This window comes from Paractinoplanes tereljensis (assembly GCF_016862435.1).
Classification (GTDB): Bacteria; Actinomycetota; Actinomycetes; order Mycobacteriales; family Micromonosporaceae; genus Actinoplanes; species Actinoplanes tereljensis.
On record NZ_BOMY01000008.1, the window covers coordinates 114,588 to 169,648 of the forward strand.

The window sequence follows — 55,061 nt, forward strand, 5'->3', positions numbered from 1 at the left end:
AGGACCACCGCCACCCGGCTGACGTCCACCGCGCCCTTGCTGCGCATCGACACCGACCAGTCGCCCTGCGGGGTCTCCTTGATCACCACCGCCACGTCGGCTTCGGCCACGCCGCGGACCGGGTCGATCAGGGTGTCCAGCACGTACGGTCGCTGGTCGTGGCGGGTCAGGTCGGCCTGCGTCGCGTACGTCCAGACCATGCCCTGACCGGCCGCGGCGGTGGGGTCGAGGACGGCCCGGCCGATCACCTCGCCGGCGAGTTTCATCGCCCCGAAGGGGCGGGTGTCGAAGATCCGCCGGGAGATGTCGCCGGGACTGATGCCGGTGGCGATCAGGCGGGCGGCCAGCTCGTGCACCTCGGGGGTGGTCATGTCGAACTTGAACGAACCGGTGTCGGTGGCCAGCGCCACGTAGAGACACTCGGCCACCGCGGCGTCGAGTGGGAAGCCCAGCCGGGACAGCAGGGCGTCCACCACCACCGACGTGGCCGCGGCCCGCGGCGCCACCAGGTTGACCCGGCCGAACCGGGTGTTGGAGGCGTGGTGGTCGAGCACCACGACGCAGGGCGCGCGCAGCAGCGCGACCAGGCCGCCCAGCCGGGACTCGGCGGCCACGTCGAACGTCATCACCAGGGCCGGCGCGCGGAAGGCCTCGGCCTCCGGCACGAGCAGCTCGACGCCGGGCAGGTCCTGATAGGGGGTGGGCAGCTCGAAGTCGCCGGCGAAGGTGGCTCGCAGCCGGGTGATTCCCTGCTCGCGCAGGGCCCGGGCGAAGCCCAGCATGCTGCCCAGCGCGTCCCCGTCCGGGTTCACGTGGCAGATCAGCTGGACCTCGTCGCCGTCCGGACCGGGAGTGAGCCCGCGGACCGCCTCAACGGCCGCGGACCACTCCGCTTCGGTCACTCCCTCGGGGGAAGTCACTCCCTCGGGAGAATCCGAGGCATGTGTCACCCGAGGTCCTCGCGCGCGCCCACCCGCTCGGCGCCCTCGTCCTCGTCGTCCTCGTCCTCGGCCTTGTAGGGGTCGGGGTCACCGGCGTACTGCTTGCCGGCCGCGAGGCGCTGGACCTCCTCGTCGCGGAGGCGGGCCTCGGCGAGCAGGTCCTCCATCTCCTTGGCGTGGTCCATCACGTTGTCCTGCACGAACGCCAGGCTCGGCGAGTGCCGCAGGCCGAGCGCGTGGCCGACGCGGGTGCGCAGCATGCCCTTGGCGCTCTCCAGCGCCGCCTGCGTGCCGGCCTGTTCGGTCGGGTCGCCCAGAACCGTGTAGTAGACGGTCGCCTCGCGGAGGTCTCCGGTGATCCGGGCGTCCGTGATCGTCACCATGCCGAGCCGGGGGTCCTTGATCTCACGCACCAGCGACGCGACCAACTCCTTGATGCGCTCCGCGTGTCGACGCGTCTTGGCCGGGTCCGACATATCGCCCACCTCCGACTGTAATTACCGCGGGTCCGTACTGCTCCCGCCCAACTGCTGAAGCGTACCCACGCCGTGTTGCCTAGTCCTCGTCGCCGTAGAGCCTTCGCTTCACGGACAACAGCTCGAGTTCGGGGCGGCCGGCCACCTGGTTCTCGCAGGTGTCGATCACGGCGCGGGCCTGGCCGGCCTCGGCCGCGACCACGGCCACGCCGATCTGGGCCCGGCCGTACAGGTCGTGGAAACCGACCTCGGCGACGCTCACCTCGAACTTCTTGAGCATCGCGAGGATCGGGCGGACATAGGAACGCTTCTGCTTGAGCGTGCGGGAGTCGCCGGGCAGGAGCAGATCGAACACTGCGGTTTCGGTAAACATCAGCGAGCAGGGTAAACCTTTTTCAGTTCACCTTGCGGGCAATAATCACGTCGCGCTCGATGCCCTGGTCGACGCGGTGGGCGAGCGGCTCGTTCTCGACGATCTCGAGGCCGTTGGCGACCAGGATGTCCTCGGCCAGCTCGCGCCGGGCCACCTTGAGGTTCCAGGACAGGCCGAGCGCGGCACCCGGCCGCAGCAGCGGCAACCAGGTCGGTACCGCGCGCTCGAGCAGATCGAGCGGGCTGCGGGTGATGCCGCCGGCATCGTCGTAACTGCCGTGCGCCACCCCGTAGGGCAGGTCGGTGACCAGGACGTCGGCGACGCCGCCGCGCAGCAGTCCGTCCAGCTGGGTGGTGTCGGCCTGGATCACGGTGATCTTCTGCACCGCGCCGGCCTTGTGGTCGTCCTTGCTGGCCGCGAGGCTCACTTCGAGCCTGCGGGCGGCACGCCGCCCTTGGCGGCGCACCGGGACCAACTCGGCCGAGTGCTTCAATCGCTTCCTCTTGAGGTACGTCTGGAGGAAGAGCTTGTACGCCTCCACGTCCTTGCCGTCGAGCTCGATCCCGATGCCGTCGTAGCCGTACATCAGCGCCTGGTTGAGCGTGGTCCCGCGTCCGCACAGCGGGTCGAGGACGGTGAGCCCGCCGTCGAGCATCCGCCCGGCCGACCGCGAGGCGAGCAGCGTGAGGTTGAGAACAAGCTTGGTGAACTGCTCGTTGGTCTTCCCCGCGTACTTCGGGATGGTGATCAGGTCACTGTCGTACTGCGCCAGCGGCGTGAGCTCCAGCGGCCGCAGCAGGTCATCCTCAACCCGCTCGAAGAGCGCGTAGGCCGCCGACAAATTGGACAGGTACGAAATATCCTGCGGCGACAGCGAGCCGGTGAAGCCGAGATACTCCACACCGCCAAGCTTCTCCACGCCGATGTCCGAAATGTCGGACGACAGCACGGGCTTGAAGGCGGCCAATTCGGCGAGCGACAACCGCGCAGCCTGGTCGGCATAGACGCGGTTGGCATAGGGCGCAAGGAGCAGGGCGTACCGGGACATGCGTGCCATCTTGGCAGGCGGCGCGACCGGCGCTGCGAGCGCCACCACCGCACCGTGGGGGTTTGGGGGCTCGGCCCCCATCGCAGGCATATAGGCGGGAGCCCCCCGTCCGCGCTTTCCGCGGACAGAGGGCTCCCGGTACCTCTCGACTACGCGCGCGGCTTCTCGCGCATCTCGAAGGTCTCGATCACGTCGCCGACCTGCGGGCTGCCGAAACCGCTCATCGTCAGACCACACTCGAAGCCCTCGCGGACCTCGGTGGCGTCGTCCTTGAAGCGGCGCAGCGAGCTGATCGTGACGTTCTCCGCCACCACGACGCCGTCCCGCAGGATGCGGGCCTTGGCGTTGCGGCGGAGAAGACCGCTGCGGACCATACAGCCGGCGATGAGGCCGATCTTGGACGAGCGGAAGACCTCGCGGATCTCCGCGGTGCCCTGCTCGACCTCCTCGTACTCCGGCTTGAGCAGGCCCTTGAGCGCGGCCTCGATCTCCTCGATGGCCTGGTAGATAACGCTGTAGTAGCGGATCTCCACGTTCGCCCGGTCGGCCATGTCCTTGACCTTGTTCGAGGCCCGGACGTTGAACCCGATGATCGTGGCGGTGGCGTCCGAGGACGCCGAGGCCAGGTTCACGTCGCTCTCGGTGATCGCACCGACGCCGCGGTGGATGACCTTGAGCTGGATCTCGTCCGGAATCTCGATCTTGAACAGCGCGTCCTCGAGGGCCTCGACCGAACCGGACGAGTCGCCCTTGATGACCAGGGTGAGCGAGGTCTTCTCGCCCTCCTTGAGCTGCTCCATGAGCGTCTCGAGGGTGGCCCGGGTCCGCGAGTTCGCGAAGCTCGCCGCGCGGCGGCGAGCCTGCCGCTGCTCGGCGATCTGCCGCACGGTGCGGTCGTCCTCAGCCGCGAGGAACGTGTCACCCGCACCCGGCACCGAGGTCAGACCGAGCACCAGCACCGGCCGGGCCGGGTAGGCCTCGGGCACGGTCTTGCCGTTCTCGTCGAGCATGGCGCGGACGCGGCCGTGCGCGCCGCCCGCCACGATCGAGTCGCCGGCCCGCAGCGTGCCCTTCTGGACCAGCACGGTCGCGAGAGCACCACGGCCCTTGTCGAGGTGCGACTCGACGACGACACCCTGCGCCGGCCCGTCGGTCGGAGCGGTCAGCTCCAGCGACGCGTCGGCGGTCAGCAGGACCGCCTCGAGCAGCTCGTCGATGCCGGTGCCCGGCTTGGCGGCCACGTTGACGAACATCGTGTCGCCGCCGTACTCCTCGGCGAGCAGGCCGTAGTCGGTGAGCTGCTGGCGCACCTTGTCCGGGTTGGCGTCCGGCTTGTCGACCTTGTTGACCGCGACCACGATCGGCACCTCGGCGGCCTTGGCGTGGTTCAACGCCTCAACCGTCTGGGGCATGACGCCGTCGTCCGCCGCGACCACCAGGATCACGATGTCGGTCACCTGGGCACCACGGGCACGCATGGCGGTGAACGCCTCGTGGCCCGGGGTGTCGAGGAAGGTGATGGCCCGCTCTTCGCCCTGGTGCGGGACGACGACCTGGTAGGCACCGATGTGCTGGGTGATGCCACCCGCCTCGCCGGCGACCACGTTGGTCTTGCGGATCGCGTCGAGCAGCTTCGTCTTACCGTGGTCGACGTGACCCATGACGGTCACCACCGGCGGACGAGTGACCAGACGGTCCTCGGCCACCTCGGCGTCGAGGTCGATGTTGAACTGCGCGAGCAGCGCGCGGTCCTCATCTTCCGGGCTGACGATCTGCACGTCGAAGCCCAGGTGCTCGCCGAGCAGCAGCAGCGTGTCGTCGGAACACGACTGAGTCGCCGTCACCATCTCGCCCAGGTTGAACATCTCCTGGACCAGCGAGCCGGGGTTCGCGTTGATCTTGTCGGCGAAGTCGGAGAGCGACGCGCCACGGGACAGCCTGATCTCCTGGCCGTTGCCGCGGGGCGCGCCCGAGCTCATGGCCGGAGCCGACAGGTTGTCGAACTCCTGACGCCGCTGCTTCTTCGACTTGCGGCCACGCGTCGGCCGGCCACCCGGACGCCCGAAGGCACCCGCGGCACCGCCGCCACGACCGCGACCGCCACCACCGGGACGACCCGGAGCGCCGGCACCGACCGGACCACCAGTACCGCCGCCGGGGCCACCGCGGTAGCCACCGCCACCGCCGCCACCGCCGCCGGGACCACCACGGTAGCCACCGCCGCCGGCACCGCCACCGCCGCCGGGACGGAAACCGCCACCGGCACCAGCACCGCCACCGCCGCCACCGGGACGGAAACCGCCACCGCCGCCACCGGGACCACCACGACCGCCGCCGGGACCGCCGGGACGACCTGCGCCGCCACCGCCGGGACCGCCACCGGGACGACCGGGACGCTGTGAAGGCATGGACGCGGGGCTGGGCCGCGGCGGCATGGACGCCGGGCTCGGCCGCGGCGGCATGCCGGGCTGGTTGGGACGCGGCATCGCGGACGGCGTGGGCCGAGCAGCCCCACCACCGGAGACACCGAACGGGTTGTTACCGGGACCGCGGGCCGGCGGACGCGGGCTGCCGCCTGCGGGACCGGGACGCGGGCCACCGCCCGGAGCGGACGGACCGCTCGTGCGCGGAGTCGCGGCCGGGGAACCCGGACGCGGCGGAACCGAGCCGGGGCCCGGACGCGGGCCGGGGCCGGTCGGGCGGATGTCGGGCTGCGGCTGCTGGGCACGACGCTCGGCGTCCCGGGTGCGGGCGGCCTGGGCGGCCTTGACCGCGGCCTCCTGCTCGGCCTTCAGCGCCGAGGCGCGCGCCTCGGCGGCCGCCACCTCGATGTCGTGAGCACTCGCCGGCTTGGCGACCGGACCGGGCGTGGGGCCCGGGCGGACGGGAGCCGGCGGCTTGGGGCGCACGAACGGACCCGGCGAGGGAGCCGGGGAAGTCGGCGCGCTGCTGGGTGCGCTGGGTGCGCTGGAGGCGTCCGCCGCGGGCGCGGTCGGACGACGCGGCGGCTGCGGCCGCGCGCCGGTGGATGGGGCCGGCCGCAGGGAGCCGGGAGCCGGGGCGCTGGATGCGGACGGGGCGGACGCCGCCGGAGCGGAACCTGCCTCGAGAGCACCACGCAGCCGCCGGGCCACCGGGGCCTCGACCGTGCTGGAAGCTGACTTGACGAACTCGCCCATCTCTTTGAGCTTGGCGAGAACGGTCTTGCTGTCGACCCCGAGCTCCTTTGCGAGCTCGTGTACGCGGGCCTTACCTGGCACTGCACTCCTCACTTCGAGGTCGTGCGAGCGCACCCGCAACGACCTCACTCGTGCACTAGAAGCCTGTTCATTTCAGGGACTTCATCGTGTGCTCATCTGGGTCGTCCTACCTTGCTGGGTCGTGATCAGGCCTGGCGGCCTGGTCATCGGTCGTTCCGCGCGGCATGGAGACCGAACGGATGTGCTCGGCAAGCGGACCGGTGTCAGCAACACCGGTGAATCGCAACGCCCGCCCGAAGGCACGGCGCCGCTCCGCCTGCGCGAAGCAAGCCGGATCAGGATGCAGATGCGCTCCCCGGCCCGGCAGTCGGCGGTTCGGATCGGGTTGGAAGCGGAAATCATCCCAGCTGCCAGCCACGACGAACCTAACTAACTCAGAGGCCGGCGCGCGTTTACGGCAACCGACACAGGTGCGCGTCGGACCGGCCATGGAAAAGTCTACCCCTCGCGGGTTGTGCCCGCGTATCCGGTCAGCTTCCCGCCTCGGCCGCATCACGATCCGACTGAGCCGGGCGCTCGGCCGGCTCGTTGTCCGGGCGGATGTCGATCCGCCAGCCGGTCAGCCGCGCCGCCAGCCGGGCGTTCTGCCCTTCCCGGCCGATCGCCAGCGACAGCTGGAAGTCGGGCACGGTCACCCGGGCCGTCCGGGTGGCGGCGTCCACCACCTCGACACGCAGGGCTTTCGCGGGCGAGAGCGCATTACCGACGAACTGGGCCGGATCGTCCGACCAGTCGATGATGTCGATCTTCTCGCCGTGCAGTTCGCTCATCACGGCCCGCACCCGCTGGCCCATCGGGCCGATGCAGGCACCCTTCGCATTCACGCCGGGCACTGTCGAATGCACCGCGATCTTGGTGCGGTGACCTGCCTCACGTGCGATCGCGGCGATCTCGACGGTGCCGTCGGCGATCTCCGGGACCTCGAGCGCGAACAGCTTCTTCACCAGGGCCGGGTGTGAGCGGGACAGGGTGACCTGCGGGCCACGGAAGCCCTTGGCCACGTGCACGACGATGGCCCGGATGCGCGACCCGTGGTCGTACGACTCCCCCGGCACCTGCTCGGACTGCGGGAGCACCGCCTCGATCTTGCCGAGGTCGACGATCACGATGCCCTTCTCGGCCCGCGCGGCGTCCGCCTGCACGATGCCGGTGATCAGGTCACCGTCGCGTCCCGCGTACTCCCCGAAGTGCTGTTCGTCGGTCGCCTCCCGGAGGCGTTGCAGGATCACCTGCTTGGCCGTCATGGCCGCGATGCGGCCGAAGTCGTGCGGGGTGTCGTCCCACTCCCGCACCAGCGTGCCGTCCGCGTCCAGCTCCTGAGCGAGTACCGACGCCACGCCGGACTTACGGTCGATCTCCACCCGGGCGTGACTCTGCGCGCCATCGGTGTGCCGGTAGGCGGTCAGCAGCGCGGTCTCGATAGCCGCGACGATCGTGTCGAACGGGATCTCCCGCTCGCGCTCCAGGGCGCGCAGCGCCGCGAGGTCGATATTCACTCCCTGCCCTCCCCATCCTCTTCGTCGTCGTCTTCGTTGTCATCGTCTTCGTCTTCGTCGCCGAAGTCGGCCTCGTCGAGGCGCTTGAACTCGATCTGCACACGCCCGGGGCCGAGTTCGGCGTAGGTAAGCGTCCGGGACTCGCCGTCGACGTCCAGGGCGATGCCCGCGTCGTCCACGTCGGCCACCCGGCCGGTGAGTCCGTTGACCGCGACCAGCCGGCCACGGTTACGCCGCCAGTGGCGCGGCAGGGTCAGCGGCCGGTCCACCCCGGGCGAACCGACCTCGAGCTGGTATTCACCGGCCAGCAGTTCGCCGCCGCTCTCCTCGGCCGCGTCGAGCGCCGCCGAGATCTCCCGCGAGACGACGGCCACGCCGTCCAGATTGATGCCCCCGTCGGTGTCCACCAGGACCCGCACCACGTGGCGCCGGCCGGCCCGGGACAGGTTCACGTCTTCCAGGTCGTAGCCGGCCTGCTGAACGACCGGCTCGATCACTGCTTGCACCCGGGCCTTGGCGGCCACCAGGTCGATGCGCGGAGCGGCGGGGGCCCGCTGCTCCGATTCTTCCCGGGACCGTTGGGCGCCGGAACGGTTGCCAGGCCGGGCGCCGGCGCGACCACGCTGCGTCATCGGGCTCGACCTTTCACTAGTGTTCCAAGGAAAGCACTATATGCCGCCGGGCTGAAAGCCCCGCGGCTGACGCAGAGCGTAACGCGCGGCGCTCGCGGGGCCTTAACCACCCACCACCGGCCGAATGGTGTTGACTGGCGCGGTGCGGATGAGCGAAGTGGGACATACCCGACGGTGGGTGCTGGGCGCCGGGCTGATGCTCACCGGCGGCCTGGCCGGATGCGGCAGCGATGCCGACTCGCCGACGCCGGTGGACGCACTGCAGCCGCTGCTCGACGAGGCGCTCACCCTGGCCATCGCCTACGACCGGGCGATCCTGAGCCTCCCCGACCTCGCCACCCGGCTCAGCCCGCTCGCCGCCGACCACCGGGCGCACGCCGCCGAGCTGGCCACCCTGATCGGCCGCACCACGCCGACCTCGGCCTCCGCCTCCAGCCCGGCATCGGCCATGTCGGCCGGCGCCACGGCGGACGAGGTGATCGCCGCCTTCCAGACGGCCGAGCAGAGCGCCGCGAAGAACGCGGTGGCGGCCTGCCGGGCGACCACGGCCCTGCGCGCCGGGACGGTCGGCTCGATCGCCGCCTGCCGGGCCACCCACGTCGAGGCGCTGCGATGACCGAGGCGCTCGCGGCCGCGCTGGCCGCCGAGGAGGCGGCCATCTACGCGTACGGTCTGATCGGCGTGCGGCTGACCGCCAGGGCCGAGGTAACCGCGGCCCGCGCCGCGGAGCTGGAACACCGCGAACGCCGGGACTGGCTGATCAACCAGATCGCCGCGCTCAAATCCAGCTCGGGCCCCTTGCCGGCCGGCTACACCCTGCCCTTCCCGGTGACCGACCGGGACTCCGCACTGGACCTCGCCATCAAGATCGAGGACGGGGTCGCGCAGTCCTGGCGGCCGGTGCTCGGGGTGACCGAGAACGACGATCGGACCACCGCGCTCGCCGCCCTGACCGACGCCGCCGTGCGCGCCGTCCGATGGCGGCGGCTCAACGCGGTGGCGCCCCTGACGATGGCCTTCCCTGGCCGCGCGGGCTGACACCGGTCTGTCCGTTTTCGTGCTCCGCGCCGGACGCCTTTCGCTGACACCGGGATACCGAAGAATGACGGGGTGTTCGAGGAGATCGACGTGTCGCCGCGCGGGCGACTGGCGGTGCGGCTGCAGGACGCCATCGAACGCCGCTGGTCGGCCGAGGTGCAGGCGATCGGCGTGCACGGGTCGCTGGCGCACGGCGACGACCGCGAGGGCAGCGACGTCAACGTGCTGGTGGTGACCTACCGGGAGGGCGCCGGCCCGAAACCGGCGCTGCGCCGGGTCGACGGCACCCTTGTCGACCTCGAGGTGATCACCGGGGACGACGGCCTGCGCCGGGCACGGGAGCTGACCTCGCGCTGGCCGCTGGACGCCGACCGGTACGTGACCACCCGGCCGCTGCACGATCCGCGCGGCTGGTTCGGCCGGCTGCGCGACACCCACCTGGCCCGGCTCGCCGAGGCGCGACCGCCCGAGTTCACGACGCTGGCCCGGCACAACTGGGCGCTCGCGTCGGCGGCGCACACCCGCGCGGTCCGGCTCGCCGAGTGGTACGAGACGGACGCCGCGCTGGTGATGATCGCCGAGGCCCGGCTGCACGCCGCGATGATCGTCGGCCTGCTCACCCGCACCTACTTCCGCAACGCGGCCGACGCGGTGACCCGCACCGGTGTCGCGGGCGCCGACATCCAGGTCCTCGGCGCGGTCCTGAAGGAACACGCCGAGGAACTGGCCGCCCGGGGCCGCCCGGTGGACGGAGATCTGGCCGCGCTGTTCGATCGGCCCTAGGAGATCAGCACGCCGATGGCGTAGGTGACCGCGGCGGCCAGGCCACCCAGGGCCAGCTGGCGCAGGCCGCTGAACCACCAGGACTGGGCGGTGAACCGAGCCACCAGCGCGCCGGCGCCGAAGAGCCCGAGGCCACCCACGGCGAGCGCCAGCCACAGGTCGTCGCTGCCGAACAGGTAGGTGAGCAGCGGAATCAGGGCGCCGATCGAGAAGCAGACGAACGACGAGCCGGCCGCCGTCCACGGGCTGGGCAGCTCGTCGGGGACGACCCCCAGCTCCTCCTGGGCGTGCACCCGCAGCGCCTGTTCGGGGTTGTCCCGCAGCACCGCCGCCACCTGCTCGGCCAGATGCACCGGCAGGCCGCGGGCGGTCCACGCGGCCACCAGCTCGGCCGCCTCGCCGTCCGGGTTGACCTCGAGTTCGTGGCGTTCCTTGGCCAGCTCGGCCTGCACCTGATCGTTCTGGCTGCGGACGCTCGTGTACTCGCCCAGGCCCATCGAGATCGCCCCGGCCACCAGGCCGGCCACCCCGGTCAGCACCAGCGTGCGGTGGCTGGCCCCGCCGCCGCCCACCCCGGCGATCAGCGCGATGTTGGTGACCAGGCCGTCCATCGCGCCGAACGTCGCGGCCCGCAGCCAGCCGCCGGAGACATCGGCGTGGTGATGCTCGACTACGAGACTCACGGCAGGGTCAGGATCTCGTAGCCGTCCTCGGTGACCACCAGGGTGTGCTCGAACTGGGCGGTCCACTTGCGGTCCTTGGTGACGACCGTCCAGCCGTCGGCCCACACGTCGTACTCGTAGGTGCCCAGGGTGATCATCGGTTCGATGGTGAAGGTCATGCCCGGTTCCATCACCGTGTCGAGGCGCGGGTTGTCGTAGTGCGGGATGTACAGACCGGAGTGGAACGTCTCGCCGATGCCGTGGCCGGTGAAGTCGCGCACCACGCCGTAGCCGAAGCGTCGCGCGTACGCCTCGATGACCCGGCCGATCGCGTTGATCGGGCGGCCCGGGGCGACCGCGCGGATGCCGCGCATCATCGCCTCGTGGGTGCGCTCGACCAGCAGCCGCGCCTCCTCGCCGGCCTCGCCCACGCAGAACGTCGCGTCGGTGTCGCCGTGCACGCCGTTCAGATAGGCGGTGACGTCGACGTTGATGATGTCGCCGTCCTCGAGAACGGTCGAGTCGGGGATGCCGTGGCAGATCACCTCATTGAGCGACGTGCAGCACGACTTCGGGAAGCCCTTGTAGCCCAGGGTGGACGGGTAGGCGCCGTGGTCGAGGATGAACTCGTGCACCACCCGGTCGATCTCGTCGGTGGTGACGCCCGGCTTGCAGTGCTCGCCGGCGAGCTGGGTCGCCTGCGCCGCGATCCGCCCGGCGATTCGCATCTTCTCGATGGTCTCGGGGGTCTGCACGTGCGAACCGCGCCACTCTTTCGGGCGCTTCTTACCCACGTACTCAGGACGGATGATCTGCGCCGGGACCGCCCGCCAGGGCGACTGCTTTCCCGGCGCCAGTAGGGCGCGCACGGTCATAGGCCCCAGCCTATCGCCGTGGCACCGGCGGCCGAGGTGGCGGCGGTCGCACGATAACGGCTCGGCGGAACCTGTTCGGGCGGTTCTTGCCGCCCTCGGACGCCTGTGAAATCGTATGTTCGTGGATCAAGAGGGGCCGGACCCCAACTTCTCGGCCACCGTCGCGGTGGCCGACGGCCGGGCCACGGTGACCGTGACCGGCGAGGTCGACATGTCGACCGCCGACGCCATGATTCGTGCTGCCCGCACGCAGGGCGCCTCCGCAGCGACGCTCGACCTGCGTGAGGTCACGTTCTTCGACTCGGCCGCCATCCATGCGGTTCTCCAGCTCGTCGAGTCGTACGGCGAGGCGCTCACCGTGCTGCCCTCGTCCCAGGTGCGGCGAGTGCTGGAGATCTCCGGCCTGGCCGAACAGCCCTGGCTCAGCGAGTGAGGTTTCAGAGACTCAGGGGCCGCCGCAGCGTCACCGCGGTGCCCTGATCGCTGCGCGCCACCGACAGCTCGGTCAGCGCGCCGATCAGCGCCAGCCCGCGCCCGCGGAAGCCACCCGGCGAGGCCGGTCGCCAGCGCCCGGTGTCGCGCACCGTGACCAGCACCGCGTCCTCGTCGATCGACGCCTCGACGGTGATCTGCGGTTCGACCGGGTCGACCGGGTGCTCGATCGCGTTGGCGGCCGCCTCGGAGACCGCCACGGTCAGGTCGAACACGTCGGCCTCGGGCACGCCGTGCCCGGTGAGGAAGTCCTCGAGGCGGCGGCGCAGGACGCTGAGCCGGGTCGGGTCGGCGGGTAACCGCAGCACGAACTCGCGCGGTTCGGTGGCCTGCAGCACGAGCAGCGCGATGTCGTCGCGCCGGGTGCGCCGGGCGGCTCGCGACAGCAGCGCGTCGAGCAGGTCCTCGACGTGGTCGGCCGGTTTCGCGGCGTCCTCGAGCAGCTGATTGAGGCCGGTGTCGATGCCGACCCGGCGGTCCTCGACCAGGCCGTCGGTGTAGAGCAGCAGCCGGTCGTCGCGGACCAGGGACGCCTCCCTGGTCGGGTACTCGGCGACGGCGAGCGCACCGATCGGCGGGCCCAGCGCGGTGCGGTAGAGGAACGTGCCCGGCTGCCCGGGGCGGATCAGCACCGGGGGCGGGTGGCCGGCCGACGAGTAGTGCAGATGCCCGGTCAGCGGGTCGAACCGCACGCACACCACGGTGGCGAACTGGCGCCGGCCCAGGTTGTCGACGAGCCGGTTCAGCCGGGTGAGCGCCTCGCCGCAGTCGAAGCCCTCGAGGATGTACGCCCGGAGCGCGTTGCGCAGCTGCCCCATCCCGGCCGCCGCCTGCACCCCCTTGCCGACCACGTCGCCGATCACCAGGAACAGCCGGTCGTCGGGGGCGGCGATCACGTCGTACCAGTCGCCGCCGACCTCGGCCTCGCTGCTGCCGGGCAGATAGCGGCTGGCCACCACGGCGCCGGGCACCCGGGGCAGCGACGGCGGCAGCAGGCTGTGCTGCAGGGTGGTGGCGATCCGGTGCTCGGCCTCGTAGAGGCGGGCGTTGGCGAGGCGCAGCCCGATCAGCCGGGCCAGCTGGGTGAGCAGGGCCGGGTCGGGCGGACCGTCCGAACCGGACCAGACCCGCAGCTCGCCGACCGGGGCGCCGGAGGTGTCCGGCAGCGACATCTCGGCGTCCGGCCCGGCCTGCGGGTCGGCGCCGCCGTCCATCTCGGCCCGCGCACCGGCCGCGGTCACCACCACCCGGCCGGCCCCGGTCATGGTCAGCACGTGGTGGGCGGCCACGTCGAGCACCTCGGCGATGGTCCGCACGGTGCTGACCGCGGTGAACGCGTCGACCAGGCCGCGCAGCCGGCTGACCACCTGCCGGCGGGCCTGGCCGAGGTCGAGGTTGGCCCGCACCCGGGCGGTGAGGTCCCGCGCCGTGAACGGTTTCACCAGGTAGTCGTCGGCCCCGGCGGCCAGGCCGGCGCCGGACGCCTCCTCACCGGCCCGGGCCGAGAGCACCACGATCGGCACGTCCCGGGTGCGGTCGTCGGCGCGCAGCGCGGCGATCAGGCCGAAGCCGTCCAGCCGCGGCATCATCACGTCGGTCAGCACCAGGTCGAACGCCTTGTGCTCGATCAGCTCCAGCGCGGCCACCCCGTCCACCGCGGTGGACACGTCCCAGTGCGGGTGCAGCAGCCGGGCCACGTGGTCGCGCAGGTCGGTGTTGTCGTCGACGAGCAGGATGTGGCCCCGCCGGCCGGTCGGCGGCTCGACCGGCCCGGCTTCGAGCAGCCAGGAGGACGTCTCCTCGAGAAAAAGCCGCGGCGCGACGTCGGTGACGACCGCGGCGCCCTCCTCGCCGATCCGGTCGGCCGGCAGATGGGCAACACCGAAGGGAATGCGCACGGTGAAGACGCTGCCGCGGTCGACCTCACTCTCCGCGCTCACCGATCCGCCGTGCAGCTCGGCCAGCTCGCGCACCAGGGCGAGCCCGATGCCGGTGCCCTCATGGGTGCGCGACCAGGCACCGGCGACCCGGTGGAAACGGTCGAACAGCAGCGGTTGCTCGGCGGTGGCCACCCCGACGCCGGTGTCCCGCACGGTCAGCACGGCCAGCCCGGCCTCGGCGTGGACGCGCAGCTCGATCCGGCCGGCCGGGGTGAACTTGATGGCGTTGGAGAGCAGGTTGAGAACGATCTTCTCCCACATCTCCCGGTCGACGTGGACCGGTTCGGGCAGCGCCGGTGTGTCCACCACCAGGTCGAGCTCGGCCCGCTCGGCGGCCGACCGGAACGCGCTCGCCAGTCGCGCCGTGTAATCGGCCAGATCCGTCGGACGGTAAACGGCCCGCATCCGCCCCGACTCCAGGCGGGAGAAGTCGAGCACCGTGTTGACCAGCTTCAGCAGGCGCAGTCCGTTGCGTTGCATCGGCAGCAGCCGCTCCCGCTCGGCGGCCGGCAGGGCCGGGTCGTCGAGCAGGTCCTCCAACGGGCCGAGGATCAGCGTCAGCGGCGTACGGAACTCGTGGCTCACGTTGGAGAAGAAGTTGGTCTTGGCCTGGTCGAGCGCGGCCAGCTCGGTGGTCCGGGCCCGTTCCCGCTCGTAGGCGCGCAGGTTCGCCACCGCGCGGGAAATCTGGGCGACAGCCAGATCGAGGAAGTCACGGTAGCCGCGATCGAGCGCGACGAACCGGCTCGCTCCCACGATCAACGCGCCGTCCACCGTCGCGCCGATCCCGACCGGCAGCACCAGCGCCTCGTCCGCGGCCGTCGGCGCCGGGTCGGTGACCTCGCGCAACGCGACCGTGCCGCCGGCCGACGTCGCCGGCACCTCGGCCGGGTCCAGCACCAGCCGGGCGAACGGCACGTCGGCCGAATTCTCGCGAAAAACCTCGGCCACCTCGGCGATCAGCGCGGCCTCGTCCGGCGAGTCGGCCAGCCGCGAACCGAGAGCCGAGAGCGTCCGGGTGCGACGCTCGCCGAGCACCCGGAAGGTGGTGTCGGAGACGATGCAGAAGATCCCGCTGACCGCACCGTCCACCGAGCGGATCGGGTCATAGGAAATGTCGAAATAACACTCCTCGAGGAACCCGTGCCGCTCCAGCATGAACGGGTGGTCCGGCCCGAAGTAGGAGCTGTCGTTCTCCCGGACCCCGCCGAACAGCTCCTGCAGCAGCGTCCACGCCTCGGCCCACATTTTGCGCCCGGGCCGGCCCAGGTTGTCGGGATGCTTGCTGCCCAAGGCGGGAATGTAGGCGTCGTTGTAGAGCGCGCAGTACTCCGGCCCGAAGAAAATGATGATCTGCGCACGCGAGGCCAGCATGGTCGCAACCGCATTGATCAGTTCCGCGGGCCAGCTCGCCGGCGGCCCGAGCGGACTGGCCGACCAGTCCAGCTCCAGCATCCGCCGGCCCATTTCGCCGCCACGCTCGAACGCGGTGCGCAACTGACGCGGCAATTCCGCGCCCATGGACCCTTCCGCGACCGCCACGATCTGCACCGTAACACCGGCAGACCCGACCCCAAGATACCCATACGGGTACGCGCCGGACCGTTCCCAACCGCAGAACACCCCGTCCCGCCGAGGCGGCCGGCAAGCGGTCCGTCGCGGCCGTCGCGGGCCGCCGGGCGAAGCGTTCCGCTACCCCGCGTACGCGGGGCGGCGCAGACCCGAGCGTTCGGTCGCGGCCTCCACCAGAGCCGCGAAGAGGCGCAGGTCGGAGGTGCGCTCGGGATGCCACTGCACGCCGAAGGCAAAGGTGTGCTGCGAACTCTCGATGATCTCCACGACCCGGTCGTCCGGGCACCAGCCGACCGCGGTGAACTTGCCCGGCTCGTCGACCGCCTGATGGTGGAAGGAGTTGACCACGAGATGCGAGCCGACCAGTTCGTGCGCCCGGGAATCGGGCGCGACCACCACGTCGTGCCGGCCGTAGGCGGAGGCGTCGGCGGCCAGCGGGTCGGTGCCCGCGGCGGCCTGGTGCCGTTCGGTCCCGATCAGCTCGGGCAGGTGCTGGTGCAGGGTGCCGCCGCCGGCCACCGCCATCAGCTGCATGCCGCGGCACACACCGAGGAGCGGCAGGTCGAGCTCGAGCGCGGCCCGCATCAGCAGCATCTCGGAGGCGTCGCGCACCGCGTCGACGTCGGTCGCCGGGTGCGGCTCGGCTCCCCAGAACGCCGGGTCGACGTCGCCACCACCGGAGAAGACGATCCCGTCCAGCGATTCCAGCACGTCGATGTCCGGATCGTCCGGGGTGATCAGCACGGCACGGCCGCCGGTCGCGTGCACGGCCCGCACGTACGTCATCGGAAGCATTCCCGCCATCAGGTCGTTACTGCCGTACTGCACCTGCTGGGCGTACGCGGTCATGCCGATCAGGGGCCTGCGCATGCGGTGGGTTCCTCCTCTTCCCGGTTCTTCGGCAACGGTGTGCCGGCGCTTAGCCGGCTGCCTCGACCAGCGCGCCGAAAAGGCGGTGGTCGCGGATCACCTCCGGATGCCACTGGACGCCGAGCACGAACCGGCGGTCCTGGTCCTCGATGGCCTCGGCCAGGCCGTCCTCGGTGTAACCGGTGACGGTCAGCGTGCCGGCCTCGGCGACACCCTGGTGGTGATAGCAGTGGATGGCGACGTCGTCGCCCATCAGCTTGGCGATCATGCTGCCGGGCTGGAAGCGGGCCTCCTGCTCGCCGTAGACGCCGGGAGCCGGCCGGTGCCGTTCGTGGCCGAGCACGTCGGGCAGGTGCTGGTGCAGGGAGCCGCCGGCCGCGACGGCCAGCACCTGCATGCCACGGCAGACGCCGAGGATCGGCAGATCGGTCGCCAACGCTCGCTGGACCAGTAGGAACTCACCGGCGTCCCGCTCCGGGCGGGACTCGGTCAACGGTTCCGGCGCGGCGCCGTAGCGGGCCGGTTCGACGTCGGGACCGCCGGCCAGCAGCAGTCCGTCGAGGACCCGCAGCACGTCAGGATCGCGGTCGTCGGGCGGGATGATCACCGCGCGGCCACCGGCCTGCTCGACGGCGGCCACGTAGTCATTCGGGATCAGCGCCGTGGGCAGGTCGTGCCAGACACCCCACGTGGCAGGCACCACGTACGAGGTGATGCCGATGATCGGGCGCATCGCTCCACCGTAGTCAGATCGTGTTTCGTTTCGGGCTCGTTCGACCGGGCGATCTCGGTGGGAGGTTTGGTGCGCGGCGTCACCGGAGAGGTGACGCCGCGCCCGGGCCCATCTGTCCCACCGACACAGGGATCTGTGGCCTGCACCAGCGGGGATTCGACCCCTGCGCCCGATTTTTGTCGGGCGTATCACAGATCGTTCCCCGGGTGCGGGACTGTTAAAACATCACAGCGGAGTTACATATGCGCCGGTGATGCCGCCGTCGACGACGAACTGCGACGCCGTCATGAACGAGGCGTCGTCACTGGCGAGGAACGCCACCGCCGCCGCGATCTCGTCCGGCTCGGCGAACCGGCCCATCGGCACGTGCACCAGCCGGCGGGCGGCTCGCTCCGGATCCTTCGCGAAAAGATCCATCAGAAGTGGCGTCGCCACCGGCCCGGGGCAGAGCGCGTTGATCCGGATGCCCTCGCGGGCGAACTGCACGCCGAGCTCCCGGGTCATCGCCAGCACCCCGCCCTTGCTCGCCGTGTAGGCGATCTGCGAGGTGGCCGCGCCGAGCAGGGCCACGAACGAGGCGGTGTTGATGATCGAGCCCTTACCCTGCCGCTGCATGTGCGGAATCGCGTACTTGCAGCAGAAGAAGACGCTCGTGGTGTTGACCCGGATGACCCGTTCCCACGCGTCGATCCCGGTGACCAGGATCGAGTCGTCGTCGGGCGGCGAGATGCCGGCGTTGTTGAACGCGATGTCGACCCGGCCGTACCGCTCGGCGACCCCGTCGAACAGCGCCTTGACCTGCTCCTCGTCGCTGACGTCGCAGGCGACGAACTCACCGCCGGTCTCGTCCGCGGCCGCCTTGCCGGCGTCGGCGGAGATGTCCACCGCGACGACCTTGGCACCCTCCGCGGCGAACCGCCGGGCGGTGGCCAGCCCGATCCCGCTGCCGGCGCCGGTGATGACGGCGACGCGATCCTGCAGACGTTCCACTTAATCTCCCATCGAGATGAACACGTTCTTCACGTCGGTGAAGCCGAGCAGTGCGTCGGGGCCGAGCTCCCGGCCGAGGCCGGACTGCTTCATGCCACCGAACGGCGTCCAGTACCGCACCGAGGAGTGACTGTTGACGCTGAGCGCGCCGGTCTCCACGGCCCGCGAGACGCGCAGCGCCCGGCCCAGGTCGCGGGTCCAGAGCGAGCCGGACAACCCGTACTCGGTGTCGTTGGCCAGCCGGATCGCGTCGTCCTCGTCCTTGAACGGCAGCACGCTCAGCACCGGGCCGAAAACCTCCTCGCGCCAGTGCCGGTCGTCGGGGCCGTGGGCGAGAAGAACGGTCGGCGGGAACCACCAGCCGTCACCCTCAGGAGCACTTCCGACAAATCCGACGTCGGCGCCATCCACGTAGGACGCCACGGTGGTCCGGTGGGCGGCGGAGATCAACGGCCCCATCTCGGCTGCGGCATCCGCCGGATCCTGCACCCGGAAGGATTTGACCGCCGGCTCCAGCAGGGCCAGGAACTTGTCGTAGACCGACTCCTGCACCAGCAGCCGGGAACGGGCGCAGCAGTCCTGGCCGGCGTTGTCGAACACCGAGGACGGCGCGGACGCCGCGGCCTTCTCCAGGTCGGCGTCGGCGAAGACGATGTTGGCGCTCTTGCCGCCCAGTTCGAGGGTCACCCGCTTCACCTGGTCGGCGCAGCCCGCCATGATCGACTTGCCGACGCCGGTGGAGCCGGTGAAGCAGACCTTGCGGACCGCCGGGTGGGTGACGAACCGCTGGCCGACGATCGAGCCCTTGCCCGGCACGATCTGGAAGACGCCCTCGGGCAGACCCGCCTCCAGCGCCAGCTCGCCCAGCCGGATCGCGGTGAGCGGGGTCAGCTCGGCCGGCTTGAGCACGACCGTGTTGCCGGCCGCCAGCGCCGGGGCGAACCCCCAGCCGGCGATCGGCATCGGGAAGTTCCACGGCACGATGATGCCGACCACGCCGAGCGGCTCGTGGAACGTGACGTCGAGGCCGCCGGCCACCGGGATCTGCTTGCCGATCAGCCGTTCCGGCGCACCGGCGTAGTAGTTCAGGACGTCCCGGACATTGCCGGCTTCCCAGCGGGCGTTGCCGATCGTGTGGCCCGCGTTGCGGACCTCCAGATCGGCGAGCTCGTCGAGGTGCTCGTCGACCACCGCGGCGAAGCGGCGCAGCAGCCGGGCCCGGTCGCCCGGCGCCACCGCACGCCAGCCCGGAAAGGCCCGGGCGGCCCGCTCGATGGCGTCGTCGGTCTCCGCCACCCCCAGCGAAGGGACGCTGGTCAATAGCTGTCCGGTGGACGGGTTGATCACGTCAGTCGTCACGCATACCTCCCTGGCGCGATCCTTACACAACAAGCACGCATGATCTGCTGGATCCGGCGCGTCTCACATCCGCTCAAAGCCGCGGCTCAGCTCCCAGTCGGTCACCGCCGCGTCGAACGCGGTCAGCTCGACCTGGGCCATGTTCGCGTAGTGGCCGACCACGTCGGCGCCGAACGCGTCCCGGGCGATCTCGCTGCCGAGCCAGAGCTCGTGGGCCTCGCGCAGCGTGCCGGGCACCCGGCCGGCCGTCGCGTCGTCGTAGGCGTTGCCGGTGAACTCGGGTTCCAGCTCGAGCTCGTGCTCGATGCCGTAGACCGCGCCGGCCACCAGCGCGGCGATCGCCAGGTAGGGGTTCACGTCGCCGCCCGGCACCCGGTTCTCCACCCGCATGCCCTGGCCGTGCCCGGCCATCCGCAGCGAGCAGGTGCGGTTGTCGACGCCCCAGCGCAGCGCGGTCGGCGCGAACGAGCCCGGCTGGTAGCGCTTGTAGGAGTTGATGTTGGGGGCGAACAGCAGGCTGAACTCGCGGAGCGTGGCCAGCAGCCCGGCCGTCACCCGCTGCCCGACGTCGCTCAGGTGGGCCGGCCCGTCGCCGAGCATGGCCGAGCGGCCGTCCGCACCCCGCAGCGAGAAGTGGATGTGGCAGGAGTTGCCCTCGCGGGCGTTGGGCTTGGCCATGAAGGTCAGCGCCATGCCCTCCTGGGCCGCGATCTCCTTGGCGCCGTTCTTGTAGATGACGTGGTTGTCGGCCGCGGTGACCGCGTCGGCGTAACGGAACGCGATCTCGTGCTGGCCGAAGTTGCACTCGCCCTTGGCGCTCTCGGGTTGCAGGCCGGCGCCGTACATCTCGTTGCGGATGCGGCGCAGCAGCGGCTCGACCCGGGCGGTGCCGAGCATCGAGTAGTCGACGTTGTACTGGTTGGCCGGGACCAGGTCGCGGTAGTGCTTGTCGAAGGCCTGCTCGTAGGTGTCCTTGTAGAGGACGAACTCGAGCTCGGTGCCGGCGAACGCGGTCAGCCCGTGCTCGGCCAGCCGCTCCAGCTGCCGTTGCAGGATCTGCCGGGGCGACGCGTAGACCGGGTCGCCGTCGGTGGTGAACAGGTCGGCCAGGACCATCGCGGTGCCGGGCTGCCAGGGCACCTTGCGCAGGGTGCCGAAGTCGGGCCGCATCACGAAATCGCCGTAGCCACTGGCCCAGGACGACATCGCGTAACCGTCGACCGTGTTCATGTCGACGTCGACCGCGAGCAGGTAGTTGCAACCCTCGCTGCCCCCGCTGACCACCTCGTCCATGAAGTAGCGGCCGTGCAGGCGTTTGCCCTGCAACCGGCCCTGCATGTCGGTCAGGGCCAGCAGCACGGTGTCGATGCTGCCGTTGTCGACGGCGACGTCGAGCTCCTCGAGGTCCATGGCAGAAATCCTTCGCAGACGGCGGTGGGGGACGGGCGAGCGCCCGTCCCCCGGGAGCAACTACATCATTCGGTCGGCAGGGTCGGCTCGCCGTGCGCGGCTTGTTCGATCAGGTTCTGCTTCGGTCCGGTGAACCAGTTCTTGGCGCTGGCGAACCACCAGATGGTCGCGGCGCCGACCACGACCGCCACCGCGACGATCGTGTAGTTGAAGTTGGTCGAGGTGATCGGGCCGGCCGTGGGCAGGACGAACAGCACGCAGATGATGAGTACCCAGACAATCGCGATCCAGCCGATCGGCGCACTCCATTTGCCGAGATTCCACGGGCCGGGCACGAAGTCCGGGTTCCGCCGGCGGAGGAAGACCGGCGCCACGTACGCGATGTAGAGGCCGATCACCGCGATCGAGGTGGCCGCGAGGTACGCCGTGGTGTTCCACAGCGACGGCAGCACCAGGATCACCGACAGGGTCACGCACAGCCAGATCGAGTTGGTCGGCGTGCCGGTCCGCGGGTTGACCTGCTTCCACAGCCGCGAGCCGGGCAGCGCGCCGTCGCGGGCGAACGCGTACGACATCCGGGAGTTCGCGGTGACCGAGGCCATCCCGCAGAACCACTGCGCGACCATGCAGATGAACAGCAGGAACGTGCCGGTGTTGTGGCCGACCGCGTCGATGAAGATCTGCGCCGGCGGCAGCCCGAGCGACGTGGTCCGCTCGGCCTCGTAGTCCTGGATCGACCAGGTGATCGCGACCAGCAGCACGAAACCGGCGATCACCGAGACGACCACCGACAGCACGATGCCGCGCGGTGCGGCCCGGGAGGCGTCGTGCGTCTCCTCGGCCACGTGCGCCGACGCGTCGTAACCGGTGTAGGTGTACTGCGCCATCAGCAGTCCGATGAGGACGGCGTAGACACCCGCCCCGGCAAAGGTGAAGCCGGTCGCGTTGTGCACCTCGGTGAAGACCTCGGAGATCGGCTTGTGCTGGTCCGGGATCACGGTGAGCAGCACCACGATCACGGCCACCCCGACCAGGTGCCACCAGGCGCTGACGTCGGAGAGCAGCCGCACGAGGCTGACCCCGAACGTGTTGAGCAGGCCGTGCACGATGATGATCACCAGGAAGATCAGGAACGTCTTCCCCGGCGTGACCTCCATGTCGAAGGTCAGGCTCAGGAACGCGGCCGTGGTGATCGCCGCGCCGAAGTCGATGGCCGCCGTGACGGCGACCTCGCCGAGGAAGTTGAACCACCCCACGAACCAGGCCCAGGCGGCCTTGTTGCGCTTGGCCAGCGCGGCCGCCCACCAGTAGAGGGCACCGGCCGTCGGGTAGGCCGAGCAGACCTCCGCCATGGCCAGGGCCACCACGGTGACCATGATGCCGACGAAGAGCCAGCCGAGCGTGATGGCGAGGGGGCCGCCGGCGGTCATGGCGATGCCGTACGACGTGATCGCACCGGCCAGGATGGAAATGATCGAGAAGGAGACCGCGAAGTTCGAGAAGCCGGAGAGTCGGCGATGCAGTTCCTGCTGGTAGCCGAGTTGGGCGAGCCGTTCTTCGTCGGTGCTGGGTGTGGGGCTGACGCTCATTGCGACTCCCTTGACCGAGGGTTGCTGTGACCTGGGCCACGGCGTGTCGTGATGATCTCGCTGCGTTGTTACGCACGTCAATGATCAACGTTAATTGCGTTGCCGGTGAGGCTCGCCAACCCGCACACTCATCCGCAGAACGGACACGACACGCGAGCCCTCGGCAGGCTTCGCGACACGCAGGGACTGTCCAGTCGTCCCTGTTCCCGCGGCGGTGCGGGGCGCGGTCACCTCTCTCAAGCGCGGCTTTGCCGCGTCCGGCGCCCGCTCCGCACCGCCGCATTTACCGTCCAGCGCTCAAGCGTCCGACGTTTTGTCCGAAAAATCTGTAGCCGTGGTACTAGAAATCGGGCCGTCTCGGGCATAGTCTTTCTGGAGTCGGCCACGCACAGCCGACAAGCAACTGGCACAGACCCTGAGTTGGCTAAGGAGGACGAGATACCGCAGCAACGCGAAATCGCAACGTCCCCGACCCGACAAGAGGTGATCGCAGCCGATGCCCATCACTCAGGCCGTCCGTTAGCGGCACGCAGACGGATGACCGCATGCGCCGACGACGGTCGGCAACAGAATTGAAAAGCCAGGGCCCCGGTTACCCGCCGGGGCCTTGGACTGTCTCCTCCCCCCGGAAAGGGCAATGAGAACGACATTCGACGACGCCGACTACCCGGCGTACACCATGGGCCGCGCCGCCGACATGATCGGCGTGACCGCGGCCTTCCTGCGCAGTCTCGGCGCCGCGGGCCTGATCGAGCCCGAGCGCTCCCTCGGCGGCCACCGCCGCTACTCCCGCCACCAGCTTCAACTCGCCATCCGCGTCCGGCAGCTGCTGGACGAGGGCCTTCTGCTCACCGCCGCCTGCCGCATCGTTCTGCTCGAGGACCGGCTGGCCGCGGCCCACCGGCACATCCTCGAACTCGGCGGCACCATCACCGAGGGCGACGACGCCACCCAGCCCACGAAGACGTCGGCGGCCTAGGACAGGCCCTATCCCACTCGCCGCACGATGGCGAGAAGTGACTCCTCGACGTCCTCGATCGGGCGTTCCGGCTGGAACACCAGCCAGTCCACCGCCACCACCAGACCGACCCCGAACAGCGCCGCCGAGGCGACCCGCACGTCCAGGTCGTCCGGCAGGTCGCCGGAGTCGACGCCGGCCTGCACGGTCTCGGCGATCACCCCGATCGCCTGCTCGCGCAGCAGGATCAGGGTCTGGTGCCACTCCCGGTTGGTGCGCCACATCTCGGACAGCAGCAGCTGGGCGAAGGCCTGGTAACGGCGGATGTACTCCAGCTGGGTGCGGATCAGCGCGCCCACCGCCTCGCGCGGCGGCAGCCCCTCGACCGCCTGCCGGAAACCCGCGGTGAGCAGCTCGATGCCGTGCCGCAGCAGCTCCTCGAACAGGTCGTTCTTCGACTTGAAGTTGTAGTAGACGGTGCCCTTGGCGACCTTGGCGCGCAGCGCGATGTCGTCCACCGTGGTCGCCGAGAAGCCCTGCTCGGCGATGAGCTCGACGGCGGCCTCGTACAGCCGCTGCCGGGTGTCCTCGCGCCGCCGGCTCCTGCCGTCCGTCACCGTCGCCTCAATCCGTCGTCAGATAGCCAGTTCGGGGTGCAGGGCCGACGGCGTCAGGCGCCGCGACCGGTGTGCCACCAGCACCGTCAGCACCAACGATCCCAGGCCGTAGGCGAGCAGCGCCAGCACCCCCGTGACCACCGGCCCCGAGGCACCCCCGTCGATGGTGTGCCGCATGGCTTCCACCACGTACGTCATCGGTAGCAGCGGGTGGATCGCCTGGAAGAAGCCCGGCGTGGTCTGCACCGGATAGGTGCCTCCGGAGGAGGTCAGCTGCAGCATGAGCAGGGCCAGCGCGACGATCCGGCCGGGTGCGCCGAGCGCGGCCCCGATCAGTTGCATGAGCGCCGCGAAGGCGGTGGCCGTGAGCAGCAGCAGTCCCCAGGTCAGCAGCGGGTGCACCGGGGACAACCCGAGCCCGAACCGGACCACCGCGAAGAGCAGGGTGGCCTGGGTGAGCCCGATCGCCACGGCCGGCAGCAGGCCGGCCAGCGCGACCCGGGGAGCCGGCGCGCCGGACATCAGATGCCGCCGGTTGAGCGGACGCAACACCATGTAGGTGATCATCGCGCCGACCCACAGGGCCAGCGCCAGGAAATAGGGCGCGAATCCGACGCCATAGGTCCCGGCCGGGTTGCGCACGTTGCGGTCCAGCGAGACCGGATCGGCCAGCACGCCGGCCCGGTCCGACGGGTCGTCGCCGTAACTCGGGATCTGCGACGCGCCGTCGGCCAGCCCTTCCGCGAGCTGCTGGGCTCCACCCTGCAGCTTGCCGAGCCCGTCGGCCAGCTGGTGCCCGCCGGTGGACAGCTTGCCGAGACCGCCGTCGAGCTGCTGCGCGCCGGTCTTCAGCTGGTAGACGCCGTTGGCGATGCGCGCGGCCCCGTCGTGCGCGTCGGCGACGCCGGTCTGCAGCTGCTTCGCGCCGGTGGCCAGCTGGTTCAGCCCGGCCGCGAGCTGGTCGACCTTGGTGCGGGCGGCCTGGATGTCGTCGGCCAGGTGCGGTGCCGCCGCCGCGACCTGCCGGGCGGTGGCCGCGACCTGCTTGAGCTCGGCCCGCAGCCCGTCGAGGTCGGCCTGGTCCACGGTGTTCTGGACCTTCTCGGCGGTGGTCACCAGGCTCGCGGCGAGCGCCTTCGCGTCGGCCAGCCCGGCGGTGTCGGCGGGCAGTCCGTCCAGGTAGTCCTGCAGCTGCCGGGCGTCCTTGACGGCCTGGCCGGCGGCGCTGTCGATGGCGCCGATGTTCGCGGCCAGGGTGTCCGCTCCGGTCGCGACCAGGTTCGCCGCGTCCTGGATGGTGCTCGCGTTGTCGCGCAGCACCGGCACGATCTGGTCGGCCGCGCCGTCCACCGCGGTGGCCAGCTGCTGACCGCCGGCGGCCGCCTGGGCGGTGCCGCCGGCCAGCTGTTTCGCGCCGGTGTTCAGCTCGGCGAGACCGTTGGTCAGGGTGTCCAGGCTGGTGGCGGCGGTGCCGAGTCCGGCGGCTAGCGTCCCGGCGCCGTCGTGCGCGTCGTCGATGCCGCCGGCCAGCTGCCCGGCCCCGCTCTCGGCGTCGCCCACGCCGTTCTCGACCTTGGTGGCGCCGTCGGCGGCCTCCTGGGTCTGGGTCTTGAGGTCGGTGAACCCGATCAGCATCTTGTCGTAGTAGCCGGCCGACGCGCTGGCCGCCGCGGCCGCGCGGACCTCGTCGAACGCGGTCCGGGCGAACACTCCGGACAGATAGTTGGTCGAGTCGTCGCTGACCGCGGTGAGCTGCGCAGCCTTGGCCGGGACGGCATCGTCCGGGCCGGTCACCAGGTCGGCCGAGAAGTCGGCCGGGATCCGCAGCGAGATCTGATACTTCCCGCTCTCCAGGCCCTTCTGCGCCGCGGACTCGGTCACCACGTGCCAGTCGAAGATCTGCCGGTCGATCAGCTCGTCGGCCAGGTCCTGGCCGGCGTGCACGCTGGTGCCGTCGGTTGCGGTGGCCGTCCGGTCCTCGACCACGAGCGCCGCCGGGATGTGGTTCAGCCGGCCGTAGGGATCCCAGAACGCGTACAGGTACAGGGCCCCGTACAGCAACGGAACCACCGCCAGCACCGCGAGAGCCGCGGCGGTCAGCCGGCCGCGCAGAAACCTGCGCAGCTCCAGCCCGGCCAGCGACAACGTCGAAAAGCTCACCGCTCCCCCTCATCGGCGCCGGCTTCGCCGTCCGCCGTCTCTGTCTGTTCGCCGCCGGCCGCGCGGTCTGCCGCAACTTCCTCGGCCGGTACGGGCTGAGCACCGTCGCCGGCCGCCTCGACCGGTGCGTCGGTGCTCGGGTGTTCGGCGCCGAGGTGGATCACCGTGGTCACCAGGGCCGGGCCGATCTCGCGGGCGGTCAGCAGGACGGCCGGGCCGGTGGCGGCGATCCCGGTCAGGTGCTCCAGCAGGGCGGCCTGCTCACGCTGGTCGAGGCCCTCGTCCAGGCCGTCGAGCGCGATCACCGCCGGCCGCTCCAACTGAGCCAGCACCAGCCCGAGCACCTGCTTCTCGTAGGGCGAGAGGTCGCGGCCCTTCTTGTCCGGGTCAAGCCCGAGCAGATCGACCCCGTCGGCCTCGCGGCGACGGCGGCCGAGCAGCGACAGCCGCTCACGGACGTGCTCGGTGACGGTGAACACCGGTTCGGGGGCGGTCACCTCGGGCACGTAGCCGAGCGCCACCCGCCCCTCGGCGGTGACGTTGCCGGCCGCGAGCCGGAACCGCTTGGCCAGGCTGAGCAGCACCGTCGTCCGCCCACTGCCCGGCGGCCCGACCACCGCGACCAGCTCGCCCGGCTCGACCGCGACGTCGAGATCGCGGAACAGCCAGTGGCGACGCCGGCGAACACCGGCGGCGCGGGCGGTGAGCACCGGCATGATCGACTCCTGTTTTTGCACTGACTGGTCAGTGCAAAAACCTACCCGCAAAGGAGATCTATTCCACGCCGCGGTGGTAGACCTCACTGGGCCGAGCCAGGCAGGATCGATCGCATGTCGATGCGATGGGGCATGACCGTGCCGTTGAGTGGAGTTCCGCTGTCCGGCCACCAGGCCGTCTACCAGGCACTGGAGGACGCCGGCTTCACCGACCTGTGGTCGTCGGAGGTGAACGGCACCGACGCGTTCACCCCGCTCACGCTGGCCGCGGCCTGGCAGCCACGGCTGCGGCTGGGCACCGCGATCGCGCCGGTCTTCACCCGCGGCCCCGGCCTGCTCGCGATGACCGCCGCCGCCCTGGCCGAGGCCGCGCCCGGCCGCTTCCAGCTGGGTATCGGCTCGTCCTCACCGGTCGTGGTCGGCGACTGGAACGCCGTCGACTTCACCGAGCCGTACGCGCGCAGCCGCGACGTGCTCCGCTTCCTGAAGGCGGCGCTGGCCGGCGAGACGGTCGACCACGACTACGGCACGTTCGCCCTGCGCCGGTTCCGGCTCGAGCGGCCGCCGGCCACCCCGCCGCAGATCCTGCTGGCCGCGCTGCGCCCCGGCATGCTCCGCCTGGCCGCCGCCGAGGCCGACGGCGTAATCCTGAACTGGCTCTCCCCCGCCGATGTGTCAACGGCCCTGGCCGAGACCAAAGCAGCCGGCCCCGACTTCGAAGTAGCGGCCCGCATTTTCGTCTGCCCGACCGACGACGCCGCCTACGCCCGAGCGGTCGGCCGCCGCCTGATCGCGGCCTACCTGACAGTGCCCGCTTATGCCGCCTTCCACCGCTGGCTGGGCCGCACGGAGGTCTTGACCCCGATGTGGCAGGCCTGGTCAGCCGGCGACCGCAAGGGCGCGTTGGCCGCGATCCCCGACTCGCTGGTCGACGACTTGATCGTGCACGGCAGCCCCGACGAATGCCGCACCAAGGTCGAGGCCTACGCCGCAGCCGGCATCAAGGTCCCGGTAATGGCTCTCCTGCCGACCCCCGCCTTGGAGGCCGGCGGCTTCCCCACGCTGATCAAGACCCTCACAGACCTGGGCGCTCGCGGCTGATTCCGGCCTCCTCGGCCGGAAGCCCGCGACGGCCCGGTGTTGCAGTGGGCCGGCCGCCGCGGCGGTTCGGGGTATTGCGGTTGTGGCAGCCCGACGGCGTATCTAAAGAAAGCTGGAACGACCGAAAGGCGCACCCCGAGGGATGCGCCTTTCTTCGTCAGCTCTTGAATTACTCGCTATCGGCAAGAATCGCGTAGAGCTTCCGCTTTGTCTCGTTGAGCACCTCGAGCGCCTTCTGACGCTGTTCCGGGGTGCCGTTGAAACCCACCTGGCGCAACGCGCCCATGATGCCGACCGCCGCGTCGCGGAAGTCCTGCACCTGGGACATCGTGTCGTCGCCGATGCTGGCCCACGGCGGGTTCTGCGCGGCCGTCTCGGCCTCGGGACGCCCGGCGTCGGTGAGGTGGTAGCTCTTGCGGCTGCCGGACGTCTCGGGCTCGATGAGGCCCTCGTCCTCCAGGAGCTGGAGGGTGGGGTAGATCGAGCCGGGGCTGGGCCGCCAGATGCCGTTGGTGCGTGCGTCGAGTTCCTGGATCATCTCGTAGCCGTGCATGGGCCGCTCCAGCAGGAGCGCGAGGATCGCGGGCCGGACGTTGAGCCGGCTGCCGCGACCGCCGCGTCGATGGCCTCGCTGGCCGGGGCCGAATGGGCCGCCGCCAGGACCGAAGCCTGCGCCGAAGTCGGGACCGCCGGGCCCGAACGGGAAACCGCCCGGGAAGCCGAAACCTCCGCCGCGCATGCGACGACCGTGACCGGGGTGACCTTCAGTCTGGAACCTCATGACTATCTCCGTTCTGTTGTCGATAGTTTGACGATATATCGGCAACGCATCGGACGCAAGGGTTTCTTGGAGAGAGGGGGTTGCGGGACGTGTCAACCGGCTCTGATCTGGCAATGTGATACCTGTGCTGACGGTGCCCATTCGCCAACTCGGGGAGTCCGAGCGCGCAGCGGTCGAGCGGATCCTCGACCGCGATCCCTACGCGGGCGCTCAGATCGCCGAGCGAGTGGCCGCACACGGGCTGAACTGGTGGCGGTCCGACGGCCGCATCTTCGGCTACGGCACCGGCCGCAAGGTCGAATCGATCGTCTGGTCGGGCGCGCATCTGGTGCCGGTCTGCTCGACGCCGGCGGCCACCGCGGCCTTCGCCGACATGCTCGGGTCCGAGCCGCGCATCTGCTCGTCGATCATCGGCCGGTCGGAAGCCGTCCTCGACCTGTGGGACCGCCTCGGCGGCTACTGGGGGCGGGCTCGCGACGTGCGGACCAACCAGCCGCTGATGGTCGCCGACCGCGAGCCGACCATCCCGCTCGATCCCGAGGTTCGGCTGGTGCGGCCCAGCGAGGTCGACGCGCTCTTCCCGGCGGCGGTGTCGATGTACACCGAAGAGGTCGGCGTCTCGCCGCTGCTCGACGACGGCGGGCGCGGCTACAAGCGGCGGATAGCCGAGCTGGTAAAGGGCAAGAAGGCGTACGCGAGGTTCATCGGCGACCGAGTGATCTTCAAGGCCGAGCTGGCCATCGTCACCCGGCGCACGACGCAGGTGCAGGGTGTCTGGGTCGATCCGGAGTTCCGCGGGCGCGGTCTGGCCGCGCCCGCGATGGCCACCGTCGTGCACGACGCGCTGCGCCGGGTGTCACCCACGGTGAGTCTCTACGTGAACGACTACAACGTGGCGGCGCGGCACGTCTACACGAAATGCGGCTTCGTCTCGGCCGGCTCGTTCGCGACGGTGCTGTTCTAGCTCACCAGATCGCGGTCACGGTCGCGCTGACGCTGACGCTGGCGCGGGATGCGCTCGGTGAGGACGGTGTCCTTCCGAACCCCGCGCAGGGTCAGCAGGCTGGAGAACAGGCCGGCGAAGACACCCACCACGCCGATCGCGATCGCGGTGGCCGACGGCAGCACCAGGCGGATCGTGCCGCGCGGGTCCAGGTTGCCGAAGTCAGCGGCACCCCAGTCGGCCACCGCCGCGATGGTGCCGGCCACGCCCAGGGCGATCACGGCCAGGCCCAGCGCCACGCAGCGTTCGAAACTCAGCCAGCGGGCCCATCGACTCAGGTCGCGGTCGCGCACCAGGCCCTCGAACCGCCCGTACAGCTCGGCGTAGCCGCCGAACAGGATCAGCTGGAAACCGACCAGGACCGCCACGCACGCGTAGGCGAGAGCGTTGATGTCGAACTCCACGCCGCCGATCGCCCGCGGGCCGGTGGCCAGCGCGGTCGTGCTGACCAGGCCGACCAGGAAGATGATCAGACCGGGCCAGACCAGGGTGCGGCGCGGCGCGAACACCAGCAGGAAGCGCAGGTGCCGCCAGCCGTCGCGCCAGGTGCGCAGGTGCGGCGGGCGGCTGCGGCCGTCGGGACGCAGCGTGGTCGGCACCTCGGCCATGTCGTAACCGGAGAACTTGGCCCGCACCACCAGCTCGGAGGCGAACTCCATGCCGGGCATGCAGAGCTGGAGCTCGCGGATGCGCTCCCGGTGGAAGCCGCGGATGCCGCAGTGGAAGTCGTTGACGCCCTTGAGCCCGATCAGCGCCCGGCCGAGCCAGGACAACACCGGGTTGCCGAGGTAACGGTGCAGGGGCGGCATGGCGCCGGGCATGATGCCGCCGCGGAACCGGTTGCCCATCACCACGTCGTGCCCGGCCCGCAGGCCCTCGATGAACGGGCCGAGGTTGGCCAGATCGTACGAGTCGTCGGCGTCGGCCATGATGATGTATTTGCCGCGGGCCTGCTCGATGCCGTTGAGCAGCGCGCCGCCGTAACCACGGATCGGCGCGTGCACCACCCGGGCACCGGCCGCGACGGCGATCGCCTGCGAGCCGTCGGTCGAGCCGTTGTCACTGACCAGCACCTCACCGTGGACACCGAGCTCGGCCAGCGAGCCCAGCGCCTTGCGGACGCAGACCTCCAGCGTCTCGGCCTCGTTGAGGCAGGGAAGCAGAACGGTGACCTCGAGGTCATCCGGAGCTTGCGGCATGTCAGCAATCAACTTTCGGCGGGTTCGGGTCGTTTGGCGACATCAGCGTAGAAGCCGTCGCCAAACGACCAAAGGTTCATCTCCGGTACAGGCCCGCGAAACTAACACGCACCGAATGAGCCTCACAGCCCCGCGATCGGGTGTTTATCCCCTTTCGCGGATTACCGACTCGAAAAGTTAATGCACCGTGACCTGCGCGCCGGGGAGCAGCTCGCGCAACTCGTCCGGCAGCTCGGCGCCCATCTCCTCGGCCAGCCGGAGCGCCTCCTCGACGAGCGTCTCCACGATGATCGACTCGGGCACGGTCTTGATGACCTTGCCCTTCACGAAGATCTGGCCCTTGCCGTTGCCGGACGCGACTCCCAGGTCGGCCTCCCGGGCCTCGCCGGGGCCGTTCACGACGCAACCCATGACCGCCACCCGCAGTGGGACCGGGAGGTCCTCCAGCGCGGCGGTGACCCGCTCGGCCAGCGTGTAGACGTCGACCTGGGCGCGGCCGCAGGACGGGCAGGAGACGATCTCCAGGCCCCGCTCGCGCAGGCCCAGCGACTCGAGGATGGCGTTGCCGACCTTGATCTCCTCGACCGGCGGGGCGGACAGCGACACCCGGATGGTGTCCCCGATGCCCTCGGCGAGCAGTGCGCCGAACGCCACCGAGCTCTTGATCGTGCCCTGGAAGGTCGGGCCGGCCTCGGTGACACCCAGGTGCAGCGGGTAGTCGCACTGCTCGGCCAGCTGGCGGTAGGCCCGGATCATCACGACCGGGTCGTTGTGCTTGACCGAGATCTTGATGTCCCGGAAGCCGTGCTCCTCGAACAGCGAGCACTCCCAGAGCGCCGACTCGACCAGCGCCTCGGCGGTGGCCTTGCCGTACTTCTCCAGCAGGCGCTTGTCCAGGCTGCCGGCGTTGACGCCGATCCGGATCGGGATGCCGGCGTCGCCCGCCGCCTTCGCGATCTCCTTGACCTTGTCGTCGAACTGGCGGATGTTGCCCGGGTTGACCCGGACCGCGGCGCAGCCCGCGTCGATCGCGGCGAACACGTACTTCGGCTGGAAGTGGATGTCGGCGATCACCGGGATCTGCGACTTCTTGGCGATCGCGGGCAGCGCCTCGATGTCGTCCTGGGACGGCACGGCGACCCGGACGATCTGGCAACCCGAGGCAGTCAGCTCGGCGATCTGCTGGAGAGTGGAGTTGATGTCGGAGGTGAGCGTGGTCGTCATCGACTGCACGCTTACCGGGGCGCCACCGCCCACCGGCACGCTGCCCACCATGATCTGGCGGCTCTTGCGCCGAGGCGCCAGCGGCGGCGGGGGTACGGCAGGCATACCAAGACTGATCGCGGTCACTTGTGCATCACCTATTGAAGATCTGGATCGGATTGACGATGTCGGCGGTGATCGTCAATACGGTAAACGCACCACCGATCAGAATGACCGCGTATGTGATCGGCATCAGCTTGTAGTAATCGACACGTCCCGGGTCGGGGCGCTTCAGCTTGGCGTACAGCCACGACCGGGCCCGTTCGAACCAGGCGATCGCGATGTGCCCGCCGTCGACCGGCAGCAGCGGCAGCAGGTTGAAGATGCCGATGAACACGTTCAGCGAGATGAAGATGTTGAGGAACAGCTCGGGCACACCGTGCTCGATCGCCTCGCCACCGAGCCGGCTCGCACCGACCACGCTGATCGGGGTGTCCGGGTCGCGCTCGCTGCCGGTCACCGAGTGCCACAGCGCCGGCACCTTCTCGGGGATCCGGCCGAGCGCCTTGAAGGTGTTCTCCACCAGGTACCAGCCGTACTCGAAGGTCGCCGGCACCGCGCTCGCGGCGTTGTACTTGATCATGCTTTCGACGCTCGACGTGTCCCAGCCGAGGCCGGCCACGGCCACCTTGGCGATCGCGCCGTTGTCGTCGCTGACCGGCTTGCGGTCGGCGGTGATCAGGTCGACCGTGGCGGTCGAGGTGACGCCGTCGCGCTGGTATTCGAAGGCGACCGGGCCGGCCTGCTGGCTGCGGATCGCGTCGGTCAGCTGGCCGTAAGTGGTGACCGCGGTGGTGCCGACCTTGGTGACCAGGTCGCCGTCCTTCAGGCCGGCCGCGGCGGCCGGGCCGGCCACCGCGCCGTTGCTGCCCGGGGTGCAGACGGCGTTGGCGTCGGTCGGGATGGTGATCCAGGTGCAGTCCGAGATCGTGATGTACGGCGCCTGCTTCAGCTGGTCGGCCGTGGTCGCCGGGTAGGCGGTGTTGGGCAGGCCGAGCGTGAAGGCGACCACCCAGGCGGCGGCGAGCGCCAGCATGAAGTGGGTGATCGAGCCGGCCGCCATCACGATCGTCCGCTTCCAGACCGGGAAGCGCCACATCGCGCGGGGCTGGTCCTCCGGGGCGACGTCGTCGTCCTGCGGCGTCATGCCGACGATCTTGCAGAAGCCGCCGAGCGGGATGCCCTTCAGGCCGTACTCCGTCTCGCCCTTCTGGAACGAGAAGATCGTCGGGCCGAAGCCCACGAAGTATTTCGTGACCTTCATGCCGAAATACTTGGCGGTGAGCAGGTGGCCGAACTCGTGCAGGCTTACCGAGATCAGGATGGTCAGCGCGAAGGCCGCCACTCCCAGCCAGTACAGCATCAGGCTCCTTCAGCCACAGTAGTGATCATCCGCTGTGCCTCGGCACGGGCCCAGGCCTCGGCGGCAAGCACTTCTTCGACGGTACTCGGTTCGGGAAAGTCAGGTGCCTCGGCGAGGACGCGTTCCAGGGTGTCGACGATGCCCAGAAAAGGTAGCCGACCGGCCGCGAACGCGGCTACACACTCCTCGTTCGCGGCGTTGTAGATCGCCGGGCGGCAGTGTCCCGCGCGACCGGCCGCCTTGGCCAGCCGGACGGCCGGGAACGCCTCGTCGTCGAGCGGCCGGAACTCCCAGTTGTGCGCCTCGCGCCAGTCGACCGCCTTGGCGGCGCCGGGCACGCGGTCCGGCCAGGCCAGCGCGAGCGCGATCGGCAGCCGCATGTCCGGCGGGCTGGCCTGCGCCAACGTCGAGCCGTCGGCGAATTCCACCATCGAGTGGATGACCGACTGCGGGTGCACCGCCACCTCGATGTCGTCATAGCCGACCCCGAACAGCTCGTGCGCCTCGATCACCTCGAGGGCCTTGTTGACCATGGTGGCCGAGTTGATGGTGACCACCGGGCCCATGTCCCAGGTCGGGTGCTTGAGGGCTTCCTCCGGGGTGACCTCGGTCAGCTCGGCCCGGCTCCGGCCCCGGAAGGCGCCGCCGCTCGCGGTCAGGATGAGCTTCGTCACCTCGGCCGCGCTGCCGCCGCGCAGGCACTGGGCCAGCGCCGAGTGCTCCGAGTCGACCGGGACGATCTGGCCCTGTTTGGCCACCCGGCGCACCAGCGGGCCGCCGGCCACCAGCGACTCCTTGTTGGCCAGGGCCAGGATGCGGCCGGATTCCAGCGCGGCCAGCGTCGGCGCCAGGCCGAGGCTGCCGACCACGCCGTTGAGCACGACGTCGCACGGCTCCTGGGCCAGCTGGGTCATCGCGTCCGGGCCGGCCACGATCCGCGGGATCTTGAAGTCGCCGGTGGCCCAGCCGCGTCGCTGCGCCTCGGCATAGAACGCGAGCTGGAGGTCCTGCACGACCGACGCGCGGGCCACCCCGACGACCTCGACCTCCAGCGCCAGCGCCTGGGCGGCGAGCAGCTCGACGTTGCCGCCGCCGGCCCCGAGCGCCACCACCCGGAACCGGTCGGGGTTACGCCGCACGATGTCGATGGCCTGAGTGCCGATGGAACCGGTCGAGCCGAGCAGAACGAGGTCGCGCATGCCGCCCATCTTCCCGGACGCCCGAAGTGGGTAACAGACCGGTGTGTGGGCAGCGATGAAGGCGGCATTCCGTCCTCTGCGCGGGCGGGACCTGGCGTTGCGGGCCGCCGCGGTGACCTTCTATGCCGGTATCGCGGTGGTGCCGATCGCGCTGCTGGCGATCTGGGTGACCGGGCGGGTGGCCGGGGCGGGCCGGGTGCGGCAACTCACCGGGCACACCATCGCGGCGCTGCCGGACGCCATCGGGGCAGCCCGGGCGCTGAGCGCGCTGATCGACGCCGGGCTGCACCTGAGCCCGATGATGGCGCTGGCCGGGCTGCTTCCGGCCACGCTCTACGGCGAAGGTTTGCGCCGGGCCTTCGTCTCGCTGCGCGAGCCGGACGGCGGCGACATCGCGGTGGGCTGGAAGGGCCGGTTGCTCTGGCTGCCGCTGCTCGCGGCGGCGCCGGCGTTGCTGCTGGCGATGTTTCTCGCGCTTCCCACCACAAGTTCCCTATGGGTACGCGGCGGAGTGTACGCGTTTCTCGGGGTGGTCCTGTCCTTCCTGTGCTGCTGGCTGGTGCTCACCCCGGTGGTCATCTGGGTCTACCGGTACGTCGCCCCCGGCCGCCCGGACTGGCTGGTCACCACCCTGATCGGTTCGTTCACCGCGGCCAACCTGGCCGGTTTCCTGCACGGCTTCGTGCTGTTCTGCTCGCTGCCGCTGGACCTGGGCGTGCCGTTCGGCGGGTTCGATCAGATCGGCGGAACGGTCGCGATCGGGCTCTGGCTCTACCTGTTCCACGTGATCCTGCTGGCCGGTTACGCGGCCACCCGATCCCTCTCCCAGCGATCTTGAGCAACTCTGCGCTACTTTTCGCATACGAAACGCTGAAGCGCCATCTCATATCGGCGCGCTACGCTCGCTCGTCATGACCCCCTTCCCCGCTCAGACCGACGTCGTCATCATCGGCTCCGGTCATAACGGTCTCGTCTCCGCGATTTTGCTGGCCCGGGCCGGGCTCGACGTCGTCGTGCTCGAGTCGGCGAGCGTGCTGGGCGGGGCGACCCGCACCGAGCACCCCTTCTCCAAGGTGCCCGGTCTCGGCCAGTCCACCGGCTCCTACCTGCTCGGGCTGATGCCGCCCGAGCTGCTGCGCACGCTCGACGTGGACATCCCGATGCTGCGCCGCGACCCGCACTACTTCCTGCCCACCCCGGGACCGGCCGGCTCGCCGTACCTGCTGTTCGGGCGGGACCGCGAGGACACCCGGGCGCAGATGGAGAAGTTCTTCTCGCCCCGCGACATCGCCGCCGACGAGCAGCTGGCCGTCGAGATCGCCGCGCTGCGCGCCGACCTGGCCCCGGCCTGGCTCGAGGAACCGACAAGTGTCGAGGAGATCGCCGACCGGCACATCCGGCCGCAGCTGCAGAGCACCTTCATCGACCTGGTGCGCGGCTCGGTCGCCGACTACCTGGCCCGGTTCGGTTTCAAGAGCGAACTGCTGATGAGCATGTACGCGGTTACCGACGGCCTCTCCGGTCTGAACGCCGGTCCCGACGACCCGGGCACCGGCCATAACTTCCTGGTGCACAACATGTGCCGGCTGCCCGGCGCCGACGGCACCTGGATGATCGCCCAGGGTGGCATGGGCACGGTGTCGCGCACGTTCGCCGAGGCCGCCCGCGCGGCCGGCGCCCAGTTCTTCACCGACGCCCGGGTCGCCTCGGTCACCGTCGACGGCGGCGCGGCCAGCGGGGTCGTGCTGACCGACGGCCGCTCGCTGCGGGCCCGGGTGGTACTCGGCGCCTGCGACCCCTACCAGCTGATGAGCCTGGTCCCGGACGGGGTGCTTCCAGCAGAACTCACCACGCACCTGGAGTCGGTGCGGCGGCCGGGCACCACGCTCAAGGTCAACCTGGCGCTGCGCGACCTGCCGCAATTCTCCTGCCTGCCGGAGGGCACGCCGTCACCGTTCGGGTCGACCATCCACCTGCTGCCGGGCTCGGCCGGGCTGGCCGGCGGGGACGACCGGGAGTCGCCGATGGCGGCCCTGCGGGAGATGTGGGCCGAGGTGCAGGCCGGCCGGCTGCCGGCCGAGCCGACCATCGAGTGGTACGTGCACACCACCGTCGACCCGTCGCTGCAGGACGCGGCCGGGCACCACTCGTCGGCGCTGTTCGTGCAGTCGGTGCCCTACACCCTTGACGGCACGACCTGGGACGAAGCACTGCCCGGCTACGTCGATCAGCTGCTGGCGATCTGCGACCGCTACGCCCCCGGCACGTCCGACCTGGTGGCGGACATCATGCCGCTCACCCCGCCGGGCATCGAGGAGCACTTCGGCATCACCGGCGGCCACATCCACCACGTCGACAACACGGTGGCCTTCAACGAGCGGATGCCCTACTTCACCGGTGTCGACGGCCTTTACGCCGGCTCGGCGGGCACCCACCCGGCCGGCAGCGTGATCGGCGCGGCCGGCCACAACGTCGCCAAGCGCATCCTCACCGACCTGGGCCGGTAACTACTCGTTCTTCTCGGCTCGGATCTTGTGCCCGACGCTGGTCAGGCACCGTCCGCTGGGGAGGTCGAACTTCCAGCCGTGCAGCTGGCAGGTCAGGGTGTTGCCGTCGACGATGCCGAAGCGGCTGAGGTCGGCCTTGAGGTGCGGGCAGCGGCGCTGAACCGTCCAGTCACCCAGCTGGGTGTCCTCGGCCTCGACCTCCTTCTCGTGCTCGTCGTACCAACCCTCGGCGTATTGCAGGCGCTCCTCGGAGAGGCACTTGAAGAAGGCGTAGACGAACTCGTTGTACTGCCCGATGCGGGCGGCGGAGAAGCGGCAGCTCAGGAACAGCGAGTTGACCCAGTCACCCTCGTCGATGAAGATCAGGTGCTCGATCAGGGCCCGGCCGGTCTTGAAGCGGTAGCGGACCTTCTCGTCGGCGTACGGCCGGACCTGCTTGCCGGGGAAGTCGACGACGATGCTCTCGACGATCTCGCCGGTCGTGCCGAAGCTGTCGGTGAGGTCGAAGCGGACCGGGCCACCGACGCCCTGGGCCATGTAGATCGACTCTTCGAGCAGCGGCTCGATGCGCTTCTTGAGCTCGCCCAGCACGTCGATCTCGGGGTGCCGCCAGGACGCCTTCTCAGCCTCGATGATGGGTGCTTTGCGCTCCCGCATCTCCTCGAGGTAGGCCTGCTTGTTGGCGAAGAACTCGTCGATCGGGGTGGGGTGCTCGGTGGTCGCCGCCTTTTCCGACAGCTCGGTCACCGAGCCGGGCAGCAGGACGATGCCGTTGGTGCCGCCGACCTTCGCGTACTCCTCGAGGAAGACGCCCTGGTCGGGGAAGATGTTGCCCTCGTCGCCGAAGATGTCGTTGAACTGCCACAGCTCGTCGTCGAGGAAGCAGGGCGGGCCGGCGATCGGGAAGACGTGGTCGGCCTTCAGGTCGTCGATGTAGCGCCAGGTGCGGTCGAACTGACGGTCGCGCTTCTGCTTGCCGAACGCGGTCTTGGCCGACTCGGGCAGCTCGTAGACCATCGGGTACCAAATAGCGCCGGAGAACTGCAGCATGTGCGCGTGCACGTGGCCCAGCTCGGCGAAGATCGACAGGTCGGTGGGGCGGGCGTCGTTCTGGTTGAGCACCCGGATGCCGTCGTGCTCGATCCACAGCGAGGAGTCGCCGATCGGGCCGTCGGTCGGGCTGATCAGCGCCTGGATCATCACCTTGAGGCCGCCGTCGAGCTCGTGCACCTGGTTCGACTTCGTCCGCAGGAACTTGGTGAAGCCGAGCTCGCGCAACTCGTCCTCGAGCTGAGACGTCGGGTACTCCGGGAGGAGGACCGTGGCCTTCTTGCTGATGTTTTCCTTCAGGTTCTTCGCGTCGAAGTGGTCGCGGTGCAGGTGGGAGACGTAGAGGTAGTCGACGTCACCCAGCGCCTTCCAATCCAGCAGCGAATTGTCGGGGAAGGGAAACCACGAGGCGAAATATGCGGGATTGACCCACGGGTCGCACAGAATGCTGCCGGCGGCCGTGTCGATCCGCATGCTCGCGTGGCCGGTGCCCGTGATCCGCACTTTTTCGTCCTCCTCCGTCGCCATCCGACGGCCTCGAAGGTACCCGGTCCGGGTTGCTGCCTTGCGCGCGGAGGCGACATGCGAGACTTCTTGATGTACTGAGATCGCGCTTCGAGGAAGGACTTTCGGCGTGTCTGCGGAATCTGACCCGGTCTACGCTCCCGACCAGCTCAAGCCAGGTAACCGGAAGTGGGCCCGGCGCGGCGCTCTCGGCACGGCCGCGGCCATGCTGCTGTTCTTCTGGGGCAACCACGAGGGCAACACCGAGAACATCTACCTCGTGCTCTTCTCGGTCGGCCTGGTCGCCGTCGTGATCGGCGACGCCGTACTGCGGCGGAACGGCCTCAAGCCCAACGATCAGTAACTTCAGCTTCGCAACAAAAAAGGGCCCGCTTTCGCGGGCCCTTTTCGTGTCATCGGTGTCTTAGCAGGATGTCCTTGACCTCGCGCAGCGCGGCGTCGACCTCGGCCTCGAAGTAGCCGCCGGAGACCAGACCGAACTGCAGCATGTCCAGCTCATTTTCCGGCACCGGCATCGGGCCGCGGCCGGTCATCGCCTGCAGGATCGCCTCGAACAGCCGGTCGACCTGCATCGGGTCGTAGCCGCTGCCGAACCGGCGCACCTGGAACGTGCGGCGTAGCTGGTCGACCCGGTAGAGCTCGCCACCCGGCTCACCGATCGGCGGCGGAAGCTGCGGCTGCTGGCCGTAGCCACCACCCGACGGCGGGCCGCTCATCGGCGAACCCGGCATCGGCGGAGCACCCATCGGGGCGCCGTAGCCACCACGCGGGTCGGGCTCGCCGTAACCGCCGCGCGGGTCCTCGCGCTGCGGCATCCGGATCTCGGCGGTCATGTCGGTCTTGCCGTGCCGGCCGGCCTCGAAGCCGTCGAAGCCGCTCGGGTCATAACCGCCGGGCGACGGGTCGTAGCCGGGCGGCGGTCCCTGGCGCTGCGGGAGCTGCTGCTGAGGCTGGCCGCCGTACTGCTGCTGGGAGCCGGTGTCCTCGTAGCGGCCGTACGGGTCGCTGCCGGGCATCTGGGGACGCTGCTGCATCTGCTGCGGCTGCATCCGGTCCTCGCGGATCGGCGGGGCGGGCAGACGCTCGGTCGGCGGGGCCATCCGGCCCGCCATGCCGGCCGACGCCGCGCCACCCATCGAGCCCGCACCGCGGCCCGCCATGCCGCCGGTGTTCATACCACCGGTGTTCATGCCGCCGCCGGCGCTGATGCTGCCGGTGGTCAGGCCGCCGCGCAGCGAGTCACGCATCGGGTCGGGAGCGCCCGGGCGGCCACCCCGGTCCTCGAGCTCGGCCAGCTGCCGCTCCACGCGGTCGAGGTGCAGGTCGACCTGCCACTCGTCATAACCGCCGAAGCGCACCCGGAAGACGACGTCGTGCACCTCCTGGGCGCCGACGGGCGCACCGACCGGCTCGCCGGACAGCGTCGCCTCGACGCGGTCCAGGAAGTTGTCGACCTCGTCGACCTTGTAGCCGCGCCGCAGCGCACGCCGCCGGAAACGCTGCCCCTGACTCGTCACAACGTCTCCCACTCCGCTCGCTGGGACCTGTGCCCAGTCACCTTGCCACCCCCGCGTCGGCCGCGCCCCCTGCGCTTGCCTCCGTGAGCTCGCCCGCAGCCAGCTGGCCGCATGCGCCATCGATCTCCCGGCCCCGGGTGTCGCGGACCGTCGTTGCCACGCCGGCCTCGCGCAGCCGACGGACGAACTCGCGCTCGACCGGTTTCGGACTCGCATCCCACTTGCTGCCCGGAGTCGGGTTCAGCGGGATGAGGTTCACGTGGGCCAGCTTGCCGCGCAGGATCCTACCGAGTAGGTCAGCGCGCCAGGGCTGGTCATTCACGTCCCTGATCAGGGCATATTCGATTGAGATCCGACGACCGGTCCGAGCCGCGTAGTCAAACGCGGCATCGAGCACCTCGGCCACCTTCCAACGCTGGTTGACGGGCACTAGCTCATCGCGCAGATCATCATCGGGGGCATGCAGGGACAGCGCAAGGGTCACGTTGAGCTCTTCCGCGATCAACCGGCGCATTGCGGGCACCAGACCCACGGTCGAGACGGTTATGTGCCGTTGCGAAAGACCCAGACCCTCCGGCGCCGGGGTGGTCAGCCGGCGGACCGCCTCGATCACCCGGGGGTAGTTGGCCAACGGCTCACCCATCCCCATGAACACCACCCGGGACAGCCGCGGCGGCGATCCGGTGACCGCGCCACTCGCCGAGACACCGGCCAGATAGACGACCTGATCGACGATCTCGGCGATCGACAGGTTGCGGGTCAGGCCCTGCTGGCCGGTCGCGCAGAACGGGCAGGCCATGCCGCAGCCGGCCTGGCTCGAGACACAGGCGGTGATCCGGTCGGGGTAGCCCATCAGCACGCTCTCGACCAGCGCGCCGTCGTGCAGACGCCACAGCGTCTTGCGGGTGGCGCCGTCGTCGCAGGCCAGCTCGCGAACCGGGGTGAGCAGCGTGGGGAGCAGATCGCCGGTCAGCCGGGCCCGGGAAGCGGCGGGCAGGTCGGTCATCTCGTCGATGTCACGCACCAGCCGGCCGAAGTAGTGCGTGGAGAGCTGCTTGGCGCGGAACGCGGGCTCGCCGAGAGCGGTCACCGCGGCCTTGCGGGCGGCGAGGTCGAGGTCGGCGAGGTGGCGGGGAGGCATCGACGGACGCCGTCGGGTCAGGACGGTGTCGGGCTGGTCGGGGCTGATCGGGATGACCGGAAGAATCGTCATGGCGTATCCAGTCTCCCACGCCGCGCGAGTAGGCCCGTCATAGCAGGTTCGCGTAGATGACGGCGAACAACAGGTAGGCGGTCGGCACCGCGAACAGGATCGAATCCAGCCGGTCCATGACGCCGCCGTGGCCCGGCAACAGGTTGCTCATGTCCTTGACGCCGAGGTCGCGCTTGAGCATCGACTCGGCCAGGTCACCGACCACCGCGACCACCGAGATCACCGCGCCGAAGAGCAGGCCCCAGTAGGACGGGATGTCGAGCAGGAAGTAGAGGAGCAGCGCGCTGCCGATGGCCGACGCGCAGATCGAGCCGGCGAAACCCTCCCAGGTCTTGCCGGGGCTGATCGACGGGGCCATCTTGTGCCGGCCCAGGAAGACGCCGGACGCGTAGCCGCCGGTGTCCGAGAGCACCACGGCCAGCAGCGTGCAGAGCACCCGCCAGCGGCCGTCCTGGTCGGCGTCCGGCTGCTGCAGCAGGATCGCGAAACTGAGCAGGAACGGCACGTACACGGCGACCATCAGGATCGCGGTGAAGTCGCGGCGCACCGCGGCGAAGCCGTCGGCCAGCCGCCAGACCACGGCGGCGAGGATCGTCACCGCCAGGCCGATCACCAGCGAGTCGGCACCGTCGTAGTAGGCCAGCGCGGTCATCACCGCGGCGCCGGCCATCAACGGGATCAGCGGCGCCTTGGCGCCGGTCTTGCGCAGCGCGTTGGCCATCTCCCAGGCACCCGCGCAGGACGCGACCACGATCAGGCCGATGAACGCCGGCGGCCAGACCACCAGCGACGCCAGCACCAGAAGCACGAGGCTCAGGCCGACCACGATGGCGGCCGGCAGGTTGCGCCCGGCCCGGCCCTTGGCCGACTTGCCGGCACGTCGCTTGCCGGGGCCCTTCCTGTCCTGCTCCGTCACATCTCCCAGATGCTGAGGTCGTGCCTCATCGTCCGCGTGCCAGGCCGGCACCGGCGCGTCCATCTCGTCGCCGGAAGTCTGCCCGGCACGCGGATCGAGGTAAGACATCAGACCTCGAGAAGCTCGGTTTCCTTGTGCTTGACGAGCTCGTCGACGACCGACACGTACTTGTGCGTCGTGTCGTCGAGCTCCTTCTCAGCACGGCGGCCGTCGTCCTCACCGGTCTCGCCGTCCTTGACCAGCTTGTCCAGCTGCTCCTTGGCCTTGCGGCGGATGTTGCGGATGGCCACCCGGCCCTCCTCCGCCTTGCCGCGGGCGACCTTGATCATCTCGCGGCGCCGCTCCTCGGTCATCTGCGGCAGGTGGATCCGCAGCTGGGTGCCCTCGTTGTTCGGGTTCACGCCGAGGTCGGAGTCGCGGATCGCCCGCTCGATCGGGCCGAGCTGGGTGTTGTCGTACGGCTTGACGATGACCATGCGCGGCTCCGGGACGCCGACCGAGGCCATCTGCGTCACCGGCGTGGGCGCGCCGTAGTAGTCCACCAGGATCTTGGAGAACATCGCCGGAGTGGCCCGACCCGTACGGATCGCGGCGAACTCCTCCTTGGCGTGCTCAACCGCACTTTCCATCTTCTCTTCGGCCTCGAAGAGGGTTTCGTCGATCACCTGCTCTTCTCGCCTCCTTGCTTGTTCGGTGGTGTGTGTGGGCTCAGGCGGTGATCAGAGTGCCGATCTTTTCGCCGCTGACGGCACGGACGATCGTGTCGTCACCCTCGGCACCGAAGACCAGCATGGGCAGGTTGTTCTCCTCGCAGAGGCTGAACGCGGCCTGGTCGGCGACGCGCAGTCCGCGCTGGAGGATCTCCTGGTAGGTGGCGGTGTCGAGCTTCTGCGCGTCGGGGTCGACACGCGGGTCGGCGGTGTAGACGCCATCGACGCCGTTCTTGCTCATCAGCACCACGTCGGCGTGGATCTCGAGCGCGCGCTGGGCGGTGACGGTGTCGGTCGAGAAGTACGGCATGCCGGCGCCGGCGCCGAAGATCACGGCGCGGCCCTTCTCGAGGTGCCGGATGGCGCGCAGCGGAATGTACGGCTCGGCGACCTGGGCCATCGTGATCGCGGTCTGCACCCGCGTCTCGATGCCTTCCTTCTCCAGGAAGTCCTGCAGGGCGAGCGCGTTCATCACGGTGCCGAGCATGCCCATGTAGTCGGCGCGGTTGCGGTCCATGCCGCGCTTCTGCAGCTCGGCGCCGCGGAAGAAGTTGCCGCCGCCGACCACGATGGCGACCTGGATGCCGCGGCGGATGACGGTGGCGATCTGCCGGGCAATGCCCTGCACGACGTCGGGGTCGACGCCGACCGCGCCGCCGCCGAACACCTCGCCGGAGAGCTTCAGGACGACTCGACGGGGCCGCAAGGACGGCGGAGTCGGATCGTCAACCGGAACTGCTTGCTCGGTCACCATCGTCATGAGACCCGCCTTCCCTTCATAGCCCAGCAGAGACCTTATGTGACGGGGAGGCCGGGCGCAGAATCGCGTTCCCGACCTCCCGTATCACTTGTGCTCGCTCTTACTCCTGGCCAACCTCGAACCGGACGAACCGGGTGATGGTGAGCCCGGCGTCGGCCGCGACCTGCTTCACGGTCTTCTTGTTGTCGACCACGGAGGACTGCTCGAGGAGGACGAAGTCCTTGAAGAAGGAGTTCACCCGGCCCTCGATGATCTTGGGCAGAGCCTTCTCCGGCTTGCCCTCCTCCTTGGCGGTCTCCTCGGCGATGCGACGCTCCGAGTCGACAACCTCGGCCGGCACCTCCTCACGGGTGAGGAAGCGCGGGCGCATGGCGGCGATCTGCATGCCGACGCCACGGGCGTCGGCGTCAGCGGCCTCGTCGCTCTTGCCCTCGTACTGAACCAGGACGCCCACCTGCGGCGGCAGGTCCTGCGCCTTGCGGTGCAGGTAGACCGCGACGTTGCCGTCGAGGTTGACGAAGCGGTTCAGGACGATCTTCTCGCCGATCTTGGCGGAGTATTCCTGGATGGTGTCCGCCACCGACTTGCCGTCGGGCAGCGTGGCCACCGACAGCGCGGCGGCGTCGGCCAGGTTCTCCTTGACGCCGAGCTCGACGAGCTGCTGGCCCAGGGCGACGAAGTCGGGGGTCTTGGCGACGAAGTCGGTCTCGCAGTTGAGCTCGAGCAGCGCCTTGCCGTAGTGGCTCACGATCCCGTTGGCGGCGGTGCGGCTGGCCCGCTTGCCGACGTCCTTCGCACCCTTGATGCGCAGGAACTCGACGGCCTTGTCGAAGTCGCTCTCGGACTCCTCGAGCGCCTTCTTGCAGTCCATCATGCCGGCACCGGTCAGGTCGCGGAGCTTCTTGACATCCGCGGCGGTGTAGTTAGCCATGACTCTCTCTCGATGTCGTGTCTGGCGGCGTCTTTACTCGGCGGCGACGGGGGTGGGGAGCTCGGCGGCACCCGACACGACCTCGTCGACGACCGGGGTGGCCTCGGCGGTCTCGACCGTGACCGGGGCGACCTCGGCAGCGACGGCCTCAGCGGCAACGGCCTCAGCGGCGACCGGCTCGGCGTCGGTGGCCTTCTTCTCGGCGCCCTCGTAGAGGTCGCGCTCCCACTCGGGCAGCGGCTCGCCGGCGGCGACGGTGCCCGGCTCGGGCTTGTCGTCGACGTTGCCCCGGTTGCGGCCGGAACGGGCGATCAGGCCGTCCGCGACGGCGGCGGCGATGACCCGGGTCAGCAGCTCGGCCGAGCGGATCGCGTCGTCGTTGCCCGGGATCGGGAAGTCGACCTCGTCCGGGTCGCAGTTGGTGTCGAGCACCGCGATGACCGGGATGCCCAGCTTGCGGGCCTCGTCAACGGCGATGTGCTCCTTCTTGGTGTCCACGACCCAGATCGCCGACGGCGTCTTGGTCATGTCCCGCAGACCACCGAGGGTCTTGGTGAGCTTGGTCTTCTCGCGGAAGAGCTGGAGGGTCTCCTTCTTGGTGTAACCGGCGGCCGTGCCGGTCAGGTCACCCAGAGCCTCGAGCTCCTTCATGCGCTGCAGACGCTTGTAAACCGTCTGGAAGTTGGTGAGCATGCCGCCCAGCCAACGGTGGTTCACGTACGGCTGGCCGACCCGGGTCGCCTGCTCGGCGATGGCCTCCTGAGCCTGCTTCTTGGTGCCGACGAAGAGGATGTGGCCACCCTCGGCGACGGTGTCACGGACGTACGCGTAGGCCTTCTCGATGTACTCGAGGGTCTGGCGCAGGTCGATGATGTAGATGCCGTTACGCTCGGTGAAGATGAAGCGCTTCATCTTCGGGTTCCAGCGCCGGGTCTGGTGCCCGAAGTGGACACCGCTCTCCAGCAGCTGACGCATGGTCACGACGGCCATGGGTGATTGCTCCCTATATTCCCTGGTTGTCACGCTCACCGGCGGTGTGCGTCCTGGTGCCCGGTCGTTGGCCACAGTCGGACTCGAGAAGATCGAGACCAGGGAGGGCCATCGCCGCCGTTCCGTGTTGACGGAACCGGCAGAGGGCACGCGAGGTCGACCGCCGTAGGGCGGTCGCCGGGCACAAGCATACGCCAAGCCGTTTCGTTACTCCGAGTGCCTCAGGCCACGGCCATTCCGGCCGCCAAAAGCAAGATCAAACCCACCGGGAGGTACGCGACCGGAAGGCGCAGCCAGGCCTCGCGAGCGACCGTCCCGCCCTTGGTGAGCGTGAACAGGCCGATCCCGGTGAGCGCGAAGCCGAGCGTGAGCAGGACGGCCGGGACGATCCCGCGCGGGGTCGGGTCACCGGTGAACGTCTGGTCGATCAACAACCGGACGACCGGGATCAACAGGACGACCATCACGAAAGCCACCAGGAACGCCGAGAGCGGGCGGCGGGCCTGATAGACCTCCTCCTTGGGGCGCACGGCTGGATATTCCGGGCCACGCACCGGGCGGGAATGGCTGCCCGTGGTGGCGAGCGCATCGGCCACCGGGTACGGATTGGGCGGTGGGGTGACCGGCTGGTGCTGTTCGGGCAGCCGGAACGCGCCGGACGGGCGTTCGTGGATGCCCGAGTCGTACCGGCCCTGCCCCGGATGCCAGCTCGGCTCGTCCTCGGCGTAGCGGTGTCCTTCCACGATCTCGCACGGTAGGTGACGACGGTCACCCGCGCCACCGGTGACGTCATAACAGATCGACATGGCTACCCAGCGGTTTTCCACAGTTGCGCTCCGTCCACAGCCGTCCCGACTTTCGGCGCCTGAAGACCGCGAACCCGCCACCGTTCACGGCCATGACGACGGAACGACGGGCGGTCGGCGCCTACGGCGAACGAGTAGCCGCGCAGCACCTGCAGGACCAGGGACTCGTGATCCTCTACCGGAACTGGCGCTGCCCGGCGGGCGAGGTCGACCTCGTCCTGCGGGACGGCGACGACATCGTCTTCTGCGAGGTGAAGACGAGGCGCGGCGCCGGCTTCGGCACCCCGGCCGAGGCCGTCGGCTACCGCAAGGTGCGCAAACTGCGCGAGCTGGCCGGCCGCTGGCTGGCCGAGACCGGCATCCACCCGCGGAACGTCCGCTTCGACGTGGTCGAGGTCCGGCCCCAGCCCCGCGGCGCCACCCGGGTCACGCACATCCGCTCGGCGTTCTGATGAGTTACGCCCGCGTCCTCTGCGTCGGCCTGGTCGGCGTCACCGGCCACCTGGTCGAGGTGGAGGCCGACCTCGCCCCCGGCCTGCCCACCGTCACCCTGACCGGCCTGCCCGACGCCGCGCTCAACGAGGCCCGCGACCGGGTCCGCGCCGCCGTGGTGAACTCGGGCGAGGACTGGCCCAACCGCCGGATCACGGTCAACCTCCTGCCCGCCGCGCTGCCCAAGCAGGGCACCTCGTTCGATTTAGCGATCGCCGCGGCTCTCCTCGCCGGTGCCGGCGAACTGCCGTCGGTGTCCCTGGACGGCGTGGTCGTCCTCGGCGAACTCGGCCTCGACGGCGCGGTCCGGCCGGTCCGCGGCGTGCTGCCGATGGTCGTGGCCGCCGTCCGGGCCGGCGTGACCAGGGTCATCGTGCCCGTGGCCAACGCCTGGGAAGCCACCGCGGTGCCCGGCGTGACCGTTCGCGCGGTCGACTCGCTGCGCCGGCTGGTCGATTACGTCCGCGAGGGCGGCCCGCTGCTCGACCCGCCACCGCCGACGCCGACGCCGGCCCCAGCCGGCCTCGACCTGGCCGACGTGGCCGGTCAGGAACTGGGCCGGTACGGCCTCGAGGTCGGCGCGGCCGGCGGCCACCACCTGGCGCTGTTCGGCGCGCCCGGCGCCGGCAAGACCATGCTGGCCGAGCGTCTGCCGTCGATCCTGCCCGAGCTGGACGACCCGACCGCGCTGGAGGTCACCGCCATCCAGTCGATCGCCGGCGTGCTGCCACCGGACGGGCGGCTGATCCGGCGCCCACCGTTCCAGGCGCCGCACCACTCCGCGAGCATGGCGTCGCTGATCGGCGGCGGAAGCGGGCTGGCCCGGCCCGGGGCGCTGTCGCTCGCTCACCGGGGCGTGCTGTTCCTGGACGAGGTCGCCGAGATGCGCGGATCGACCCTGCAGGCACTCCGCCAGCCGCTGGAGGACGGGCGGGTGGTGATCGGGCGGGCCCGCGGCACCACCGAGTTCCCGGCCCGGGTGCAGCTGGTGGTGGCGGCCAACCCGTGCCCGTGCGCCTCCCCGGCCGGCGATCACGCCTGCACCTGCCCGCCCGTCGTCCGGCGGCGATACCGGGCCAAGCTGTCCGGCCCGCTGCTCGACCGGATCGACATCCGGATCACCCTGCACCCGCTGAACGCCGCGCAACTGATGACCACTACCGCACCGGCCGAGCCATCCGCCAAGGTCGCCACCCGGGTCGCCCAGGCCCGCGCGGCCTCGGCGGCACGCTGGCGCGGCCACGGCTGGCAGGTGAACGCCGAGGTGCCCGGCCCGGTGCTGCGGCGCCTGCCGTGGCGTCTGCCCGCGACGGACACCACCGATCTGCGGGCGGCCCTGGACCGGGGCCTGCTGTCCGCGCGGGGCTTCGACCGGGTGCTGCGCCTGGCCTGGACGATCGCCGACCTCGACGGGCACCAACGGCCGGCCCGGGCGGAGATCACCGAGGCGATCCAGCTGCGGATGGGGGAATCCCATGAGTACGCCGAATAGCCGCGTCCCGCCCGGCAGCGACGACGATCGGGCCGCCCGGGTGGCACTCACCTGGCTGGTCGAGCCGGGCAACCGGACGGTCTGGTCGATGGTGCAGTCGCACGGCGCACCGGAGACCGTCGAGCGGCTGATGCGCGGCGCGATCCCGGACGGTGCGCTGCAGGCGGCGGTGCTGGCCCGGGCCGGTGACTTCGATCCGCGCCGGATGGCCGAGGAGACCTTGCGGCGGGCCGCCCAGCTGGGCGCGCGCATCGTGGTGCCGGCCGACGACGAATGGCCGCGCCGGGTCGACTCGCTGGCCGTGCTCGAGCTGGACTCGCCCGGGCACATCAACCTGAACGTACGGCCGCCGCTGTGCCTCTGGGTTCGCGGATCCTGGCCGCTGGGCGACGCGCTGGAGCGTTCGGTCTCGGTGGTCGGGGCCCGAGCGGCCACCGGTTACGGCAAACAGGTCACCGGCGACATCGCCTACGGCCTGGCCGAGCACGGCTGGACGGTGGTGTCCGGCGGCGCGTTCGGCATCGACGCCGCGGCTCATCGGGCGGCACTCGCGGCCGGCGGGCTCACCGTGGCCGTACTGGCCTGCGGGGTCGACCGGCCCTATCCGGCCGGCAACGCGGCCATGTTCGAGCGGATCGCCGAGACCGGCCTGCTGATCAGCGAGTGGCCGCCGAGCTCCGAGCCGCTGAAGCACCGGTTCCTCATCCGCAACCGGGTGATCGCGGCCGCCACCACCGGCACGGTCGTCGTCGAGGCCGCCGCCCGCAGCGGCGCGCTCCAGACCATGAACCGGGTGCTGGCCCTGGGCCGGCCCGCGATGATCGTGCCCGGCCCGGTGACCTCGGCCATGTCGGTCGGCTGCCACGAACTGCTCCGCGCCAACCCCGGGGCGACGCTGGTCACCGGCCTGCCGCACGTGTTGGAGACGGTCGGCCGGATGGGTGAGTACTACGCCGAGCCGGCCCGCGGCCCCGAGCATCGCCGGGACGCCCTGGACGAGGAATCGGCCCTGGTGCTGGAGGCCGTCCCGGCCAAGGGCGCAGCGCGACCGGAGGAGTTGGCCACCCGCGCCGGGCTGGCCCTGCGCACGGTGCTGCGCCGCCTGTCCCTGCTCGAACTGGCCGGCCTCGTGGAACGACGCGACGACGGTTTCGCCCTGCCCCGCCCGTCTCCGGACGGTTCGGCTGGACGGGAGGCGACCCGGTGAGCCGTTACGGCTCCCGGGCGCCGCCCGCATAGTTCGGACGGATTCGAGGTCAGTCCTCGGAGTCGTCCAAGTCGCGGCGATGGACTTTCATCCACGCCTCGACGTCGTCGACCAACCACACCTTGCCCTGCGCCAGGTCGGCGAGGGGTTTGGGGAAGTCAGCCCGACTGGTGATCTGGTACGCACGCTGCCGGCTGACCCCACCCAAACGGATGCGGATCTCGTGCGCGCCCATAAGCCGGATCGGTTTCACTGCCACATGATCGACCGTAGGCGTGGGACTATTAGTCGGTTATCAACTTGATAGGAGACAGCTAGTCCCATGCCATCTATACTGGCCCCATGACTAGGCGTCGCCGGACCGCCCGTCCGGTCCCCCTGACCCCCCTCCACCGGCGTGACTGGCACACCCTGTGGCGTCGCTGCACCTGCGGCCTGACCTCGCCTTGCGTAGATCGAACCGTCCCCGCCAAGCCCCGCCCGTTCCCGCCGCCACCCCCGGCCCCCATCCACACCAGACGGGCCCTGCCCACCTACAGCGAGTACCTGGCGACCATCCCGTTCCCGGTCTACTGCGGCTTCGCCGCCATGCGGAACTTCTCCAGCGAACTGCCCCCGTAGCCCGAGTCCCCCCGACGTCACTCCCCAGCGCCTCTGCCGTCCCTGCCCGTCGGCGAGGCGCCAGGGGCGGCCCCGGTCCTAGCCACTGCCCCGGCACCGGCCCGGGGTCGCCCCGAAAAACCCCGAAAACTAGCGAGGCGGCCACACCCCAGGCGGATCGGAGGACCGCCAACCGAGGCAGGCCGCCTGGCTGGACGTGCCCGCTGGCGCATTCGACTGAGGCGAGCCAGTCGCGCCGGCGGGCACCCAGCCGCTCAAAGGCCGATAGCCGTTTGCAGCCGACCCGCCGCCGCCCCACCCGAGACCGGCGGGCGATTGGGGAACACCGATGACGACGACGGTCAAAGGGGTCGAGCACCTTCACGGTCGGCCCGACTGGGATTGCCGCTCCTGCCGGCAGCCGTGGCCGTGCGCGAGCGCCAAGGCCAACCTGCTGGTGGAGTTCCGCAGATATCCCTCGGTCCTGACCATCTATCTGGCCGGCCAGATGTACGAGGCGCTGGGCGACATGCTCGCCCGAGGCGAAACCGCCCCGCCCGATATCTACGAGCGCTTCCTCTCCTGGGCCCGCCACGCCTGACCTGGGCCGTGCTTCCCTGACCTGATCCGCGCTTCAAAAGGCCAGCCGCCTTCCCGGGCTCGCCCACGTGCCTTCGCGCTGGCCGTGGGCGGCCGGGATCACGGTGTGTAGCAATCAGCCAATTGTCCTTAATGGATGATCGTGCGGTTTTCGGGTTTCGGTGACCTTTGGGCTCGGCATTCGGCAGCCCTTGTCGGAAATGGTCACAGTGGACACTCGTCTGACCAGGCGGGTGTTCTGACTGAGTTACGGATTTGGGCTCCGCGCTCGGGAAGCTTTCGCCCTTCGAGCCGGTCACCGCAGGTCTCCATCTGCGGTGGAACGGGCGACGGCCGGACCGCGCACCAGGCGCGACGGCGACCCTACGAGCGATCGGCAACCGCCGCCCGCCCTGCCGCCTGATCGAGTCGAGGCCTTCTCAGTGCGGCGGTTGTATCATACCTACATGGCCTCGTACGTACAACACGATGGAGCATCGTGGCCACGTAAAGTGACCAGCATGATCGATCCTTCCGCGGACCGGGCGGTGTTCCGCCAGTTGGCCGATTTGCTCCGGAACCAGATCGAGTCGGGAGAGCTGGGGCCCGGCGAGCCGTTGCCCAGTGAGTTGCGCCTGGCACAGGAATACGGCATCAGCCGCACCACCGTGCGGCAGGCCATCGGCCAGCTGCGCACCGAGGGCCTCGTCACCGTCGACCGGCCACGAGGGACATTCGTGCGGGTGCCGGAGCCGACGCAGCTGGTGCCGCTGGCCCGCGGGGACCGGGCCGTCGCCCGCATGCCCACCGATGCCGAGCGGCGCAAATATCGGCTGGGTGAGGGCGTCCCGGTGCTGGTCGTCACGGCCACCGACGGCGCCGAAACCGTCCACCCGGCCGACCGGGTGCAACTCACCCGCCCCTAGCGTCATCAGCTGACCTTAGGGCGGGGGTCCGACAAAATCCGCCGGCGTCAGAAGAAGCCGGCGGTCAGAAGAAGCTGTACCGGGCCACCGACATCGTGAATCCGCGGCCCGTCTTCTCGTCCTTGCAGGTCAGGCCGGTGCTTTCGCTGGAGCACAGGACGTCGCCGGAGCGCAGCGCCCGCCCGTACTCCAGCGTTTCGGTCGCCGTGCCCAGCAGCGTGTCCCCGGTGCAGGTGAAGCCGACCCGGCCGGCCTCGAGGTAGGCGCCCCGGCCCCAGTCCAGGTCGCAGTCGGCCGGCTTGCTCGGCACGTTCCACTTGTTCTGGGCGATGTCGCAGCGCACGGCCGAGGGGATCAGCGCGCAGAAGATGTTCTTCGACGGGGTCTGGAACATGGCCTCGTCGACGACGGCCGGCGAGGCAGCGGGCGCGACCGCGGGAGCGCCCAGGCCGGCGTGCGCCGACGGCGTGGGAGTGGGGTCGCCGCCGGCCGACGAGCAGCCGAACAGCGCAGCGCAGAGCGCCAACGCGGCGAGCACTCGGATCGATGCCATGGTGAGCGCAGTTTAGAAGCGACCGGCAAGCCCCCTTGACGGAACGGGCGGCGACGATAACGGTCGGAGGCGATGGATACGCGCGCGATGCACGAAGAGCTGCCGGCCGGCCTCCGCGAAGCCGTGGACGACTTCGGCCGTCATCTGGCGCGGGTGGAGAACAGGTCGGAACACACCGTACGGGCGTACCTCGGTGATGTTGTCTCTCTGCTGAGCCACGCGGCCGCGAGTGGCCGCACCTCGCCGGATGATCTCGATATCGCGCTGTTGCGCGGCTGGCTGGCCGCGCGGATGCGGCAGGGCGCCGCACGCACCTCGCAGGCCCGGCGGGCGGCGGCGGCCCGGGCCTTCACCGGCTGGGCGCACCGCACCGGGTTGATGGCCGGCGATCCCGGCGCCTCCCTGGCCAGTCCGCGGGCACACCGCGACCTGCCCAACGTGCTCCGAGCCGACCAGGCGGCCACTCTCATCGAGCAAAAAACTGAAGAGGAGCCGGAGGACGTACGCGATCGGGCCGTTCTGGAACTTCTCTACGCCACCGGCGTACGGGTGAGCGAACTCTGCGGCCTGGACCGGACCGACGTGGATGACGCCCGGCGGGTTGTCCGGGTCTTCGGCAAGGGCGCCAAGGAGCGAGCCGTCCCCTATGGGCTGCCGGCCCAGCGAGCGCTTGACGACTGGCTGCGCCATGGCCGGCCGGCGTTCGAGAGCGGCGAGAGCGGCGACGCGCTCTTCCTGGGGATCAAGGGCGGGCGGCTGCAGCAGACCGTGGTGCGCCGGATCGTCAAGGTGGCCGCGCAGCGGGCCGGCCTGCCGCACACCAGCCCGCACGACCTGCGGCATTCGGCCGCCACCCACCTGCTGGACGGCGGTGCCGACCTGCGCGCGGTGCAGGACCTGCTGGGGCACGCCTCGCTGTCGAGCACCCAGATCTACACCCATGTCTCGACCGAGCGGCTCCGGGCGGCCTTCAAACAGGCCCACCCCCGCGCGTGACCCCGTACGATCGAGGCGTGAGCGCCGGAGATCCGCCCGCATCCCTGCCGGGTGCCCGTCTTCTGTTCTCGCTGGACCCGGCCGTGTCCTATCTCAACCACGGGTCGTTCGGCGCGGTGCCGATCGGTGTGCAACGCGCTCAGCAGCGCCTGCGTGACGAGATCGAGGCCAACCCGCACAAGTTCTACACGCAGGGCATGCTCGACCGGGTCGTCCATACCCGACGGCATGTGGCGGCGTTCCTGGGTGCCGACCCGGACGGCAGCGCCTTGATGCCGAACACCACCGCGGCGGTCTCCACGGTGCTGCAGTCGGTGCGGCTGGAGTCGGCCGACGAGGTGCTGCTCACCGATCACGGCTACGGTGCGGTCGCGCTGGCGGCACGCCGTCAGTGCCGGCGGGCCGGGGCGACCGCGCGGACGGTCGCGGTGCCGCTGTCGGCGTCGGCCGGCGAGGTGATCAGCCGGGTGCGGGCGGCCCTGCGGCCGGGCAAGACCAAACTGCTGATCATCGATCAGATCGCGTCGGCCACGGCCGCGGTCTTCCCGGTCCGCGAGATCGCCGCCGCCGCCCGTGAGCACGACATCCCGGTGCTTGTCGACGCCGCGCACGTGCCGGGGATGCTGCCGGTGGACGTGTCCGCGATCGGCGCCGACTTCTGGGTGGGCAACCTGCACAAGTGGGCGTTCGCCCCGCGCGGCACGGCCCTGCTCGCGGTCGCGCCGGCCTGGCGCCGCCGGATCGAGCCGTTGATCGTCTCGTGGGAGCAGGAGGAGGGTTTCCCCCTTTCGGCGGAATACCACGGCACCGTCGACTACACCCCCTGGCTGGCCGCGCCGGCCGGGCTGTTCACGTTGCGCACGCTCGGCTGGGAGGCGGTGCGGGCGCACAACGCGGCGCTTGTCGAGTACGGCCAGCGGGTGGTCGGTGCCGCCCTCGGGGTGGCCCCGGCCGAGTTGACGCGGCCGGCCGACCCGTCGGTCGCCATGCGGGTGATCCCGCTGCCGGCCGGTCTGGCGTCGACGGCGCCGGAGGCGATCGCGCTGCGCCTGCTCATCTCCGACAAGCTGGCCACCGAGACCGCCGTGAACGCCTGGGGCGGCCGCGGCCTGCTGCGGCTGAGCGCTCAGGTCTACAACCGCCCCGAGGAGTACGACCGGCTGGCCGAACGCCTCCCCCCGCTGCTGGCTAGTTACCAGCGCTGAGGGGTAACAGGCGCACCCGGCCGAGGCCGAGCAGCGCCAGCGGGTCCAGGTAGGCGTCGCCGCGCCGGAGACCCCAGTGCAGGCAGGCCGCCGAGGGGCAGCCGGGATGCCCGGCCTCGAGCAGGCCCAGTTCGCCGCCGGCCGCCACCTGCTCGCCCCGGGTGACCTGGGCCAGCACCGGCTGGTA

General features: G+C 70.3%; 55 protein-coding genes (2 of these 55 cut by a window edge). 18 read left to right on the forward strand and 37 right to left on the reverse strand.

Annotation, left to right across the window (positions count from 1 at the left end; translation table 11 throughout):
• The 8 genes from Ate02nite_RS06150 to rimP form a co-directional block, all read right to left on the reverse strand.
• A protein-coding gene (locus Ate02nite_RS06150; protein ID WP_203800307.1) for a DHH family phosphoesterase crosses the window boundary here: on the reverse strand, positions 1-902 show its 5' portion. The gene continues 103 nt to the left of window position 1, outside the view; the window shows 902 of its 1,005 coding nt (coding positions 1-902); the start codon lies at positions 900-902; its stop codon lies off the left edge, out of view.
• A gap of 44 nt (positions 903-946) precedes the next feature.
• On the reverse strand, positions 947-1,417 hold the full coding sequence (rbfA, locus tag Ate02nite_RS06155; RefSeq protein WP_203800310.1) for a 30S ribosome-binding factor RbfA: 471 nt from the start codon (positions 1,415-1,417) through the stop codon (positions 947-949).
• A gap of 79 nt (positions 1,418-1,496) precedes the next feature.
• Complete coding sequence (locus Ate02nite_RS06160) at positions 1,497-1,790, reverse strand: DUF503 domain-containing protein (protein WP_203800313.1); 294 nt, start codon at positions 1,788-1,790, stop codon at positions 1,497-1,499.
• A 22-nt stretch (positions 1,791-1,812) separates the two neighbouring features.
• Positions 1,813-2,838, reverse strand: a complete 1,026-nt coding sequence (locus Ate02nite_RS06165) for a TRM11 family SAM-dependent methyltransferase (protein WP_203800315.1) — start codon at positions 2,836-2,838, stop codon at positions 1,813-1,815.
• 149 nt (positions 2,839-2,987) lie between these two features.
• Complete coding sequence (gene infB / locus Ate02nite_RS06170) at positions 2,988-6,098, reverse strand: translation initiation factor IF-2 (protein WP_203800318.1); 3,111 nt, start codon at positions 6,096-6,098, stop codon at positions 2,988-2,990.
• A 106-nt stretch (positions 6,099-6,204) separates the two neighbouring features.
• On the reverse strand, positions 6,205-6,591 hold the full coding sequence (locus tag Ate02nite_RS06175; protein WP_438871158.1) for a YlxR family protein: 387 nt from the start codon (positions 6,589-6,591) through the stop codon (positions 6,205-6,207).
• Positions 6,569-7,594, reverse strand: coding sequence for a transcription termination factor NusA (gene nusA, locus Ate02nite_RS06180; protein ID WP_203800322.1), 1,026 nt, complete (start codon positions 7,592-7,594; stop codon positions 6,569-6,571). The genes Ate02nite_RS06175 and nusA overlap by 23 nt, the downstream gene beginning before the upstream one ends.
• The gene (rimP, locus tag Ate02nite_RS06185; RefSeq protein ID WP_203800324.1) at positions 7,591-8,226 is read right to left on the reverse strand and encodes a ribosome maturation factor RimP; all 636 of its coding nucleotides are present in this window, start codon (positions 8,224-8,226) and stop codon (positions 7,591-7,593) included. Before rimP ends, nusA begins: the two co-directional genes overlap by 4 nt.
• 148 nt (positions 8,227-8,374) lie before the next feature.
• Here rimP and Ate02nite_RS06190 point away from each other — a divergent pair, with 148 nt between their 5' ends.
• The 3 genes from Ate02nite_RS06190 to Ate02nite_RS06200 all read left to right on the forward strand — a co-directional run bounded on the left by Ate02nite_RS06190 (position 8,375) and on the right by Ate02nite_RS06200 (position 10,047).
• Positions 8,375-8,842 (forward strand): hypothetical protein, encoded by a 468-nt coding sequence (locus tag Ate02nite_RS06190; protein WP_239147159.1) that lies wholly within the window; start codon positions 8,375-8,377, stop codon positions 8,840-8,842.
• Entirely contained in the window at positions 8,839-9,264 is a 426-nt protein-coding gene (locus Ate02nite_RS06195) for a ferritin-like domain-containing protein (RefSeq protein WP_203800327.1), read from the forward strand. The genes Ate02nite_RS06190 and Ate02nite_RS06195 overlap by 4 nt, the downstream gene beginning before the upstream one ends.
• A 72-nt stretch (positions 9,265-9,336) precedes the next feature.
• Entirely contained in the window at positions 9,337-10,047 is a 711-nt protein-coding gene (locus tag Ate02nite_RS06200; RefSeq protein WP_203800329.1) for a nucleotidyltransferase domain-containing protein, read from the forward strand.
• On the opposite strand, the gene Ate02nite_RS06205 is transcribed toward Ate02nite_RS06200, so the two are convergent.
• Both Ate02nite_RS06205 and map read right to left on the reverse strand, forming a co-directional pair.
• Positions 10,044-10,730, reverse strand: a complete 687-nt coding sequence (locus Ate02nite_RS06205; protein WP_203800330.1) for a VIT1/CCC1 transporter family protein — start codon at positions 10,728-10,730, stop codon at positions 10,044-10,046. The two genes, Ate02nite_RS06200 and Ate02nite_RS06205, sit on opposite strands and share 4 nt — an antisense overlap.
• Positions 10,727-11,584 carry a type I methionyl aminopeptidase gene (gene map / locus Ate02nite_RS06210; protein ID WP_203800339.1) on the reverse strand — a complete coding sequence of 286 codons (858 nt, stop codon included), beginning with the start codon at positions 11,582-11,584 and terminating at the stop codon, positions 10,727-10,729. Before map ends, Ate02nite_RS06205 begins: the two co-directional genes overlap by 4 nt.
• A gap of 115 nt (positions 11,585-11,699) precedes the next feature.
• Between map and Ate02nite_RS06215 the strand changes: the two genes are divergently transcribed.
• The gene (locus Ate02nite_RS06215; RefSeq protein WP_203800341.1) at positions 11,700-12,017 is read left to right on the forward strand and encodes an STAS domain-containing protein; all 318 of its coding nucleotides are present in this window, start codon (positions 11,700-11,702) and stop codon (positions 12,015-12,017) included.
• A gap of 4 nt (positions 12,018-12,021) precedes the next feature.
• Here Ate02nite_RS06215 and Ate02nite_RS06220 read toward each other — a convergent pair whose 3' ends face one another.
• From Ate02nite_RS06220 to Ate02nite_RS06250, 7 genes are all read right to left on the reverse strand, one after another.
• Entirely contained in the window at positions 12,022-15,537 is a 3,516-nt protein-coding gene (locus Ate02nite_RS06220; protein ID WP_203800620.1) for a SpoIIE family protein phosphatase, read from the reverse strand.
• A gap of 171 nt (positions 15,538-15,708) precedes the next feature.
• Positions 15,709-16,458, reverse strand: coding sequence for a gamma-glutamyl-gamma-aminobutyrate hydrolase family protein (locus Ate02nite_RS06225; RefSeq protein WP_203800343.1), 750 nt, complete (start codon positions 16,456-16,458; stop codon positions 15,709-15,711).
• Positions 16,459-16,507: 49 nt separating this feature from the next.
• The gene (locus Ate02nite_RS06230) at positions 16,508-17,191 is read right to left on the reverse strand and encodes a gamma-glutamyl-gamma-aminobutyrate hydrolase family protein (protein ID WP_203800345.1); all 684 of its coding nucleotides are present in this window, start codon (positions 17,189-17,191) and stop codon (positions 16,508-16,510) included.
• A gap of 225 nt (positions 17,192-17,416) precedes the next feature.
• A complete protein-coding gene (locus tag Ate02nite_RS06235; protein ID WP_203800347.1) occupies positions 17,417-18,181 on the reverse strand; it encodes a 3-oxoacyl-ACP reductase in 765 nt (254 codons plus the stop codon).
• Positions 18,182-19,540 carry an aldehyde dehydrogenase family protein gene (locus Ate02nite_RS06240; RefSeq protein ID WP_203800349.1) on the reverse strand — a complete coding sequence of 453 codons (1,359 nt, stop codon included), beginning with the start codon at positions 19,538-19,540 and terminating at the stop codon, positions 18,182-18,184. It lies immediately after the preceding gene.
• A 63-nt stretch (positions 19,541-19,603) separates the two neighbouring features.
• Positions 19,604-20,950 (reverse strand): glutamine synthetase family protein, encoded by a 1,347-nt coding sequence (locus Ate02nite_RS06245; RefSeq protein WP_203800351.1) that lies wholly within the window; start codon positions 20,948-20,950, stop codon positions 19,604-19,606.
• A 65-nt stretch (positions 20,951-21,015) separates the two neighbouring features.
• A complete protein-coding gene (locus Ate02nite_RS06250) occupies positions 21,016-22,539 on the reverse strand; it encodes an amino acid permease (protein WP_203800353.1) in 1,524 nt (507 codons plus the stop codon).
• A 637-nt stretch (positions 22,540-23,176) separates the two neighbouring features.
• Here Ate02nite_RS06250 and Ate02nite_RS06255 point away from each other — a divergent pair.
• On the forward strand, positions 23,177-23,518 hold the full coding sequence (locus Ate02nite_RS06255) for a MerR family transcriptional regulator (RefSeq protein WP_203800356.1): 342 nt from the start codon (positions 23,177-23,179) through the stop codon (positions 23,516-23,518).
• Positions 23,519-23,526: 8 nt separating this feature from the next.
• On the opposite strand, the gene Ate02nite_RS06260 is transcribed toward Ate02nite_RS06255, so the two are convergent.
• The 3 genes from Ate02nite_RS06260 to Ate02nite_RS06270 are packed head-to-tail and all read right to left on the reverse strand — an operon-like array spanning position 23,527 to position 26,990.
• A complete protein-coding gene (locus Ate02nite_RS06260; protein ID WP_203800359.1) occupies positions 23,527-24,114 on the reverse strand; it encodes a TetR/AcrR family transcriptional regulator in 588 nt (195 codons plus the stop codon).
• Positions 24,115-24,132: 18 nt separating this feature from the next.
• Positions 24,133-26,274, reverse strand: a complete 2,142-nt coding sequence (locus tag Ate02nite_RS06265; RefSeq protein WP_203800361.1) for a YhgE/Pip domain-containing protein — start codon at positions 26,272-26,274, stop codon at positions 24,133-24,135.
• Positions 26,271-26,990 (reverse strand): ABC transporter ATP-binding protein, encoded by a 720-nt coding sequence (locus tag Ate02nite_RS06270; protein ID WP_203800373.1) that lies wholly within the window; start codon positions 26,988-26,990, stop codon positions 26,271-26,273. The genes Ate02nite_RS06265 and Ate02nite_RS06270 overlap by 4 nt, the downstream gene beginning before the upstream one ends.
• Positions 26,991-27,122: 132 nt before the next feature.
• Here Ate02nite_RS06270 and Ate02nite_RS06275 point away from each other — a divergent pair, with 132 nt between their 5' ends.
• Positions 27,123-28,091 carry an LLM class F420-dependent oxidoreductase gene (locus tag Ate02nite_RS06275; RefSeq protein WP_203800623.1) on the forward strand — a complete coding sequence of 323 codons (969 nt, stop codon included), beginning with the start codon at positions 27,123-27,125 and terminating at the stop codon, positions 28,089-28,091.
• A gap of 169 nt (positions 28,092-28,260) precedes the next feature.
• On the opposite strand, the gene Ate02nite_RS06280 is transcribed toward Ate02nite_RS06275, so the two are convergent.
• Positions 28,261-28,872, reverse strand: a complete 612-nt coding sequence (locus tag Ate02nite_RS06280; protein WP_203800375.1) for a PadR family transcriptional regulator — start codon at positions 28,870-28,872, stop codon at positions 28,261-28,263.
• Positions 28,873-28,996: 124 nt separating this feature from the next.
• Here Ate02nite_RS06280 and Ate02nite_RS06285 point away from each other — a divergent pair, with 124 nt between their 5' ends.
• A complete protein-coding gene (locus tag Ate02nite_RS06285; protein ID WP_203800377.1) occupies positions 28,997-29,836 on the forward strand; it encodes a GNAT family N-acetyltransferase in 840 nt (279 codons plus the stop codon).
• On the opposite strand, the gene Ate02nite_RS06290 is transcribed toward Ate02nite_RS06285, so the two are convergent.
• The 4 genes from Ate02nite_RS06290 to dxr form a co-directional block, all read right to left on the reverse strand.
• Positions 29,833-31,074, reverse strand: coding sequence for a glycosyltransferase family 2 protein (locus Ate02nite_RS06290; protein WP_203800379.1), 1,242 nt, complete (start codon positions 31,072-31,074; stop codon positions 29,833-29,835). The two genes, Ate02nite_RS06285 and Ate02nite_RS06290, sit on opposite strands and share 4 nt — an antisense overlap.
• Before the next feature lie 177 nt (positions 31,075-31,251).
• Complete coding sequence (gene ispG, locus Ate02nite_RS06295; RefSeq protein WP_203800381.1) at positions 31,252-32,424, reverse strand: flavodoxin-dependent (E)-4-hydroxy-3-methylbut-2-enyl-diphosphate synthase; 1,173 nt, start codon at positions 32,422-32,424, stop codon at positions 31,252-31,254.
• Positions 32,425-32,431: 7 nt separating this feature from the next.
• A complete protein-coding gene (locus Ate02nite_RS06300; protein ID WP_203800383.1) occupies positions 32,432-33,700 on the reverse strand; it encodes a M50 family metallopeptidase in 1,269 nt (422 codons plus the stop codon).
• Positions 33,700-34,908 (reverse strand): 1-deoxy-D-xylulose-5-phosphate reductoisomerase, encoded by a 1,209-nt coding sequence (gene dxr, locus Ate02nite_RS06305; RefSeq protein WP_203800385.1) that lies wholly within the window; start codon positions 34,906-34,908, stop codon positions 33,700-33,702. Before dxr ends, Ate02nite_RS06300 begins: the two co-directional genes overlap by 1 nt.
• Positions 34,909-34,954: 46 nt before the next feature.
• Here dxr and Ate02nite_RS06310 point away from each other — a divergent pair, with 46 nt between their 5' ends.
• Together Ate02nite_RS06310 and Ate02nite_RS06315 are read left to right on the forward strand one after the other, a co-directional pair.
• Positions 34,955-35,737 carry a YhjD/YihY/BrkB family envelope integrity protein gene (locus Ate02nite_RS06310; protein ID WP_203800396.1) on the forward strand — a complete coding sequence of 261 codons (783 nt, stop codon included), beginning with the start codon at positions 34,955-34,957 and terminating at the stop codon, positions 35,735-35,737.
• Positions 35,738-35,810: 73 nt separating this feature from the next.
• The gene (locus tag Ate02nite_RS06315; RefSeq protein ID WP_203800399.1) at positions 35,811-37,406 is read left to right on the forward strand and encodes a phytoene desaturase family protein; all 1,596 of its coding nucleotides are present in this window, start codon (positions 35,811-35,813) and stop codon (positions 37,404-37,406) included.
• On the opposite strand, the gene Ate02nite_RS06320 is transcribed toward Ate02nite_RS06315, so the two are convergent.
• A complete protein-coding gene (locus tag Ate02nite_RS06320) occupies positions 37,407-38,960 on the reverse strand; it encodes a Rieske 2Fe-2S domain-containing protein (RefSeq protein ID WP_203800401.1) in 1,554 nt (517 codons plus the stop codon).
• A 130-nt stretch (positions 38,961-39,090) separates the two neighbouring features.
• On the opposite strand from Ate02nite_RS06320, the gene Ate02nite_RS06325 reads away from it, so the two are divergent.
• Entirely contained in the window at positions 39,091-39,324 is a 234-nt protein-coding gene (locus Ate02nite_RS06325) for a DUF2631 domain-containing protein (protein WP_203800404.1), read from the forward strand.
• A gap of 49 nt (positions 39,325-39,373) precedes the next feature.
• Here the strand turns inward: Ate02nite_RS06325 and Ate02nite_RS06330 are convergent, their stop codons facing one another.
• The 8 genes from Ate02nite_RS06330 to Ate02nite_RS06365 all read right to left on the reverse strand — a co-directional run bounded on the left by Ate02nite_RS06330 (position 39,374) and on the right by Ate02nite_RS06365 (position 46,761).
• The gene (locus tag Ate02nite_RS06330) at positions 39,374-40,498 is read right to left on the reverse strand and encodes a DivIVA domain-containing protein (protein ID WP_203800407.1); all 1,125 of its coding nucleotides are present in this window, start codon (positions 40,496-40,498) and stop codon (positions 39,374-39,376) included.
• A gap of 37 nt (positions 40,499-40,535) precedes the next feature.
• A complete protein-coding gene (rlmN, locus tag Ate02nite_RS06335) occupies positions 40,536-41,711 on the reverse strand; it encodes a dual-specificity RNA methyltransferase RlmN (protein WP_203800408.1) in 1,176 nt (391 codons plus the stop codon).
• 37 nt (positions 41,712-41,748) lie between these two features.
• A complete protein-coding gene (locus tag Ate02nite_RS06340; protein WP_203800410.1) occupies positions 41,749-42,735 on the reverse strand; it encodes a phosphatidate cytidylyltransferase in 987 nt (328 codons plus the stop codon).
• Complete coding sequence (gene frr / locus Ate02nite_RS06345) at positions 42,735-43,292, reverse strand: ribosome recycling factor (protein WP_203800413.1); 558 nt, start codon at positions 43,290-43,292, stop codon at positions 42,735-42,737. Before frr ends, Ate02nite_RS06340 begins: the two co-directional genes overlap by 1 nt.
• A 43-nt stretch (positions 43,293-43,335) precedes the next feature.
• Entirely contained in the window at positions 43,336-44,097 is a 762-nt protein-coding gene (gene pyrH, locus Ate02nite_RS06350; RefSeq protein WP_203800415.1) for a UMP kinase, read from the reverse strand.
• A gap of 100 nt (positions 44,098-44,197) precedes the next feature.
• Positions 44,198-45,028 carry a translation elongation factor Ts gene (gene tsf, locus Ate02nite_RS06355; RefSeq protein ID WP_203800424.1) on the reverse strand — a complete coding sequence of 277 codons (831 nt, stop codon included), beginning with the start codon at positions 45,026-45,028 and terminating at the stop codon, positions 44,198-44,200.
• Between the two features lie 33 nt (positions 45,029-45,061).
• Positions 45,062-46,018, reverse strand: a complete 957-nt coding sequence (gene rpsB / locus Ate02nite_RS06360) for a 30S ribosomal protein S2 (protein WP_239147161.1) — start codon at positions 46,016-46,018, stop codon at positions 45,062-45,064.
• Positions 46,019-46,239: 221 nt separating this feature from the next.
• Positions 46,240-46,761, reverse strand: a complete 522-nt coding sequence (locus tag Ate02nite_RS06365; protein ID WP_203800425.1) for a hypothetical protein — start codon at positions 46,759-46,761, stop codon at positions 46,240-46,242.
• A 155-nt stretch (positions 46,762-46,916) separates the two neighbouring features.
• Here Ate02nite_RS06365 and Ate02nite_RS06370 point away from each other — a divergent pair, with 155 nt between their 5' ends.
• The 3 genes from Ate02nite_RS06370 to dprA are packed head-to-tail and all read left to right on the forward strand — an operon-like array spanning position 46,917 to position 50,015.
• On the forward strand, positions 46,917-47,276 hold the full coding sequence (locus Ate02nite_RS06370; RefSeq protein WP_203800426.1) for a YraN family protein: 360 nt from the start codon (positions 46,917-46,919) through the stop codon (positions 47,274-47,276).
• Complete coding sequence (locus tag Ate02nite_RS06375) at positions 47,276-48,808, forward strand: YifB family Mg chelatase-like AAA ATPase (protein ID WP_203800427.1); 1,533 nt, start codon at positions 47,276-47,278, stop codon at positions 48,806-48,808. Before Ate02nite_RS06370 ends, Ate02nite_RS06375 begins: the two co-directional genes overlap by 1 nt.
• Positions 48,792-50,015: a DNA-processing protein DprA gene (gene dprA, locus Ate02nite_RS06380; RefSeq protein ID WP_203800438.1), complete on the forward strand. Its 1,224-nt coding sequence runs from the start codon at positions 48,792-48,794 to the stop codon at positions 50,013-50,015. Before Ate02nite_RS06375 ends, dprA begins: the two co-directional genes overlap by 17 nt.
• 49 nt (positions 50,016-50,064) lie before the next feature.
• On the opposite strand, the gene Ate02nite_RS06385 is transcribed toward dprA, so the two are convergent.
• The gene (locus Ate02nite_RS06385; protein ID WP_203800625.1) at positions 50,065-50,250 is read right to left on the reverse strand and encodes a DNA-binding protein; all 186 of its coding nucleotides are present in this window, start codon (positions 50,248-50,250) and stop codon (positions 50,065-50,067) included.
• Positions 50,251-50,357: 107 nt separating this feature from the next.
• Here Ate02nite_RS06385 and Ate02nite_RS06390 point away from each other — a divergent pair, with 107 nt between their 5' ends.
• The 3 genes from Ate02nite_RS06390 to Ate02nite_RS06400 all read left to right on the forward strand — a co-directional run bounded on the left by Ate02nite_RS06390 (position 50,358) and on the right by Ate02nite_RS06400 (position 52,120).
• Entirely contained in the window at positions 50,358-50,636 is a 279-nt protein-coding gene (locus Ate02nite_RS06390; protein ID WP_203800440.1) for a hypothetical protein, read from the forward strand.
• 328 nt (positions 50,637-50,964) lie between these two features.
• Positions 50,965-51,216: a hypothetical protein gene (locus Ate02nite_RS06395; RefSeq protein ID WP_203800442.1), complete on the forward strand. Its 252-nt coding sequence runs from the start codon at positions 50,965-50,967 to the stop codon at positions 51,214-51,216.
• A 499-nt stretch (positions 51,217-51,715) separates the two neighbouring features.
• Positions 51,716-52,120, forward strand: coding sequence for a winged helix-turn-helix domain-containing protein (locus Ate02nite_RS06400; RefSeq protein ID WP_203800445.1), 405 nt, complete (start codon positions 51,716-51,718; stop codon positions 52,118-52,120).
• Positions 52,121-52,184: 64 nt separating this feature from the next.
• Here Ate02nite_RS06400 and Ate02nite_RS06405 read toward each other — a convergent pair whose 3' ends face one another.
• Positions 52,185-52,673, reverse strand: a complete 489-nt coding sequence (locus Ate02nite_RS06405; RefSeq protein WP_203800448.1) for a DUF6636 domain-containing protein — start codon at positions 52,671-52,673, stop codon at positions 52,185-52,187.
• Between the two features lie 87 nt (positions 52,674-52,760).
• Between Ate02nite_RS06405 and Ate02nite_RS06410 the strand changes: the two genes are divergently transcribed.
• Both Ate02nite_RS06410 and Ate02nite_RS06415 read left to right on the forward strand, forming a co-directional pair.
• A complete protein-coding gene (locus Ate02nite_RS06410) occupies positions 52,761-53,669 on the forward strand; it encodes a tyrosine recombinase XerC (RefSeq protein ID WP_239147162.1) in 909 nt (302 codons plus the stop codon).
• 17 nt (positions 53,670-53,686) lie between these two features.
• Positions 53,687-54,874, forward strand: coding sequence for an aminotransferase class V-fold PLP-dependent enzyme (locus Ate02nite_RS06415; protein WP_203800454.1), 1,188 nt, complete (start codon positions 53,687-53,689; stop codon positions 54,872-54,874).
• On the opposite strand, the gene Ate02nite_RS06420 is transcribed toward Ate02nite_RS06415, so the two are convergent.
• Positions 54,858-55,061: the 3' portion of a peptidoglycan DD-metalloendopeptidase family protein gene (locus tag Ate02nite_RS06420; RefSeq protein WP_203800456.1), read on the reverse strand. Its footprint extends 249 nt past the window's final position; 204 of the gene's 453 nt are visible here — the last part of the coding sequence; its start codon lies beyond the right edge, outside the window; the stop codon is at positions 54,858-54,860. The genes Ate02nite_RS06415 and Ate02nite_RS06420 overlap by 17 nt on opposite strands.

Bases quoted from the DNA above. Each gene is read 5' to 3' on its own strand.
- rbfA (WP_203800310.1), bottom strand. From the start codon at position 1,417: ATGTCGGACCCGGCCAAGACGCGTCGACACGCGGAGCGCATCAAGGAG.
- Ate02nite_RS06160 (WP_203800313.1), bottom strand. From the start codon at position 1,790: ATGTTTACCGAAACCGCAGTGTTCGATCTGCTCCTGCCCGGCGACTCC.
- Ate02nite_RS06165 (WP_203800315.1), bottom strand. From the start codon at position 2,838: ATGTCCCGGTACGCCCTGCTCCTTGCGCCCTATGCCAACCGCGTCTAT.
- Ate02nite_RS06175 (WP_438871158.1), bottom strand. From the start codon at position 6,591: ATGCGGCCGAGGCGGGAAGCTGACCGGATACGCGGGCACAACCCGCGA.
- rimP (WP_203800324.1), bottom strand. From the start codon at position 8,226: ATGACGCAGCGTGGTCGCGCCGGCGCCCGGCCTGGCAACCGTTCCGGC.
- Ate02nite_RS06190 (WP_239147159.1), top strand. From the start codon at position 8,375: ATGAGCGAAGTGGGACATACCCGACGGTGGGTGCTGGGCGCCGGGCTG.
- Ate02nite_RS06195 (WP_203800327.1), top strand. From the start codon at position 8,839: ATGACCGAGGCGCTCGCGGCCGCGCTGGCCGCCGAGGAGGCGGCCATC.
- map (WP_203800339.1), bottom strand. From the start codon at position 11,584: ATGACCGTGCGCGCCCTACTGGCGCCGGGAAAGCAGTCGCCCTGGCGG.
- Ate02nite_RS06215 (WP_203800341.1), top strand. From the start codon at position 11,700: ATGTTCGTGGATCAAGAGGGGCCGGACCCCAACTTCTCGGCCACCGTC.
- Ate02nite_RS06220 (WP_203800620.1), bottom strand. From the start codon at position 15,537: ATGGGCGCGGAATTGCCGCGTCAGTTGCGCACCGCGTTCGAGCGTGGC.
- Ate02nite_RS06225 (WP_203800343.1), bottom strand. From the start codon at position 16,458: ATGCGCAGGCCCCTGATCGGCATGACCGCGTACGCCCAGCAGGTGCAG.
- Ate02nite_RS06230 (WP_203800345.1), bottom strand. From the start codon at position 17,191: ATGCGCCCGATCATCGGCATCACCTCGTACGTGGTGCCTGCCACGTGG.
- Ate02nite_RS06245 (WP_203800351.1), bottom strand. From the start codon at position 20,950: ATGGACCTCGAGGAGCTCGACGTCGCCGTCGACAACGGCAGCATCGAC.
- Ate02nite_RS06250 (WP_203800353.1), bottom strand. From the start codon at position 22,539: ATGAGCGTCAGCCCCACACCCAGCACCGACGAAGAACGGCTCGCCCAA.
- Ate02nite_RS06255 (WP_203800356.1), top strand. From the start codon at position 23,177: ATGAGAACGACATTCGACGACGCCGACTACCCGGCGTACACCATGGGC.
- Ate02nite_RS06270 (WP_203800373.1), bottom strand. From the start codon at position 26,990: ATGCCGGTGCTCACCGCCCGCGCCGCCGGTGTTCGCCGGCGTCGCCAC.
- Ate02nite_RS06275 (WP_203800623.1), top strand. From the start codon at position 27,123: ATGACCGTGCCGTTGAGTGGAGTTCCGCTGTCCGGCCACCAGGCCGTC.
- Ate02nite_RS06280 (WP_203800375.1), bottom strand. From the start codon at position 28,872: ATGAGGTTCCAGACTGAAGGTCACCCCGGTCACGGTCGTCGCATGCGC.
- Ate02nite_RS06290 (WP_203800379.1), bottom strand. From the start codon at position 31,074: ATGCCGCAAGCTCCGGATGACCTCGAGGTCACCGTTCTGCTTCCCTGC.
- Ate02nite_RS06300 (WP_203800383.1), bottom strand. From the start codon at position 33,700: ATGCTGTACTGGCTGGGAGTGGCGGCCTTCGCGCTGACCATCCTGATC.
- dxr (WP_203800385.1), bottom strand. From the start codon at position 34,908: ATGGGCGGCATGCGCGACCTCGTTCTGCTCGGCTCGACCGGTTCCATC.
- Ate02nite_RS06310 (WP_203800396.1), top strand. From the start codon at position 34,955: ATGAAGGCGGCATTCCGTCCTCTGCGCGGGCGGGACCTGGCGTTGCGG.
- Ate02nite_RS06315 (WP_203800399.1), top strand. From the start codon at position 35,811: ATGACCCCCTTCCCCGCTCAGACCGACGTCGTCATCATCGGCTCCGGT.
- rlmN (WP_203800408.1), bottom strand. From the start codon at position 41,711: ATGACGATTCTTCCGGTCATCCCGATCAGCCCCGACCAGCCCGACACC.
- Ate02nite_RS06340 (WP_203800410.1), bottom strand. From the start codon at position 42,735: ATGTCTTACCTCGATCCGCGTGCCGGGCAGACTTCCGGCGACGAGATG.
- pyrH (WP_203800415.1), bottom strand. From the start codon at position 44,097: ATGACGATGGTGACCGAGCAAGCAGTTCCGGTTGACGATCCGACTCCG.
- tsf (WP_203800424.1), bottom strand. From the start codon at position 45,028: ATGGCTAACTACACCGCCGCGGATGTCAAGAAGCTCCGCGACCTGACC.
- rpsB (WP_239147161.1), bottom strand. From the start codon at position 46,018: ATGGCCGTCGTGACCATGCGTCAGCTGCTGGAGAGCGGTGTCCACTTC.
- Ate02nite_RS06370 (WP_203800426.1), top strand. From the start codon at position 46,917: ATGACGACGGAACGACGGGCGGTCGGCGCCTACGGCGAACGAGTAGCC.
- Ate02nite_RS06375 (WP_203800427.1), top strand. From the start codon at position 47,276: ATGAGTTACGCCCGCGTCCTCTGCGTCGGCCTGGTCGGCGTCACCGGC.
- dprA (WP_203800438.1), top strand. From the start codon at position 48,792: ATGAGTACGCCGAATAGCCGCGTCCCGCCCGGCAGCGACGACGATCGG.
- Ate02nite_RS06385 (WP_203800625.1), bottom strand. From the start codon at position 50,250: ATGGGCGCGCACGAGATCCGCATCCGTTTGGGTGGGGTCAGCCGGCAG.
- Ate02nite_RS06390 (WP_203800440.1), top strand. From the start codon at position 50,358: ATGACTAGGCGTCGCCGGACCGCCCGTCCGGTCCCCCTGACCCCCCTC.
- Ate02nite_RS06395 (WP_203800442.1), top strand. From the start codon at position 50,965: ATGACGACGACGGTCAAAGGGGTCGAGCACCTTCACGGTCGGCCCGAC.
- Ate02nite_RS06400 (WP_203800445.1), top strand. From the start codon at position 51,716: ATGATCGATCCTTCCGCGGACCGGGCGGTGTTCCGCCAGTTGGCCGAT.
- Ate02nite_RS06405 (WP_203800448.1), bottom strand. From the start codon at position 52,673: ATGGCATCGATCCGAGTGCTCGCCGCGTTGGCGCTCTGCGCTGCGCTG.
- Ate02nite_RS06410 (WP_239147162.1), top strand. From the start codon at position 52,761: ATGCACGAAGAGCTGCCGGCCGGCCTCCGCGAAGCCGTGGACGACTTC.